General features: G+C 63.6%; 53 protein-coding genes (2 of these 53 running past the window's edge). 29 read left to right on the top strand and 24 right to left on the bottom strand.

Translation table 11 applies throughout. The annotated features are described in order from the left end of the window. The 4 genes from dnaJ to SIL87_RS08855 form a co-directional block, all read right to left on the bottom strand. Nucleotides 1-134: the 5' portion of a molecular chaperone DnaJ gene (dnaJ, locus tag SIL87_RS08870; protein WP_405055260.1), read on the bottom strand. The gene continues 1009 nt to the left of window position 1, outside the view; the window shows 134 of its 1143 coding nt (coding positions 1-134); it begins with the start codon at nucleotides 132-134; its stop codon lies beyond the left edge, outside the window. A 107-nt stretch (nucleotides 135-241) separates the two neighbouring features. Then, complete coding sequence (dnaK, locus tag SIL87_RS08865) at nucleotides 242-2164, bottom strand: molecular chaperone DnaK (RefSeq protein WP_319613814.1); 1923 nt, start codon at nucleotides 2162-2164, stop codon at nucleotides 242-244. Nucleotides 2165-2320: 156 nt separating this feature from the next. Further along, on the bottom strand, nucleotides 2321-2908 hold the full coding sequence (locus SIL87_RS08860; RefSeq protein WP_319613813.1) for a nucleotide exchange factor GrpE: 588 nt from the start codon (nucleotides 2906-2908) through the stop codon (nucleotides 2321-2323). Between the two features lie 42 nt (nucleotides 2909-2950). Continuing rightward, on the bottom strand, nucleotides 2951-5218 hold the full coding sequence (locus SIL87_RS08855; RefSeq protein ID WP_319613812.1) for a glycosyltransferase: 2268 nt from the start codon (nucleotides 5216-5218) through the stop codon (nucleotides 2951-2953). A gap of 30 nt (nucleotides 5219-5248) precedes the next feature. On the opposite strand from SIL87_RS08855, the gene SIL87_RS08850 reads away from it, so the two are divergent. Then, a complete protein-coding gene (locus SIL87_RS08850; protein ID WP_319613811.1) occupies nucleotides 5249-5635 on the top strand; it encodes a hypothetical protein in 387 nt (128 codons plus the stop codon). Here the strand turns inward: SIL87_RS08850 and SIL87_RS08845 are convergent. From SIL87_RS08845 to SIL87_RS08835, 3 genes are read right to left on the bottom strand one after another with little or no spacing between them, the layout of a single operon-like run. Further along, the gene (locus tag SIL87_RS08845) at nucleotides 5622-6425 is read right to left on the bottom strand and encodes an SDR family oxidoreductase (protein WP_319613810.1); all 804 of its coding nucleotides are present in this window, start codon (nucleotides 6423-6425) and stop codon (nucleotides 5622-5624) included. The genes SIL87_RS08850 and SIL87_RS08845 overlap by 14 nt on opposite strands. Continuing rightward, nucleotides 6422-7204 carry a class I SAM-dependent methyltransferase gene (locus SIL87_RS08840; RefSeq protein WP_319613809.1) on the bottom strand — a complete coding sequence of 261 codons (783 nt, stop codon included), beginning with the start codon at nucleotides 7202-7204 and terminating at the stop codon, nucleotides 6422-6424. The genes SIL87_RS08845 and SIL87_RS08840 overlap by 4 nt, the downstream gene beginning before the upstream one ends. Next, nucleotides 7201-7719 (bottom strand): hypothetical protein, encoded by a 519-nt coding sequence (locus SIL87_RS08835; protein ID WP_319613808.1) that lies wholly within the window; start codon nucleotides 7717-7719, stop codon nucleotides 7201-7203. Before SIL87_RS08835 ends, SIL87_RS08840 begins: the two co-directional genes overlap by 4 nt. 68 nt (nucleotides 7720-7787) lie before the next feature. Here SIL87_RS08835 and SIL87_RS08830 point away from each other — a divergent pair, with 68 nt between their 5' ends. The 3 genes from SIL87_RS08830 to SIL87_RS08820 are packed head-to-tail and all read left to right on the top strand — an operon-like array spanning nucleotide 7788 to nucleotide 9735. Beyond that, nucleotides 7788-8747, top strand: coding sequence for a homoserine kinase (locus SIL87_RS08830; RefSeq protein WP_319613806.1), 960 nt, complete (start codon nucleotides 7788-7790; stop codon nucleotides 8745-8747). Continuing rightward, nucleotides 8737-9198 (top strand): ribonuclease HI, encoded by a 462-nt coding sequence (rnhA, locus tag SIL87_RS08825; RefSeq protein WP_319613805.1) that lies wholly within the window; start codon nucleotides 8737-8739, stop codon nucleotides 9196-9198. The genes SIL87_RS08830 and rnhA overlap by 11 nt, the downstream gene beginning before the upstream one ends. 24 nt (nucleotides 9199-9222) lie before the next feature. Continuing rightward, entirely contained in the window at nucleotides 9223-9735 is a 513-nt protein-coding gene (locus tag SIL87_RS08820) for an OsmC family protein (protein ID WP_319613804.1), read from the top strand. A gap of 86 nt (nucleotides 9736-9821) precedes the next feature. On the opposite strand, the gene SIL87_RS08815 is transcribed toward SIL87_RS08820, so the two are convergent. After that, entirely contained in the window at nucleotides 9822-10691 is an 870-nt protein-coding gene (locus SIL87_RS08815) for an N-formylglutamate amidohydrolase (protein WP_319615941.1), read from the bottom strand. Nucleotides 10692-10820: 129 nt separating this feature from the next. Here SIL87_RS08815 and SIL87_RS08810 point away from each other — a divergent pair, with 129 nt between their 5' ends. Continuing rightward, a complete protein-coding gene (locus SIL87_RS08810; protein WP_319613803.1) occupies nucleotides 10821-11165 on the top strand; it encodes a YbjQ family protein in 345 nt (114 codons plus the stop codon). Nucleotides 11166-11199: 34 nt separating this feature from the next. Here SIL87_RS08810 and SIL87_RS08805 read toward each other — a convergent pair whose 3' ends face one another. The 3 genes from SIL87_RS08805 to SIL87_RS08795 form a co-directional block, all read right to left on the bottom strand. Then, nucleotides 11200-11631: a DUF4168 domain-containing protein gene (locus SIL87_RS08805; protein ID WP_319613802.1), complete on the bottom strand. Its 432-nt coding sequence runs from the start codon at nucleotides 11629-11631 to the stop codon at nucleotides 11200-11202. Between the two features lie 117 nt (nucleotides 11632-11748). Continuing rightward, entirely contained in the window at nucleotides 11749-15183 is a 3435-nt protein-coding gene (gene mfd, locus SIL87_RS08800) for a transcription-repair coupling factor (RefSeq protein WP_319613801.1), read from the bottom strand. After that, entirely contained in the window at nucleotides 15180-15476 is a 297-nt protein-coding gene (locus SIL87_RS08795) for an FAD assembly factor SdhE (RefSeq protein WP_319613800.1), read from the bottom strand. The genes mfd and SIL87_RS08795 overlap by 4 nt, the downstream gene beginning before the upstream one ends. Here SIL87_RS08795 and recG point away from each other — a divergent pair. Continuing rightward, on the top strand, nucleotides 15411-17579 hold the full coding sequence (gene recG / locus SIL87_RS08790) for an ATP-dependent DNA helicase RecG (RefSeq protein WP_405055222.1): 2169 nt from the start codon (nucleotides 15411-15413) through the stop codon (nucleotides 17577-17579). The two genes, SIL87_RS08795 and recG, sit on opposite strands and share 66 nt — an antisense overlap. Beyond that, complete coding sequence (locus tag SIL87_RS08785) at nucleotides 17576-18031, top strand: NUDIX hydrolase (protein WP_319613798.1); 456 nt, start codon at nucleotides 17576-17578, stop codon at nucleotides 18029-18031. The genes recG and SIL87_RS08785 overlap by 4 nt, the downstream gene beginning before the upstream one ends. On the opposite strand, the gene SIL87_RS08780 is transcribed toward SIL87_RS08785, so the two are convergent. Both SIL87_RS08780 and SIL87_RS08775 read right to left on the bottom strand, forming a co-directional pair. Continuing rightward, nucleotides 17951-19651, bottom strand: coding sequence for a Na/Pi cotransporter family protein (locus SIL87_RS08780; protein ID WP_319613797.1), 1701 nt, complete (start codon nucleotides 19649-19651; stop codon nucleotides 17951-17953). The genes SIL87_RS08785 and SIL87_RS08780 overlap by 81 nt on opposite strands. A 48-nt stretch (nucleotides 19652-19699) precedes the next feature. Beyond that, nucleotides 19700-22075, bottom strand: a complete 2376-nt coding sequence (locus SIL87_RS08775; RefSeq protein ID WP_319613796.1) for a TonB-dependent receptor — start codon at nucleotides 22073-22075, stop codon at nucleotides 19700-19702. 245 nt (nucleotides 22076-22320) lie between these two features. On the opposite strand from SIL87_RS08775, the gene SIL87_RS08770 reads away from it, so the two are divergent. Genes SIL87_RS08770 through SIL87_RS08755 form a run of 4 tightly spaced genes read left to right on the top strand, consistent with a single transcriptional unit; the run spans nucleotide 22321 to nucleotide 25464 of the window. Beyond that, on the top strand, nucleotides 22321-22686 hold the full coding sequence (locus SIL87_RS08770) for an ArsR/SmtB family transcription factor (protein WP_319613794.1): 366 nt from the start codon (nucleotides 22321-22323) through the stop codon (nucleotides 22684-22686). An 11-nt stretch (nucleotides 22687-22697) separates the two neighbouring features. Further along, nucleotides 22698-23762 (top strand): alkene reductase, encoded by a 1065-nt coding sequence (locus SIL87_RS08765; RefSeq protein WP_319613793.1) that lies wholly within the window; start codon nucleotides 22698-22700, stop codon nucleotides 23760-23762. Between the two features lie 52 nt (nucleotides 23763-23814). Further along, nucleotides 23815-24561 carry an SDR family NAD(P)-dependent oxidoreductase gene (locus SIL87_RS08760; protein ID WP_319613792.1) on the top strand — a complete coding sequence of 249 codons (747 nt, stop codon included), beginning with the start codon at nucleotides 23815-23817 and terminating at the stop codon, nucleotides 24559-24561. Between the two features lie 54 nt (nucleotides 24562-24615). Then, nucleotides 24616-25464, top strand: coding sequence for a patatin-like phospholipase family protein (locus tag SIL87_RS08755; RefSeq protein WP_319613791.1), 849 nt, complete (start codon nucleotides 24616-24618; stop codon nucleotides 25462-25464). Between the two features lie 34 nt (nucleotides 25465-25498). Here SIL87_RS08755 and SIL87_RS08750 read toward each other — a convergent pair whose 3' ends face one another. After that, nucleotides 25499-26365, bottom strand: a complete 867-nt coding sequence (locus SIL87_RS08750) for a translocation/assembly module TamB domain-containing protein (protein WP_319613790.1) — start codon at nucleotides 26363-26365, stop codon at nucleotides 25499-25501. Between the two features lie 137 nt (nucleotides 26366-26502). Between SIL87_RS08750 and SIL87_RS08745 the strand changes: the two genes are divergently transcribed. Then, nucleotides 26503-27684 (top strand): IS256 family transposase, encoded by a 1182-nt coding sequence (locus SIL87_RS08745; protein WP_319612316.1) that lies wholly within the window; start codon nucleotides 26503-26505, stop codon nucleotides 27682-27684. Between the two features lie 12 nt (nucleotides 27685-27696). Here SIL87_RS08745 and SIL87_RS08740 read toward each other — a convergent pair whose 3' ends face one another. The 4 genes from SIL87_RS08740 to SIL87_RS08725 form a co-directional block, all read right to left on the bottom strand. Beyond that, nucleotides 27697-30813, bottom strand: coding sequence for a translocation/assembly module TamB domain-containing protein (locus SIL87_RS08740; RefSeq protein ID WP_319613789.1), 3117 nt, complete (start codon nucleotides 30811-30813; stop codon nucleotides 27697-27699). Further along, a complete protein-coding gene (locus SIL87_RS08735; protein ID WP_319613788.1) occupies nucleotides 30813-32711 on the bottom strand; it encodes an autotransporter assembly complex protein TamA in 1899 nt (632 codons plus the stop codon). The genes SIL87_RS08740 and SIL87_RS08735 overlap by 1 nt, the downstream gene beginning before the upstream one ends. 75 nt (nucleotides 32712-32786) lie before the next feature. Continuing rightward, entirely contained in the window at nucleotides 32787-33773 is a 987-nt protein-coding gene (locus SIL87_RS08730) for an RluA family pseudouridine synthase (RefSeq protein WP_319613787.1), read from the bottom strand. Further along, complete coding sequence (locus SIL87_RS08725) at nucleotides 33770-35098, bottom strand: replication-associated recombination protein A (protein WP_319613786.1); 1329 nt, start codon at nucleotides 35096-35098, stop codon at nucleotides 33770-33772. Before SIL87_RS08725 ends, SIL87_RS08730 begins: the two co-directional genes overlap by 4 nt. Nucleotides 35099-35273: 175 nt before the next feature. On the opposite strand from SIL87_RS08725, the gene SIL87_RS08720 reads away from it, so the two are divergent. From SIL87_RS08720 to SIL87_RS08700, 5 genes are read left to right on the top strand one after another with little or no spacing between them, the layout of a single operon-like run. Then, the gene (locus SIL87_RS08720) at nucleotides 35274-36020 is read left to right on the top strand and encodes a lipid-binding SYLF domain-containing protein (protein ID WP_319613785.1); all 747 of its coding nucleotides are present in this window, start codon (nucleotides 35274-35276) and stop codon (nucleotides 36018-36020) included. A 39-nt stretch (nucleotides 36021-36059) separates the two neighbouring features. Then, nucleotides 36060-36527, top strand: coding sequence for a YcgN family cysteine cluster protein (locus SIL87_RS08715; RefSeq protein ID WP_319613784.1), 468 nt, complete (start codon nucleotides 36060-36062; stop codon nucleotides 36525-36527). After that, a complete protein-coding gene (locus SIL87_RS08710; RefSeq protein WP_319613783.1) occupies nucleotides 36503-37231 on the top strand; it encodes a M48 family metallopeptidase in 729 nt (242 codons plus the stop codon). The genes SIL87_RS08715 and SIL87_RS08710 overlap by 25 nt, the downstream gene beginning before the upstream one ends. Nucleotides 37232-37272: 41 nt before the next feature. Beyond that, nucleotides 37273-38280, top strand: a complete 1008-nt coding sequence (locus SIL87_RS08705) for a zinc-binding alcohol dehydrogenase family protein (protein ID WP_319613782.1) — start codon at nucleotides 37273-37275, stop codon at nucleotides 38278-38280. Nucleotide 38281: 1 nt separating this feature from the next. Then, nucleotides 38282-38875, top strand: a complete 594-nt coding sequence (locus SIL87_RS08700) for a Maf family protein (protein WP_319613781.1) — start codon at nucleotides 38282-38284, stop codon at nucleotides 38873-38875. On the opposite strand, the gene SIL87_RS08695 is transcribed toward SIL87_RS08700, so the two are convergent. Continuing rightward, entirely contained in the window at nucleotides 38851-39162 is a 312-nt protein-coding gene (locus SIL87_RS08695; protein ID WP_319613779.1) for an accessory factor UbiK family protein, read from the bottom strand. The genes SIL87_RS08700 and SIL87_RS08695 overlap by 25 nt on opposite strands. Nucleotides 39163-39222: 60 nt before the next feature. Between SIL87_RS08695 and rfaD the strand changes: the two genes are divergently transcribed. From rfaD to SIL87_RS08670, 5 genes are read left to right on the top strand one after another with little or no spacing between them, the layout of a single operon-like run. After that, nucleotides 39223-40203, top strand: a complete 981-nt coding sequence (gene rfaD, locus SIL87_RS08690; protein WP_319613778.1) for an ADP-glyceromanno-heptose 6-epimerase — start codon at nucleotides 39223-39225, stop codon at nucleotides 40201-40203. Beyond that, on the top strand, nucleotides 40200-41027 hold the full coding sequence (gene lgt / locus SIL87_RS08685) for a prolipoprotein diacylglyceryl transferase (protein ID WP_319613777.1): 828 nt from the start codon (nucleotides 40200-40202) through the stop codon (nucleotides 41025-41027). The genes rfaD and lgt overlap by 4 nt, the downstream gene beginning before the upstream one ends. A 20-nt stretch (nucleotides 41028-41047) precedes the next feature. Then, entirely contained in the window at nucleotides 41048-41998 is a 951-nt protein-coding gene (locus SIL87_RS08680) for a class I SAM-dependent methyltransferase (RefSeq protein WP_319613776.1), read from the top strand. Continuing rightward, nucleotides 41995-42747, top strand: a complete 753-nt coding sequence (pgeF, locus tag SIL87_RS08675) for a peptidoglycan editing factor PgeF (protein WP_319613775.1) — start codon at nucleotides 41995-41997, stop codon at nucleotides 42745-42747. The genes SIL87_RS08680 and pgeF overlap by 4 nt, the downstream gene beginning before the upstream one ends. Beyond that, nucleotides 42744-43685, top strand: a complete 942-nt coding sequence (locus tag SIL87_RS08670; protein WP_319613774.1) for a hypothetical protein — start codon at nucleotides 42744-42746, stop codon at nucleotides 43683-43685. The genes pgeF and SIL87_RS08670 overlap by 4 nt, the downstream gene beginning before the upstream one ends. Here the strand turns inward: SIL87_RS08670 and SIL87_RS08665 are convergent. After that, the gene (locus tag SIL87_RS08665) at nucleotides 43597-45921 is read right to left on the bottom strand and encodes a Hint domain-containing protein (RefSeq protein WP_319613773.1); all 2325 of its coding nucleotides are present in this window, start codon (nucleotides 45919-45921) and stop codon (nucleotides 43597-43599) included. The genes SIL87_RS08670 and SIL87_RS08665 overlap by 89 nt on opposite strands. A 150-nt stretch (nucleotides 45922-46071) precedes the next feature. Beyond that, nucleotides 46072-47916: an excinuclease ABC subunit UvrC gene (gene uvrC / locus SIL87_RS08660; protein ID WP_319613772.1), complete on the bottom strand. Its 1845-nt coding sequence runs from the start codon at nucleotides 47914-47916 to the stop codon at nucleotides 46072-46074. Between the two features lie 230 nt (nucleotides 47917-48146). Here uvrC and SIL87_RS08655 point away from each other — a divergent pair, with 230 nt between their 5' ends. The 7 genes from SIL87_RS08655 to SIL87_RS08625 all read left to right on the top strand — a co-directional run bounded on the left by SIL87_RS08655 (nucleotide 48147) and on the right by SIL87_RS08625 (nucleotide 54770). After that, on the top strand, nucleotides 48147-49328 hold the full coding sequence (locus SIL87_RS08655) for an IS256 family transposase (protein ID WP_319612316.1): 1182 nt from the start codon (nucleotides 48147-48149) through the stop codon (nucleotides 49326-49328). Nucleotides 49329-49743: 415 nt separating this feature from the next. After that, complete coding sequence (locus SIL87_RS08650; RefSeq protein WP_319613771.1) at nucleotides 49744-51138, top strand: leucyl aminopeptidase family protein; 1395 nt, start codon at nucleotides 49744-49746, stop codon at nucleotides 51136-51138. Nucleotides 51139-51375: 237 nt separating this feature from the next. Beyond that, complete coding sequence (locus SIL87_RS08645) at nucleotides 51376-51765, top strand: MarR family transcriptional regulator (RefSeq protein ID WP_319613770.1); 390 nt, start codon at nucleotides 51376-51378, stop codon at nucleotides 51763-51765. A 23-nt stretch (nucleotides 51766-51788) separates the two neighbouring features. After that, nucleotides 51789-52409 (top strand): LolA family protein, encoded by a 621-nt coding sequence (locus SIL87_RS08640; RefSeq protein ID WP_319613769.1) that lies wholly within the window; start codon nucleotides 51789-51791, stop codon nucleotides 52407-52409. 95 nt (nucleotides 52410-52504) lie between these two features. Then, on the top strand, nucleotides 52505-53269 hold the full coding sequence (locus SIL87_RS08635) for a gamma-glutamyl-gamma-aminobutyrate hydrolase family protein (RefSeq protein WP_319613768.1): 765 nt from the start codon (nucleotides 52505-52507) through the stop codon (nucleotides 53267-53269). An 8-nt stretch (nucleotides 53270-53277) separates the two neighbouring features. Then, nucleotides 53278-53961 (top strand): fumarylacetoacetate hydrolase family protein, encoded by a 684-nt coding sequence (locus SIL87_RS08630; protein ID WP_319613767.1) that lies wholly within the window; start codon nucleotides 53278-53280, stop codon nucleotides 53959-53961. Beyond that, nucleotides 53958-54770 carry an exodeoxyribonuclease III gene (locus SIL87_RS08625; RefSeq protein WP_319613766.1) on the top strand — a complete coding sequence of 271 codons (813 nt, stop codon included), beginning with the start codon at nucleotides 53958-53960 and terminating at the stop codon, nucleotides 54768-54770. Before SIL87_RS08630 ends, SIL87_RS08625 begins: the two co-directional genes overlap by 4 nt. Here the strand turns inward: SIL87_RS08625 and SIL87_RS08620 are convergent. The 3 genes from SIL87_RS08620 to truA form a co-directional block, all read right to left on the bottom strand. After that, nucleotides 54748-55383 carry a phosphorylase family protein gene (locus tag SIL87_RS08620; protein ID WP_319613765.1) on the bottom strand — a complete coding sequence of 212 codons (636 nt, stop codon included), beginning with the start codon at nucleotides 55381-55383 and terminating at the stop codon, nucleotides 54748-54750. The two genes, SIL87_RS08625 and SIL87_RS08620, sit on opposite strands and share 23 nt — an antisense overlap. A gap of 5 nt (nucleotides 55384-55388) precedes the next feature. Beyond that, nucleotides 55389-55928: a translation initiation factor IF-3 gene (infC, locus tag SIL87_RS08615; protein WP_319615940.1), complete on the bottom strand. Its 540-nt coding sequence runs from the start codon at nucleotides 55926-55928 to the stop codon at nucleotides 55389-55391. 94 nt (nucleotides 55929-56022) lie between these two features. Further along, nucleotides 56023-56677: the 3' portion of a tRNA pseudouridine(38-40) synthase TruA gene (truA, locus tag SIL87_RS08610; protein ID WP_319613764.1), read on the bottom strand. 116 nt of this gene lie beyond the right edge of the window; only the last 655 of its 771 coding nucleotides appear in the window; its start codon lies off the right edge, out of view; its stop codon occupies nucleotides 56023-56025.

Genomic DNA, 56677 nt, shown 5'->3' with positions numbered 1-56677 from the left:
TCGGCTGCCTTGTCACCGGGGTTGCGGTCGGGATGATACTGCATCGCCATCTTGCGATAGGCTTTTTTGAGTTCGTCGGCCGAGGCACCGCGCCGCGCGCCGAGCAGTTCGTAATAATCCGTCTTGGCCATGATGGCGGCTCAACCTCGAATTTCGATCGAAAACGACCTGTTACAACAAGAAAGCCCCGGACCATCTCTGGTCCGGAGCGTTAGGCTTCGTCAGCGGCGCTGGGGTTCGCTCAAGCCGATTTCTTCTTGTCGTCCACGTCCTCGAACTCGGCGTCGACTACTTTTTCGCCGGGTTTCGACGACTCGGCACCTTGTGCTTCGGCGCCGGGGCCTGCCTGCCCCGCTTCCGCCTGGGCCTTGTACATCGCCTCGCCGACGCGCATCGCGATCTGGGTCAGCCGGTCGGTCGCTGCCTTGATGGCTTCGAGATCGGAGCCTTCGAGCGCGGTGCGTGCCGCAGCCATTGCGGCTTCGGCCTCGCCCTTGTCCTGATCCGAAACCTTGCCCTCGTTTTCCTTGAGGGTTTTTTCGGTCTGGTGCACCAGGCTGTCGGCCTGGTTGCGGGCATCGACCAGTTCGCGCTTGGCCTTGTCGGTCGCGGCATTGGCTTCCGCGTCCTTGACCATTTTCTCGATGTCGGCGTCCGAAAGTCCGCCCGAGGCCTGGATGCGGATCTGCTGCTCCTTGCCGGTGGCCTTGTCCTTGGCCGAGACCGAGACGATGCCGTTCGCGTCGATGTCGAAGGTGACCTCGATCTGCGGCACGCCACGGGGTGCGGCGGGGAGGCCCATCAGGTCGAACTGGCCGAGGATTTTGTTGTCCGCCGCCATTTCACGTTCGCCCTGGAAGACCTTGATGGTCACGGCGGTCTGGTTGTCATCCGCGGTCGAGAAGGTCTGGCTCTTCTTGGTCGGGATCGTGGTGTTGCGGTCGATCAGGCGGGTGAAGACGCCACCGAGGGTTTCGATGCCGAGCGAGAGCGGCGTGACATCGAGCAGCAGAACGTCCTTGACGTCGCCCTTGAGCACGGCACCCTGGATGCCGGCGCCGATCGCGACGACTTCGTCCGGGTTGACGTTACGGGCCGGTTCCTTGCCGAAGAAGGCTTTGACCGCCTCGATCACCTTGGGCATGCGGGTCATGCCGCCGACCAGAATGACTTCGTCGATCTCGCCGGCGGTGACGCCTGCGTCCTTCAAGGCCGCGCGGCACGGGCCCATGGTCCGTTCGATCAGATCGTCGACCAGGGATTCCAGTTTCGCCCGGGTGAGCTTCATCACGAGATGCTTCGGCCCGGAGGCGTCGGCGGTGATGAAGGGCAGGTTGATTTCGGTTTCCTTCGAGGAGGACAGCTCGATCTTGGCTTTTTCGGCCGCCTCCTTGAGGCGCTGGAGGGCCAGCTTGTCCTTGCGCAGATCGATGCCCTGTTCGCGCTGGAACTCGGCCGCGAGATAGTCGATCACGCGCTGGTCGAAATCCTCACCGCCGAGGAAGGTATCGCCGTTGGTGGATTTCACCTCGAACACGCCGTCGCCCAGTTCGAGCACCGAGACGTCGAACGTGCCGCCGCCGAGATCGTACACCGCGACGGTGCCGGCCTGCTTTTTATCCATGCCATAGGCAAGGGCTGCCGCAGTCGGCTCGTTGATGATGCGCAGGACTTCGAGACCGGCGATTTTACCGGCGTCCTTGGTCGCCTGACGCTGGGCGTCGTTGAAGTAGGCCGGGACGGTGATGACCGCCTGGGTGACTGTTTCGCCGAGATAGGCTTCGGCGGTTTCCTTCATTTTGGTCAGGATATAGGATGAAATCTGGCTGGGCGCGTAACGCTGGCCCCGTGCCTCGACCCAGGCATCGCCATTGTCGCCGCGCACGATGCCGTAGGGGACCAAGCCCTTGTCCTTCTCGACGGTGGGATCGTCGAACCGGCGACCGATCAGGCGCTTGACGGCGTAGAGTGTGTTGGTCGGGTTGGTGACCGCCTGGCGCTTGGCCGACTGCCCGATCAGGCGCTCGCCGTTTTCGGCGAAGGCGACCATTGAAGGCGTGGTGCGCGCGCCTTCAGCGTTTTCGATCACGCGGACATCCTTGCCCTCCATGACCGCGACGCATGAATTGGTGGTTCCGAGGTCGATACCGATGACCTTACTCATAGAAACTTCTCCTTTGCAGCGGATGTGCCGGACCCGAAGCATCGGGCGCATCCCTTGTTTCACGCCCAAGATGTATTGAAGCGACCCTTCGGGCACAAGAGCCGATTTTGTGATTGCCGCTAAATTAACGGCAGGCGATCAAGATTTGGCTAAATTTCAGGCTTCGACATCGAGATGACTGCCATGCGGGGGTGCGGGCGCTTTCGCGACCACGACCATGGCGGGTTTCAGCAGACGACCGTTGAGCAGCCATGAGCGGCTCCAGGCCTGGATGATCGTGCCGGGTGGGGCATCGCTGGTTTCCTGCTCGGCCATTGCCTGATGGCGGTTGGCATCGAACATCGCGCCGACCGGTTCCTCGGCCTTGATGCCGTTGCGCTCCAGCATGGCGACGAAACTGCGTTCGACGCCCGCGAAACCGTCCCGCAATTTGGCCAGAAGCTCGGATTCGTCGGGTGCGGCTGGGGGCAGGGATTCGAGGCCGCGACGGAGATTCTCGGCGGTCTCGGCGACATCGCCCGCGAATTTCTGCACCGCGTAGAGCCGTGCATCCTCGACCTCGCGCCGGGTGCGGGCGCGCAGATTTTCCATCTCGGCCTGGGCGCGGATCCATTTGTCGCGGTACTCGGCGGCTTCGGCTTCGAGCGTGGCAATCCGCGCCTCGGCGGTGGGGGCCGCGTCGTTAAGGGAGTCGATGGTCTCGGGGGCCGGTTCGGCCTCGGGATGAATGGTATCGTCGTTCATGGCTGAGGAATTAGGATGGCTGCGGGCAGGACACAAGCGGGCTCATGACATGACCGCATCGAGCAGTGCGCGCGCGTACCGCGCCATGCTGCGGCAGGCGACGAAATCGCGGCGCTGCGCCTCGATCGGGGCGCGGTCCTGATCGAGGAGGAGTGCAAGCGCGGCAGCGATTTCGGCGGGGTCGGCGTTATCGTCGACCGGGTGGATATAGGCGGGCGGCTGGAGCGCTTCGGTCAGCGTGGCCGCTGCCACGCCGGGAAGGCCGGCGGCGGCGATATCCATCAGGGCACCGGAGATACTCCCGGGTGGGGCGCGCCGGAGTTGCAGGGCGGCATCGGCGGCGGCGAGATAGTCGCGATAGGCCTGTTCGTCCACCTGATCGGGACCGAGGGCGATCGATCCGGACGGGATGCCGTGCGCGTGGGCATGGGCGGCGAGCGCCGCGATCAAACCGGGATTGCCGGCGCCGACCAGGGCGAAGCGGCATGGCCTGATCGCGGCGAGGCAGGCGAAAGCGTCGATGGTGCGGTAGGGGTCCTTGCCCGGATGGACATGGCCGAAACTTACGACAAGCAGGTGATCGGGTTCGAGGCCGAGCCGCGCGCGCGCTGCGGCGCGGCCTTCCCGGGTGAGGCTGGCGGGGTCCGGCAGGCGGTACGGTGGCAGCGGCAGGAGAGCCGGTTGAACGCCGTGCCGCGCGGCGACGAAACGGGCGGTGTCTGCGGCGTGAACGATCAGGGGGCTTGCGGCTGCAGCGATTTCACCGATGAACCGGGCGGGCATCGCAAACTGGTCGAGTTCCCAGGAATCGAGGTCGCGATCGGTGACATCGCGGGCAAGTTCCGCGGCGGCGACGCCCCTTGCGCGCGCGGTCCCGCAGGCGCTGAGGTAAAAGCCCATCATGCGCGCATCGTGCAGGATCGCCGCCGCGCCGTAGTCGAGCAGAAGGCGCATTTCGGTGCGGTGGAAGATCGAATTGCCGAGGACCGTGATCAGCGCATCGAAGCGCGACGAGGTCATGATCGTGCCATCCGCCCGGCCACCGAACGCCACGCCTTCCGGGAGAACCGGTGCGGCGGTGTCGCTGAAGGCGGTGACCTCGGCAAGGTGGCGGATTTCGTCGAGCAGGCCGGCGCTGTGGTCGGCACAGCCGGAATAGGTGGGTGGCAGAGGCGACAGCAGAGCGATGCGCGGGCGGGCGGAGCGCAGGATCGCGGGGGCTGCGAGATGATCGAACGGGGCCCAGAGCCGAGCCCAGAACCGGGACGCGACGGCTTCAGTGGTGAAATCGCGCCAGACCGGGGCCTGGCGGTCCCTGATTTCGTGCCAGGCGGCATCGTCGGTGAGGAGCCGTCGCGCGGTCGTGCCGAGGGTTGCGGCATCGTCCGGATCGAAGCGGTCCCGGGCGGATGGGATGAGTTCGGCCTGGGCCGGTTCGTCGGCCGCCAGAACCGGCGTGCCCTGCGCGATCGCCTCGATCACCGGCATCGAGAACCCTTCAGCGCGCGAGGGGGCGATCACGAGCCGGGCGGAGGCATAGGCGCGGGCGAGTTCGGTATCGTCGAGCTGGGGTAGGAAGTGGAGCGAGTCCGGGGCGCCGCCTTTTGCCGTGTGACGTGCGGTGAGGCGCGCACGGGTGCTCGGGTCATGGATGCCGACGAAGCGGATCGGGCCGGGAAGCCTCGCATCGATGACGATTTCGGGGTTCTTGCGCGCGTCATCGCCGCTGACGATCAATGTGCCGGCGCGTGAGGTGAGATCGGGCGGTGAGCCGGTCGGACGCAGCGAGTCGCGGAGGGCGACGCCGGTGACATCGGTCTTGCCCGCACTTCGGGGGAGCACGCTGTGAAGCCGGGCGGCGGTGGCGTGGGAAATCGGCAGATAGCGGGTGTAGCGACGCAGCGCTGCGAGACCGGCCCTATAAGCGCGACGTTGATCGGGACTGGCGAGGTAAATCGCGGGATGGTCGAGCGGGATGAAATCGAGCACGACCGCAATGCTTTGGACGGGTACGCTTCGAGCGGGGGCATGAAGCAGGCGACGGATCGGGTCGGGCGGGAAGCTGAGCGGGGCGGGTTGCAGCAGGATCGCGCCGTTGCGACTTGCGGCATAGGCGGTGGTGGTCGCGTGATCGCCGAGTGCGGCAAGATCGGGCGCGGGCGGGGGCAGATGCGGGTCGAACAGGAGGGTGATGTCGAATCGCCGTGCCGGTTCGGCACCGAGCATGGCGGCGATGTGCAGCCCGATGCCGCGACGCGCGAAGCCGGGATGCTGCAGGCAGCGTGCATCGACGAGGACCGGAGGCTTCATCGGACTGGTGAAATCGCGTAGATGAGAGCGATGACCGATGACGCCGTTCGCGATCTGCCGCTGCCGGCCGGGCTCGATGCGGTGTTGCGCCGCATGATCGCCGCGCGCGAGGCGGCGCTGGGGGACGCGGAGGCGCATATCGCCGCGCGCAACCGGCGGATCGACGAACTCGATGCGCTGGTGACGGCGGTGCAAGCCGCGCTCGATGGCGAAATCGCCCATATCAGGGAGCGGAATCGCCGGATCGGCGAGCTCGATGCGGAGATTGCGGCACGGGACCGGCGGATCGAGCATCTCGAAGACCAGGTTGCGCGGCTGCATCGGCTCGCCGAGGAGCTGGTCTGGCCGGAGGGGCCGCGCGCCCTGCGCGCGGTGTTGCCGATGGCCCGGTTGGTCCGGCGGGTCATTCGACGCTGAACGAGACGTCACGCTGGCGGTGCATCATGTGTTCGCCGGCATCGACCAGGAGATTGATCCCGGTGATCGAAGGCGTGGTGACGAGGAACATGACGGCACGCGCGATATCCCCGGCGCTGGAACCGTGGCGCAGCGGGGTCGCTTGCTGGCCACGGACGAAATTTTCCGCCGACTGCTTCGCGCCGATCAAGGTGAGGCCGGGGGAGACGCCGCAGACGCGGATGTTCGGGGCCAGCGCCATGGCGAGCATTTCGGTGGCTGCGGCGAGGCCGGCCTTGGCGATGGTGTAGGCGAAGAAGTCGGGATTGAGGTTGGCGAGTTTCTGATCGAGGATGTTGACGATCAGGCCGCGCCGCCCGGGCTCGCCGTGAGCCCCCGCTACGCCATGACTTTCGGCGATCCGGGCGGCCATGTCGCGCGCGAGCAGCACCGGGGCGGCGAGGTTGGGGGCGAAATGGGCGGCGAGCGATTCGGCGGTGACGGTGGCGGGCCGGTCGAAGCTGAAATGCGAGGCGTTGTTGATCAGGATGTCGATCGGGCCGGCAAGAGCGGCGGCGCGCGCGATCAGGGTTTCGACCATTGCGGGGTCGGCGAGGTCGGCGGCGAGGGTGAAGGCACGACCCCCCTGCCCTGTTATGGTTGCGGCAAGCTCATCGGCCTCTCCGCCAGCGCTGCGGTAATGGATCACGACGGGATGACCGGCTGCCGCGAGGGCGCGGGTGATCGCGGCACCGATCCGTTTCGCGCCGCCGGTGATCAGGGCGGCGCCGGTGATCGGGGAGGCGGTCACGCGAACAAGGCGGCGCGGAGGGCATCCGGGTCGTCCAGCAGGGCGGTGGGGTGGGGATCGAGCAAGTCGAACAGACGGCGCGTGCCGAAATCGGCGAGTTCGACGTGCATCATGGCATCGACCATCGCGGCGTAGTTTTCGTTCAGGCTGGTATTGGCCGGATCGAGTCCGGTGATCACGATGAGGCCGGTGGGCGGGGCATCGAAGGCGATCATGCGCAGGTCGGGGCGGAACCGGCGAAGCAGCACCGGGACTTTCCAGACATCGCCGGCCCACCAGCCGGGGACGATGGCATCGCGACGGAGATGTTCGGACTGGTCGCGCGGGGTGATCAGCGCATCGATCGGCAGGCAGTCGTGCAGGACGATCGCGCTGCGGGGATGGCAGGCCCGCTCGGTGTTCGCGACATCGCGGAGCAGGTACTCGAAGTAATGCATGCCATCGAGGAAGGCGAGGTCGATCGGGCCGCCGAGGATCGCGAGGGGATCGTGAGTGGCGAAGAATTCGTCGCTGCCGCACTGGAACAAATGGCAGGCGGGCTTGGTTCCGGTGATGTCGCGGTCGATCAGGAAATGCGGGTCCACCGCGATCGAGGCGGCGTTCGCGCGTTGGAGCGACTCGCCGCGCCAGACGCCGATTTCGAGGTAGCGCGACGGCGCCAGAGCGGTGTGGAGGCGGCTGAGGCAGTCGAAATACTCGAGTCCGGCGTGGAACGGCATCACCTCGCTCGTTTTGGTGCCGTGGGTGATGGGGGCCGGTGAGGTGACGTCGGCGGTCATCGGGAGGTGGCGGCGCCGGTTGCGGTGTCGAGTTCGGCCTGGTTCATCTGGAACCCGACCAGCACCTGCTGCTCGGCGCTACGGGCGGCGCGGGGGAACATCAGGCGGATCGGGGTGGTGCTGGCCACGGCCTGCTCGGCCCCGTTGCGGAAGTCGAAGCTGACCGGGAAGACACGCTTGCTGATGATACGGTCACCCTGCGTGATCGCGATGAAATACGGCAGGGTCTGGCCGGTGAGGCGCGAGGCGGGGCCGTTGGTGGCGGCGAAACCGATCCGGAAGGTGACGCGTTCCATGTCCTTGCCGGCTGGGCTGCATTTGCCGGCGACGCCGGTGATCCGGGAATCGAGGGTCTGGTCCGCGATATCGGTCGAGGCACCCTGGTAGAGCATCACGCGGCTGGCCTGCTGGAGGACCGCGACCTGGGGGCAATACAGATCGGGCGTTTTGCTGCCGGTGCAGGCGGCCAGGCCGAGCGGGGCGAGCAGCACGGCGAGCGGGACAAATCGGGTCACGTGGGTCTCCTGGAAGAACATCACCCCTCCCTTGCCATCAAAACCGGGATCGGTCATCTCCGGCGGCCATGGCAGTTTATACCGAAGTCACCGACGATGCGCTGGCGGCGTTTCTGGAACGTTATGAAATTGGGCGCGTGGTGGCGTTTCGCGGCATCGCCGAAGGGGTGGAGAACAGCAATTATTCGCTGCGCACCACCGAAGGCGATTTCATTCTGACCCTGTATGAAAAACGGGTTGATCCGGTGGAATTGCCGTGGTTTCTCGGGTTGATGGAGCATCTGGCGGCACAATCCCTCCCCTGCCCGCTGCCGGTGCGGGCGCAGGACGGGGCGAACCTCAATCCGCTTGCCGGGAGGATCGCGGCGATCACCACGTTTCTGCCCGGGATCTGGCCGCGTCGGCCCACGGCGGCGCATTGCGGGCCGCTCGGCGCGGCGCTCGCGCGGCTGCACGAAGCCGGGACCGGCTATGCCGCCGAGCGAGCCAATGCGCTCGGGCCGCATGGCTGGCGTCCGCTGCTCGATCGGTGCGGGGAGAGCGCGGATCGGGTGCAGCCGGGGTGGGGTGTTGAACTCGCGGCGGCGCTTGACCGAATCCTTGCTGCGTGGCCCGAGGATCTGCCGCGCGGGCAGATCCATGCCGATCTGTTTCCCGACAACGTGTTTTTCCTCGATGGCGCGATCTCGGGCTTGATCGATTTCTATTTCGCGGCGACCGACTATTTTGCCTATGATATCGCGGTCTGCCTGAATGCTTGGTGCTTCGAGGCGGATCTGACGTTCAACATCACCAAATCGCGCGCGTTGCTGCGTGGATATCAGAGCATCCGGCCGCTTGCCGCGACCGAGACCGCTGCGCTGCCGGTGCTGTGTCAGGGGGCGGCGATCCGCTTTCTGCTCACCCGGCTGTACGACTGGATCAATACGCCGGATGGCGCGCTCGTGACCCGAAAGGACCCTATGCCCTATTATCGTCGCCTGCGTTTTCATGCTCAGACCCGATCGGCTTCCGATTATGGCCTTTGAATCCGAAAGCATCGTCGAAATCTGGACCGATGGCGGCTGCAAGCCCAATCCCGGTGCGGGTGGCTGGGCGGCGGTGCTGCGGTTCGGCGATCATGAGCGCGAGATTTCGGGCGGCGAGCGCCAGACCACCAATAACCGGATGGAACTCACGGCGGCGGCGGCGGCGCTCGAATCGCTCAAGCGGCCATGCAAGGTGCGGCTGCATACCGATAGCGAGTATCTTCGCAACGGCATCACCCGCTGGCATGCGGGCTGGGTGCGGCGGAACTGGCGCAACGCGCAGGGCGATCCGGTCGCGAATTACGAATTATGGCAGCGCGTGCTGGCGGCCGCCAAGCCGCATACCGTCGAATGGCTCTGGGTACGCGGACATGCGGGGGATGTGATGAACGAGAGGGTGGATGTGCTGGCGACCCGCGCAAGAGACGCTATTGTCGGCGGAGGCCTTTGACCCGGTTAATGTCAGGAGATTGTGATGAACGCCGCTGAACTTCGCGCCGTCCAGGCGCCGCTGAAGCAATCGTATCGCGATGACCCCGCCAGCGCGCGGATCGCGGCCCGTGCTGTCGGGCGGATCGATCAGGGGCGGATCGCCTGTGTCATCGAGTCGCCGCATGGCAGCGTCACGGCGGGATTGCACCCGGCGGCTGGCGGGGATGGGGCACTCGCCTGTTCGGGCGATATGCTGCTCGAAGCGATGGTCGCCTGCGCCGGGGTGACATTGGCGGCGGTGGCGACCGCGATGGGTGTTCCGATCAAAGGCGGCACGATCACCGCCGAGGGCGTCTGGGACGCGCGGGGTACGCTCGCGATCGACAGGACGGCACCGGTCGGGGTGACGGAAATTGCGCTGCGATTCGATCTCGAAACCGACGCCGATGCCGCCACCGTCGAACGCCTGATTGCGAGCACGGAGCGATATTGCGTCATTCTCCAGACGCTACGGAATCCGCCGGAGATATCGGTGGTTCGGGGTGGTCAGGGGTAGGAAGGCTTCTTTTTTGTAAAAAAGAAGCAAAAAACTTTTTTCATCTGGGTCTTGGGCGTTGGAACGGTCCTTTTTTGCTCGTTAAATTATAGAAGTACGGCACTATGTTGTGCGACATTTGCGAATGCCCGACATAGCTGGGCTTGCAGGGCGTCGAAACCGGCGGCGCGGGTGATCAGGACTTCGTTCATGTAGAGAGGCCGGGCGATCTCGATCTGGGCGACGTGGAGTCTCTCGCGTGGCCGACCGTAGTGGCGGGTGACGTAGCCGCCGGCGTAGGGGTCGTTCCGGCGCACACTCAAGCCTTCGGCGCGGAGCTCGCGTTCGATCAGACCGACGACCGAGCGGCCGCAGGCGGTGCCATGGGCATCGCCGAGCACGATATCCGGACCATGGCCGGGCGCGGCGTGGCCGTAGGGCGAGGGCATCGAGTGGATATCGAGCAGGAGGCACGCGCCGAACCGGGATTTCGTGGTCGCCATCAGATCCGTCAGGGCGTCGTGGTAGGGTTGCCAGCAGGTTGCGATGCGTGATTCGGCCTCGGCGAAGCGCAGTTTATGCCGGTAGATCGGCTCGCCGGAAGCGACGACGCGCGCGATGGTGCCGAGGCCGGCAGCGACCCGGGGGCTCGTGGTGTTGACGTGGGGGGGCAGCGCGTCCTCGAACATCGCCGGGTCGAGTTCCCAGGCTTCGCGGTTGACGTCGCAATAGGCGCGGGGAAATCCGGCGGCGAGCAACGGCATGCCGAGGGATGGCGCGCAGGCGCAGAGTTCATCGACGAAACTGTCTTCGCTCTTGCGCAGCGCACGGGCGTCGAGCCGGGATTCGGCGATGAAGGCGGCGGGATAGAGGTTGCCGGAATGAGGTGAGGCGATCACGACCGGACTCGTCTGGCGCGCGGGACGACGAATGGTGAAAGCGGTGGCGACCGGCGCTGAGGCGGCGGGATCGTGCATCCCGGTTTGCGGCAGATCGGGGGTGGTTACATCCATGGCCATCTCTGGCGATCATAAAGCCGATGCAATCCGGTGCGGTCAATGATATGTCAGCCGAACCTCACATGAACGTCCGGGAAGGACAGGCAGATGCCCGATATACTGGTGGTCACCGTCAATGAAGTGGCAAATGCCCGGATCGATCGCGTGATCGGGCCGGTATTCGGCACATCCATTCGAAGCCGGACGATCGTCGGCAATTTTCTCGGTGGTATCCGCGCGGTGTTCGGCGGGGCGCAGGGCGGTTACATCGCCATGGTCAATCAGACCCGGGACGAGGCGCTCGAAGCGCTGAAGGCGCATGCCGCCGCGCTCGGGGCGAACGCGGTGATCGGCATGCGCTTCGATTCAGGTGAATTCGATGCGGGTCAGGGTCAGGCGATGAACGAGGTTACTGCCTACGGAACGGCGGTGATCCTCCATCCGATCAACTGACGATCGCCCGACCCTGACCATTCAGCGAACGGGATCAATCGTGGGCGGTGGGGGCCGCGCCCGATAGTCCGGCGTCGCTGAGCAGTTGCCGGCGGAGAGCGGGGTTGCTCTGTGCCGAGGCGAGGACCTGATTGTACTGGCCGACCGACAATCCGTGTGACGTGATCGCTGATACGGCCTTTTGCTTCGCGCGCGCGACGATCTGCTGTTTGGTTGCCGGATTGGTTGAGGCCGTCAGTTTGGCAGCATAGCGCTGGTTGATCGCCATCACGTCGTGCATGGCGCGCCCGGCCCTGGCGATGGTCGCGCTCGATGCCGGGCCAGCCGGCATCATGGTACCCGAGGATGTACCGGGCGTGGTTCCCGGCGCCATGGTCTGCGCGAAGGCGGGAGCGGCGATCAGGGTTGCGGCCAGCAGACCCGCGCCGAGCCGGATTGATGAAATGGTTGCGTTACGGTGTGCCATGAACGACCTTTCGTTGATGGAACGCCCCACTGCAGGACGCTTTCATCACGAAGAGATGAGCAACGATCCTGCGGGTTCAAATTGCAATTAGGCCATGCGTTCGCAATGTCGCCCTTGTCATGCCGCCTGTGACTGGCCGATGATCCGCTGGAGATTGGCCACGATGTCCCGCGCCGCCGCGAGCCGGGCGGCCACGTCCATCTCGCGCGCGAGGACCAGCTTGTGGTCGGGTCGGAGCCGCAGGACGCCGGCGCGGGTGGCGAGCCAGGCGATCAGCCCGCCGGGATTGGCAAAGGAATTGCCGCGGAAGCCGATGACCATGCCTTTCGGCCCGGCTTCGAGTTTCTCGATGCCGATTTCGCGGCATGTGCGTTTCAGGGCGACGGTGGCGAGCAGATTTTCGACTTCCGGTGGCATCGGGCCGAAGCGGTCGACCAGTTCGGCGGCGAGCGCCTCGCTCTCGGCATCGGTGCCGAGCGACCCGATCCTGCGATACAGGCCGAGGCGCACCGGCAGATCGGCCACGTAGGTTTCGGGGATCAGCACCGGCAGGCCGAGGCTGATATTCGGCGTCCAGTCCCGGGCGCGTTCGCGCTCGCCCGTGCTGCCGGCGGCGCGCAGATCCGCCACGGCGTCCTCAAGCATCTGCTGGTAGAGTTCGATGCCGATTTCGCGGATATGGCCGGATTGCTCATCGCCCAGGAGGTTGCCGGCACCGCGCAGGTCGAGATCGTGCGAAGCGAGGGTGAAACCGGCTCCGAGGGTATCGAGCGTCTGCATGACTTCGAGCCGCTTTTGCGAGGAGGCGGCGAGTTTGTGGGATGCGGGCCAGGTGAGGTAGGCGTAGCCGCGCTGCTTGCCGCGCCCGACCCGGCCCCGGAGCTGATAAAGCTGGCCGAGGCCGAACAGGTCGGCGCGCCAGATCAGGATAGTGTTGACCGCCGGCATGTCGAGGCCGGATTCGATGATGTTGGTCGCCAGCAGGACATCGTATTTGCCCTCGCTGAACTCGGTCATCACCCGTTCGATCTCGGTGGGCGCGAGGCGGCCATGGGCGGTGGCGCAGCGGAGATCGGGGGCGATTTCGGCCAGACGCTCGCGCATCCGGTCGATATCCTCGATATGGGGAACCACGCAGAACAACTGGCCGCCGCGGAAGCGTTCCCGCGCGATGGCTTCGCGGATCACCAGCGCGTCCCACGGCATGATGAAGGTGCGCACCGCGAGGCGATCGACCGGCGGGGTCGTGATCAGCGACAGGTCGCGCACACCGGTGAGGGCGAGCTGCAGGGTGCGCGGGATGGGCGTTGCGGTCAGGGTGAGAACGTGGACATCGGCCTTGAGCTGCTTCAGGCGCTCCTTGTGAGCGACGCCGAAATGCTGTTCCTCGTCGACGATCAGCAAGGTGAGATCGGCGAAGGCGATCGATTTCGAGAGCAGGGCATGGGTGCCGACGACGATGCCGACCGTGCCGTCCGCCAGTTCCGCACGGGTTTTCGCCGCGTCCTTGGCCGTGACCAGACGCGAGAGTTGCGCCACCTTGATCGGCAGGCCTTCGAAGCGTTCGGCGAACAGGCGGTAGTGCTGGCGGGCGAGCAAGGTGGTCGGCACCACGACGGCGACCTGGGTGCCGGACATGGCGGCGACGAAGGCGGCACGCAGGGCAACCTCGGTCTTGCCGAAGCCGACATCGCCGCAGACCAGCCGGTCCATTGGTTTTCCCGACGCGAGGTCTTCCAGCACATCGGCGATGGCGCGGGCCTGGTCTTCGGTTTCGGTGTAGGGGAAGCGGGCGCAGAACTCGCCGAACGCGCCGTCCTCGGCGGCGAGCAGCGGGGCGTCGTGCAGTTTGCGTTCGGCGGCGATGCGGATGAGTCCGGCGGCCATGTCGCGGATGCGATTTTTGGCGCGTGCCTTGCGGGCCTGCCATGACGCGCCGCCGAGTCGGTCCAGCCCGACGCCGGCGGTTTCGGTGCCGAAGCGCGAGAGCAGGTCGATATTCTCGACCGGGAGGAACAGTTTGTGGTCGCCATCGTAGAGCAGGCGGAGGCAGTCATGCGGCGCACCATCGACGCTGAGGGTGACCAGCCCGTCGTAGCGACCGATGCCGTGTTCCTGATGGACGACCAGATCGCCCTCGGCGATTTCGGTGGCATCCGCGATGAACTGGTCGGCCCGCTGACGGCGGCGGGGCGGACGGGCGATGCGGGCGCCGAGCAGGTCCTGTTCCGCGACGATCGCGAAATCATCGGCGACGTAGCCGCGTTCGAGACCGAGCACGGCGAGCAGGACGGCGTCGCCCTGCGCGATCCGGGCTTCGGCGGCATTGTCGATCGGGATCGAGCGCATGCCGTGGTCGCGCAGCAGGGCGGCGAGCCGGTCGCGCGAGCCGGTGCTCCAGGCGGCGAGAATCACCTTGCGGCCGGCTTCGCGCCAGCGCACCGCCAGCGACTTGAATTCGTCGTAAACCGAGACACCGGACTGGCCCGCCGCCAGGATTGCGCCGGGGCGTCCACCGGCTTCGACGCCTGTGGCACCATCCGGCTTGCCGAAGGGGGAGAATTCGGTGGCCTGGCGCGAGGACAGGAGCCGGGTGAAGGTGGTCTGGTCGAAATAGAGCAATTCCGGCTTGATCGGCCGATAGGGCAGTTCGCCAGGGCGGGCGGGGGCCAGACGGGCCTGATAATGGTCCGCGATCATTTCGAAGCGCGCGGCGGCGGCGTCTCCGGACTGGTGGTCGAGGCTGATCGCCGCGTTGGGGACGTAGTCGAATATGGTTTCCATCGCACCCGCGAAGAGCGGGGCGAAATGCTCCATGCCGGGTTGGCGGCGGCCCTCGGAAATGGCGAGGTAGGTGGGGTCTTTCAGGGCATCGACGCCGAACGCCTCGCGGAACCGGGTACGGAACCGGCTGACGGAGTCTGCATCGAGCGGGAGTTCGGAGGCGGGGCGGAACACCAGCGAGGCGACCGGCTCGCCGCTGCGCTGGGTCCCCGGATCGAAGCGGCGGAGGGTTTCCACCACGTCGCCGAACAGGTCCATCCGGGTCGGAGCGGATTCGCCGGAGGGCCAGACATCGAAAATGCCGCCCCTGATCGCGAAATCGCCCGGCTCCATCACGGTGCCGACCCGGTGATACCCGTGCTGTTCGAGGAAACGCGCCAGTTCGTCGGGCGCGACCGATGCCCCCGGGGCGATGGCGAAACTCGCCCCCTTGAACTGGCTGCGGGGCGGGGTGCGCTGGACCGCCGCGTTGATCGTGGTCAGGACGATGCGCTGCGATGTCGCTGGATCGAGCAGGCGCGCCAGAGCGGAGACGCGCTCGGCCATGATCGCGGGATTGGGCGAGACGCGGTCGTAGGGCAGACAATCCCAGGCGGGGAACCGGATGATTTCGGCATCCGGCGCAAAGAAGCCCAGAGCGTCCGCGATGCGGGCGAGACGGGCATCGTCGCGCGCGATGTGAAGCACGACGCCGGCTTCTGCGGCGCGGCGGGCGATCAGCGCGGCGTCGAACCCTTCGGGCGCGCCATAGACGGTCAGCAGGCTCATCGTCCCTGCTTGCTCTGCGCCACTTCGGCGGCCTGCTCGCGGATGCTGCGGAGCATGGGGGAATCGGCATCGTCCGGAATCGGCAGGCGGCCGGTGAGCCAATCGGCCAGTTCGGCGTCCGGATGTTCCATCACGGCTTCGAACGCATCGAGCGCAACCTCGTCCATCGTTGCGATGTGCTTATGGGCGAAGCCGCCGATGACCAGATCGTTCTCGTAGGTGCCGCGATGGGTGGCGCGATAGAGCAGGCGGCGGCGGCGTTGGAGCAACGCGTCGGTCGGATCAGGTTCCATGATGACTTGCGATATAGAGGAGGGCCGCGCCACTGTCAGCCCGTGACGACAGATCCTGCCGATTCGCTCGCATTTTTCCGCGCGCCGCTGGACAGCCTGCCCGGACTCGGGCCGAGGCTGTCGGCGCTGCTGGCGCGCGCGGTGGGCGGGGCGACGATCGGCGACCTGCTGTTCCACCTGCCGGAGCATTTCATCGACCGGCGGGAGCGGTATCTGCTCAAGGATGCGGTGGCCGGAACGGTCGGCACCTTCACGGTCGAGGTGATGCGTCACGACAAGGGCGACCGGGCGAAATCGCCGCATCGGGTGGTGATCCGCGATGCCAGCGGGTTCGGCGAGATCACGCTGTTCCATGCCGCGCGGCTGGTTCAGTTTCCGGTGGGGGCGAAACTGACGGTTTCGGGCAAGGTCGAGCGGTTCAACGACCGGGCCTCGCTGCCGCACCCGGACTATGTGGTGCCTGCTGCCAATGAGGCGGGGTTGCCGCTGGTGGAACCGGTCTGGGGGCTTACCGCCGGGCTGGTGCCCAAAGTGGTGGCGCGCGCCATGAACGGCGCCCTCGCGCGGTTGCCGGATCTGCCGGAATGGCAGCAGGCCGGGGTGTTGCGAAAAGAGGGATGGCCCGGATTCGGTGTCGCTCTGCGCGCTTTGCAGGCACCCACGGATATCCCCGATGACAAGCCGGCTCGGCGCCTTGCGTATGACGAACTGCTCGCGCGCCAGATTGCCTTCGCCTTGATCCGCCGACGCCGGCGCAGGCGACCGGGCCGGTCGTTTTCGGGCGGAGAAGATTTGCGGCAGACCGCCCTCACCCGGTTCGGCTACCAGCCGACGCCTGCTCAGGCGGCGGTGCTGGCCGAGATCGACGCCGATCTGGCCGCACCGCACCGGATGCTGCGGCTGCTTCAGGGCGATGTCGGCTCGGGCAAGACACTGGTGGCCGTGCTCGCGATGCTGCGGGTGGTCGCAGCGGGGGCGCAGGCGGCGCTGCTGGCCCCGACCGAGCTTCTGGCGCGCCAGCATTTCGCGACGCTTTCGAGACTTTGCCCGGTGCCGGTGGCGTTGCTGACCGGATCGCTCAAGGCGGCCGAGCGGCGGCGGACGCTGGCGGGGATTGCCGATGGAACGATTCCGATCGTGATCGGCACCCATGCGATTTTCCAGAAATCGGTCGCGTTTCATGATCTGGGTCTGGCGGTGGTGGACGAGCAGCATCGGTTCGGGGTCGATCAGCGGTTTGCGCTGGGCGCCAAGGGGACCGCGACCGATATGCTGGTGATGACCGCGACACCGATTCCGCGCACGCTGCTGCTGTCGCATTGGGGCGAAATGACGATCAGCCGGATCACGGACAAGCCCGCCGGGCGCACCCCGATCCGCACCTCGCTGCATCCGGTGGGCAAGATGCCGGAGGTGATCGAGGCGATCGAGCGGATGATCGGTCAGGGCGGGCGGGTTTACTGGGTATGTCCGCTCGTTTCGGAAAGCGAGATGCTCGATATCGCCGCTGCGGAACTGCGTTTTCAGGCGCTGGCTGAGCGGTTCGGCGACCGGGTGGCGCTGGCGCACGGGCGGCAGCCGATCGAGGTACGGAGCGATGCGCTGATGCGGTTCGCGCGCGGGGCGGTGGATATACTGGTATCGACGACGGTGATCGAGGTCGGGGTCGATGTGCCGGATGCGAATGTGATGGTGATCGAGCATGCCGAACGGTTCGGTCTGGCCCAGCTGCATCAGTTGCGCGGGCGGGTCGGGCGCGGGAAGGCGGCGAGTTTCTGCCTGTTGCTGCATGACCGGCTGAGCCGGACCGGGCGACGGCGGCTCGCGATCCTGCGCGAGACCGAGGACGGATTCCGGATTGCCGATGAGGATTTTTCGCTGCGCGGCGGCGGGGATATTCTCGGCGCGAAGCAATCCGGCCTGCCGGGGTATCGGCTGGCGGATGCCGAGCGGGATGCCGATTTGATTCCGATGGCGCATCAGGATGCGGCCATGCTGATCGACGCCGATCCCGGATTGGCGGGCGAGCGGGGGCAGGCCGTGCGGCTCCTGCTGCATTTGTTCGATCAGGCCCGCGCGATCCGCGCGCTGGTGGCGGGATGAGCCGGCGTTATCCCGATGCGCCGCTGGTGGGGATCGGGATCGTCGTGCTGCGGGGCGATGAGGTGCTGCTGGTGCGGCGGGGCCAGCCGCCGGCGATGGGGGCGTGGAGCCTGCCGGGCGGCGGCCAGGAACTCGGGGAGACGGCCGAGGCGGCGGCGCGGCGGGAGTTGTTCGAGGAAACCGGCCTCAAGGTGGGACCGTTATGGCTGGCCGGAACCGTCGATTCGATCCACCGTGATGACGCCGGGCGCATCGAGTATCATTACACCATCATCGATTTTGCCGCGGATTATGCCGGGGGCGAGGCGCGGGCGGGCAGCGATGTCGCGGCGATCGCCTGGGTGCGGACTGCGGCATTCGAGGCTTACGGATTATGGGACGAGGCGGTGCGGATCATCGGCCTCGCCCGCCTCCTCCAGATCGGGCGTGGTGCGAATCCGGCTCTGGAGTAGCTCGCCCTTGCTTTCCAGCACCGGGTAGGCGGCGGCGGCGACAAGGTGGGTGTTCACCCGCTTGAGGTCGCGCAACATGTCGAGATGCAGCGAACTGGTTTCGGCGGAATCGGGGCGGCCTTCGCGAAGGCGCTGGAAATGCGCTTCGGTGGCATTGGCCTCGATGGCGCGGAACTCCTGCTTTTCGGCGGCGAGGCGGCGGGCAAGACGGGCATCGTCCAGGACGAAGAGTGCGGCGGCGGTGCGGATATTGGCGAGCAGCCGGTCGATCGCGCCGAGCAGCTCGGCCTGGCCCTGGGGGGAAAAGTCGAGACCGCGTTTGATTTTTTTCGAGATCAGCCCGAGCAGGTTGCGGTCGATGACATCGCCGGCGGATTCCAGATTTGTGGTGAAGCGGAGAATTTCCATCGCGCGCTTGTGGTCCTGATCGGTCATCGCGGCCTGATCGAGACCGACCACATAGGTTTTGATGGCGCCGTTCAACCGGTCGAGCACATCGTCGAGCAGTTTGGTTTCAGCAAGCTGCCGCCGGTCGCCCTTCTCGACGAGCTGGCGCAGGCCGGACAACATGGACTCGAGAACATCGACGAGCCGCAGGGCCTCACGCGCGGCACTGCCGAGGGCGATGAACGGGGTTTCGGCGGCCGAGGCATCGAGGTAGCGCGGGCGGGAGGGATCGGCCGGGTTGATCCGCGAGGGCAGGAGGCGGCGGAGCAACGCGGCGTATGGGGTGAGCAACGGAAAGAAGACCGCAGCAAGACCGAGGTTGAACAGGGTATGGAAATCGGCGACCGCGCGCGCCGGGTCGGGTTCGATGCGGCGCATCCCGTTCGCGATCCACGGCAGGAGCGGCATGACGACGGCGACGCCGAGCAGCCGGTTGAGCAGATTGCCGAGCGGGAGGCGGCGATGGGCGGGATCGTCGCCGGTAGCCCCTTCGACCAGCGGATTGATCGCGGTGCCGATATTGGCACCGAGGACGAGGGCAAGGGCCGCTTCGACCGGGATGGCGCCGCGCGTGGCGAAGGACATCACCATCAGCACGATCGCGACCGAGGAATGGGCAGCCCAGGTGAGGAGTGCGGCGATGATGACGTCGAGCAGGGGATAGGCGGTGATGAAATGCAGGGCGGAACGTAATCCTGCAGTGGCCTCATAGGGACCGAGCAGGCTGAGGAACTGGTGCAGGGCGAGCAGCACGAGGCCGAGGCCGATCAGCACCCGGCCGAAATCGCGCGGGCCCTGGGTCATTTTGCGGAACATCGCGACGCCGGCGAGGATCAGGATCGGCGCGACCGCCGTGACGTTGAAGGACAGGATCTGGACGATCAGGGTGGTGCCGACATTGGCCCCCAGCATCACCGCCAGGGCGGGCATCAGGCCGACCAGACTGTCGGCGGCGAAGCCCGTGACCATCAGGCCGGTGGCGGTGCTGCTCTGCAGGATCGCGGTGACGCCGATGCCGGCGAGGAAGGCGGAGCCGCGGTTGCGCAAAGCGGTATCGAGGAAGCCGCGGAGACGCGCACCGAAGGCGCGCTGCACCCCGGTCTGCACCATGCGGATGCCCCAGAGCAGGAGAGCCACCGCACCGGCGAGGTCGAGCAGGGTGAGGATGATCATCGGGCGATCATAGGTCAGGCCGATGACGGCACAAGAGGTTTCGCCTGGTCAGAATTTGACCTTCACTCCGACCACGCCGGCGATCGGTGCGGCGATGCTGTAGCTGCGCGGATTGCTGAAGCCGGGGTCCTGGGCGACGTAGACGCCGCCAGCCGGGGCGAACGTACCGTAATTATAGTAGGTGGCGTCGGTGATGTTATCGATCACGCCGAAAACTTCGAGCTTGGGCGTCAGGTGATAGCGGGTCGTGAGATTGAGCACGACATATCCGGGCAGCGGCGAGGTCAGATTGGCTTCGTCGCCATAGAGAAAGGTCGAGGTTTGCGCGACGCCCGACAGGCCGACCGACCATTTCGGCGTGACGTCGTAACTGCCGCCGAGCTTGAACAGGTTGCGCGGGATGCCGGGCAGAAAATCGCCCGGCAGGATGGTGATGTTGCCATCGGCATTCGCGGCGGGGTTGTTGGATTGCTCGGTGTAGCTGTCCTGATATGTCGCACTGACCCGCGAATAGGTGAAATAAGCGTGCCAGCGGGAGGCATCGAGGCGGAGGGCGAGGTCGAATCCGGCGCGTTTGACGTTGCCGATATTGCTGAAATAGCCGCTGCCGGTCGGGTTGTACGGCGACTGGAGGAACTCGATGTCGTCGTTGGTGATGGTGTGATAATAATCGAGATCGTAGCTAAAGGTTGAGCCGATCGGGCCGAGGGCGGCGCCGCGCAGCCCGAATGCGACGGTGCGGGCGACGATCTGGCGCAGATCGGGATCGCCCGAGAGAAAATTCGCGAGGGCGCAACTGTCCTGCGGGCTCGCGCAGGAGAGTTCCGCCGGGGTGGGTGCCGCGTTGGCTTCGGAATAGCCGCCATAGATCGTGCTCAACGGGGTGACATTGTAGGCAAAACCGATGGCGGGGTTGAAATGTTCGTAATAGTGACGCCCGGACAGGCCAGCCCCCGGCGCGTTGGGGTCGGGCGGGTCCTGATCGTGCAGAGCGATGTTGGCGATGTTGAAACGACCGCCGGCGGTGATCGATAATTGTTTCGTCAGGTTGAGCGTGTCGGAGAGATAGGCGCCGTAATAGGCGTTGCGGATGACGACGCCGACCGGGACGGTGCCCGGTTCGTCGACCAGATAGCCGGGATTCGGGATGCCGGGCGGGGTGTAATAGACGCGTGAGATCGTGGTTATGCCGCCATCATAGGCGGCGGCATCGTATGTGGTGAAGCCGCCATCGTAGCTGAGCCCGGCGATGATGTGGTTGTGCAGGCCGAATACCGGCGCGGTGTTCGAAATCTGGAGCGATCCGCCATAGCCGTTGGTGTTGGTCGAATTGAGGTCGAGCTCGCCATATTGATAATAGCCTGCGGCATCGGGCCGGGGCAGAAAATTCGGGATCGGCGCGCCGCCACGCATGGTGCTGACCGGATTGCCCGGACCGCCCTGGCAGAGATAACCCGCATCGGGTCCCGGACCGCAGGGAAGGTCGTTGGGGCCGTTGCCGTTGACCAGATGTTCGAGAAGATAATCGTAATAGAGCACGCCCTGGATCGAGGTGGTTTTGCTGATCCGGTCGTTCAGCGTCGCGGCGAGCTTGGCGTATTTGTCGGCGATCAGGTTGGGGCCGGTGAATTGGGCCGCGGGATCGACCGCGAGAATCTGGACCGGCACCGTGCCGGGACCGTTCAGGACCGAGTTCGCCAGCGTCGCGTTGATGTGCAGTGTGGCATGGGTGCCGCGCCAGCCGAGATCGCCATAGAAATTCTGCAGATCGGAGGATTGCAGATCGCGCCAGCCTGCTTCGTGCCGTTCCTGCAGATCGACATAGGCGGCGACATTGCCGTGCCGGACGCCGTATTGAAGGTTGGCGTCGATCTTGCCGAACGAACCGCCGGATAATTCGAGTTCGCCGCCGTGATACGTGAAGCCATTCTTCATCGCGATATCGACGGCACCGCCGAGCGCGTTCAGCCCGAACAAGGGGTTGCCGTCTTCGACGGTGAGGGAATGGATCGCGGCATCCGGCAGGGCGCTCATGATCGCGAGATCACCGAACGGCACATTGAACCGGGCGCCATCGACATAGACGCTGAGACCGGCCGGGGTGCCCTGGATCGGAGAGAGCTCGAAGCCGTGATAGAGGATATTCGGCTGGTAGGGATTGGCCTGGCTGTTCACGAGATTGACGCCGGCGGCCTGGCGGTTGAGCGCCTGAGCGACATTGGCGGTGCCTCCGGCACTGAGGTCGTGACTGCCGAGCACCTGCACCAGGGCGGGGAATTTCGCGATGTTGATGCCGCTACCGGCCAGCGGCGAGGCATCGACCGTGATTTTCCGGATAGCAACGCTCGATGGGGGCGGCGCAGCAACCACCACGACCGAAGCCGGCGGAACCGCCTGCGCATTGGCGTTGGTGATGCCCGACATCGCAGCCACCGTAATGACTATGAATCGCGCATGGCGGGGTGTGGCCAATTTCATGGTCCTGATAAGCCTCGGTTGCCGATAGATTGTCCCCTGACGCCCTGCTACGTCATTGAACTCGTTCGGACAAGCTCTGCGAGAACATTGGTTCCCGTTACGGTACCGTCTCCGATTTCTGCATTGGTGCAATGCACAAATCGGCGGATAACGATCTTTATATCGGCAATGTCCGATATACATATTGGTGCATGACGATTGAAGGCACTCTGGATCCGGCGTGTGGACTGGACGAGGGAATCAAGGCTCTCGCCCATCCGGTACGGCGGGCGATATTGGCGAAGCTGCGCGAACCCGAGCGGTATTTTGCGGCGCAGGCGCAGCCGCTCAGCCTCGGGGTCTGTGCCGGGCAGATCGAACAATCCTGTCCGCTGTCGCAGTCCAGCATTTCGGCGCATCTGGCCGCTTTGCAGGCGGCCGGGCTGATATCGGGGCGGCGGGTCGGTCCCTACGTGTTCTTCAAGCGTGATGACGAGGCGATCGAGCGGTTGCTGGCACTTCTGCGTGCAGCACTCGATCAGCCGGCGTGCAACTCTGAACCTGTGCAATCATCCTGAAAGGCTGATCGATGTCGATTTTGTTCGAACCTCTGAAGGTCGGGGCGTTCACGCTCCGCAACCGTGTGATCATGGCACCGCTGACCCGCGCGCGGGCGGGCGATGTGCGCATTCCGAATGCGCTGATGGCGGATTATTATGCGCAGCGCGCCGGGGCGGGGATGATCCTGTCTGAAGCGATCTCGGTCACACCGATGGGTGTGGGCTATGCGGCGACGCCGGGGTTATGGGCAGAATCGCAGGTGGCCGGATGGCGTTTGATCACCGAGGCGGTGCATCGCAAAGGGGGGCTGATTCTCGCCCAGCTCTGGCATGTCGGGCGGATTTCCGATCCGTTGTTCCTGAACGGTGAACTTCCGGTCGCGCCGAGTGCAATCGCGGCCGAGGGTCATGTCAGTCTGGTACGGCCGGAAAAACCCTATGTGACGCCACGCGCCCTTGCCACGGATGAGATCCCGCCGGTGATCGAGGCGTATCGCGTCGCGGCGGCCAACGCGAAGCTCGCCGGGTTCGACGGGGTCGAGATCCACGGGGCGAACGGCTACCTTCTCGATCAATTCCTGCAGGACAGCACCAATCAGCGGACCGACCAGTATGGCGGCTCTCTGGAAAATCGTGCCCGGCTGATGCTCGAAGTGACCGACGCCGTGATCGGCGTGTGGGGTGCCGACCGGGTCGGGATGCATCTGGCCCCGCGTGGCGATGCACATTCGATGGGCGACAGCGACCGTCTCGGCACGTTCACCTACGTCGCCCGCGAACTCGGGCGGCGGGGGATCGCCTTCATCGCGGCGCGGGAGCACAAGGCGGCGGACTGGATCGGACCGCAGTTGAAGGCGGCGTTCGGCGGGGTCTATATCGGTAATGAAGGCTTCACCAGGGAAAGCGCGGAAGCGGCGATTTCAGCGGGCGAAGTCGATGCGGTCGCGTTCGGCAAGGCCTATATCGCCAATCCGGATCTGGCGGAGCGGTTTGCAGCCGATCTGCCGCTGAACGCCCCGCTGAGTGTCGCGAGCTTCTATCAGGGGGGTGCTGAGGGCTATACGGATTATCCGGTGGCACAGAAAGCCGCCTGATGCGGGATCGGCCGGGGCCTTGGGGCCCCGGTTTTTTCGGGGAGATGGAGCAATGCGGTTCAAGGATCGACGGGTGGTGGTGATGGGCGGCAGCCGGGGTATCGGCCTCGCCATTGCCAAAGGTTTCGCTGCCGAGGGGGCCAATGTCGCGATCTGCGCGCGCGGGGCGGAGGCGTTGGAGGCGGCACGCAAGGATATCGGCAGCCACGGCCGCGCCGTCTTTGCCGCCCGGTGCGACCTCGCGGACGGCGCTCAGATTTCCGCGTTCATCCCGGAGGCGGTTGGCGCGCTGGGCGGGATGGATGTTCTGGTGAACAATGCGTCCGGCTTCGGCATGACCGATGACGAAACCGGCTGGGATGCGTCGTTCCGGGTCGATATCATGGCGATCGTGCGGGCGAGCCAGGCGGCGCGGGAGTTTCTCCAGGCCGATGAAGGCGGCTCGATCATCAATATCGCATCGATCTCGGGGATGCGGGCATCGACGCGCAGCGGGCCCTATGCGGCGGCGAAGGCGGCGGTGATCAATTACACCATGTCGCAGGCGGCCCAGATGGCGCGGCAGAAAATCCGGGTGAATGCAATCTCGCCCGGCGCGATCGAGTTTCCCGGCGGGGTATGGGACCGGCGCAAGCGCGACAACCCTCATCTCTATGAGGCGACACTCGCCTCGATCCCGTTCGGCCGGTTCGGAACCGCCGAGGATATCGCCGATGTCGCGTTGTTCCTTGCCTCGCCCGCCGCGCGCTGGATTACCGGGCAGAATATCGTGGTGGATGGCGGGCAGTTGCTCGGCTGACCTCCGCGACTTCGTGATTGCCCACCCCCCGCATTGCCGTGTTAGGGACGCGATATGGCAACACGCAGCATCGGAGTCGCATTGTCGGGTTCGGGTCTGCTGCTCGGGGCGCATATCGGGGCCCTTCGTGCGGTGGAGCAGGCGGGGTTTGCCATATCGGAAATCGCGGGAACCAGTGGTGGCGCGATCGTTGCCGCGAGCTATGCGGCAGGGGCGACACCGGATGCGCTGGAGGCGATGTATCTCGCCGCCGATTTTCGTGCCCTGCTGCCGTTTCGGAATTACGCCGTCGCGGCGGTGCGGCTGCTGCTGACCAGGGGACTGATCAGCCCGGCACCGTTCGAGGCATGGCTGAGAACGACGCTCGGCGAAATGACGCTGGGACAGACCCGGATTCCCTGCACCATCGTGGCATCGAACCTTACCACCGAGGCGAGCGAGATCTGGCGCAGCGGCACGACCCCGGCCATGAAAATATGGCAGGCGGTGCTGGCCTCCGCCGCGTTTCCGCTGGTGTTTCCCCCGGTGCAGATGAATGGCGCATGGCTGCAGGACGGTGGATTGTTCGATGACATTCCGGTCGATCTGCTCGGCACCACGCCGCGCCTCGGCGTGGTTGTCGGCGGGCGGCCGACGCCGCTGGTGGGCACGCCGAGCCTGATCGGGCTGCTGATGCGGGACATCGAAACGCTGTTTCTCGCCAATTCCGCCCATGTCGTCGATAGTGTTCCCAAGGATTGTACGGCGATCGCTTATGTGGAGGGTGTGGACGTGCCGATCTTCGATACCGCAATCTCGGTCGCCACAAGGCAGAAACTGATCGCCGCCGGTTCCGAGGCCGCGTTGGCGGCGCTGCGGACGCTGGTCGTGTCAAACGCAGCGGCGGCGGCAGACAGAGCCTGAGAGTATTCCGGAAAACCTGAGTTGGACCGCGGGTTCAGTAGTTGAACTGGTATTTCAGCCCGATGCTCTCGCCGTTATTGCTGCCGGCACCGCCGCCGGTTCCCACTTTGGTATCGAGTTTCAGGCCCTTGTAAAGGTTGATCTCGACCTTGGCGGTGGACCCCTGCCCTGTCGCCGACTGGCTGGCCCCGACATAGACGCCGGGGGCAACGTAGCGGCCCGCATTGACTGTGGGCGACGAACTGGTGCTGGAACCCCCGCCGAGTGAAAGTTCATCGAGGCCGAGCGCCTTGCGCACCCCGCCGAGCGGTCCGCCGCCGCTGCCGCCGATCCCCGCGAGCTGGGCGAGCGAGGCGGCCAGCGAAACCGCCTGGAATGCGGACAGGCTCTGCGTGCCCGTGCCATAAAGCAGATGGGACAGCACCTCATCGGAGGGCAGCGTGGGGCTGCTGGAGAGTGAGATTTTCGGAGCGGTCGGCGTGCCGGTGACGGCAAGCGTCGAGGTGATGCCATCCGCGGACGAGTTGGTCGCTTCGAGGTCGAGGGTCGGCATGAAGCCGCCGCCGTTGAAGTCGAAGGTGCCTTTGGTGAATTTGAGGTTCTTGCCCCCGAGCGAGAAATAGCCGCGGATCAGGTGAAAGCCGCCCGAGGGGACCGGGTGCGCCGCGGTACCGGCCAGATGCAGCGCGCCGCCGAGATTGGCGAAAATACCGTCTCCGCGGATAAAGACCTGATTTTTCGCAACGACATTGAGGTCAAGGCCGATCGGCGGTGCCGGAGTCGGCGGGGGCGGCGGTTTGGCACCGGGGCGGATGATGTTGAGCGTGGTGACCGAGGGCGGCAGGCCTTTGGGGATTTCGATGTTGGCGCTGTTGATATCGATGGTGCCGCCGAGGCGCATGGCGGTCGGTGGTGTAACCTGACGTCTGGAAATTCATTTTGGGTTGGGAGTTGGTGCCCTTGCCGGGGCATGCCCCGGCAAGGGCTGTTCATTCTGGTATTCCATGCAGTTGTTCACACCAACATGGAGACCGATGAATGGACGCCAAAAAGGATACGATTATCGAGGCACTTTTGGAACATCTGATCGAAAACGGCGCAGGCGATATCGCCACGGTATTTGCCAGGACCTTCGAACTCGCCATGCAGATCGAGCGCGAACGCTTCCTCCACGCCAGTCACTACGAGCGCAACCCCGATCGTCAGGGTTACGCCAATGGCTACAAGCCCAAGCGGATCGATACCCCGGCCGGGTCGATCACCGTCGATGTCCCCAAAACCGCCGGTCACGTGGGCGAACCCTTCTACCCACAGTCCCTCGAACGCGGCCGACGCTCGGTCCGCGCCGTCATGGTCGCCGTCGCCGAAATGTACATCAAAGGCGTCTCCACCCGCGACGTCGAGGCCGTCATGCGCGAATTCGGCATCGAAAGCCTCTCCTCCGCTCAGGTCAGCCGCGCCAGCAAGCTGCTCGATGACGAACTCGCCGCCTGGCGCACCCGACCCCTCGCCGAGATCCGCTACCTCATCCTCGACGCCAGATATGAAAAAATGCGCGATAATGGCGTCGTCCGCGATGCCGCCGTGCTCTCGGCCATCGGCATCGGACCCGATGAACGCCGCCGTGTCCTCGGCGTCTCGGTCGCCCTTTCCGAGGCCGAAGTCCATTGGCGTGCCTTCCTCGAAAGCCTCCATCAGCGTGGCCTGCGAGGCGTCGAATTCATCGTCTCCGATGACCATGCCGGATTGCACGCCGCACGCCGCGCCGTCTTCGGCGCCGCACACTGGCAACGATGCCAGTTCCACCTCGCCCAAAACGCCATCCACCACGCCCCCAACCACGCCATCCGCAAACGCATCGGCGCAGAACTCCGGACCGTCTGGAACGCAAATTCCCTCGCCGCTGCCCAGATCGCTCTCACAACCCTCGTCAATGCCTATCGCGACACCGCACCAAAGCTCGCCGATTGGCTCGAACGAAATATCCCCGAAGGCCTCACCGTCTTCACACTGCCAGAACCCCACCAGCGCCGGCTTCGCACTTCCAACCCCATGGAACGCGGCATCCAGCAGGAACTCAAACGCCGCACCACCAAAATCAGGGTCTTCCCCAACGAAGCCTCCCTCGAACGCCTCGTCAGCGCCGTCCTCGTCGAAATCGATGAAAAATGGGCCGCCGACACCAAGGGCTACATCAAGTGGGACTACCAGGATGCCTGACCCCCGCTCGCCCTATTTTCCAGACATCAGGTTGCTCAATCTGGCGGTCTTGACCGCCCCTGTGATCGAGAGTGCGCCGCCGAGCGATTCGGTGATGACATCGCTCGAAATCGGACCGGCATTGTCGAAGGCGATCCGGATATCGACCGGCATCGGGGCCTGAAGACCGATGGTTCCGTGCCCGGTGATCGTGCCGTGACTGGCGGTGGCGTCGAGATGATCGAGCGTAACGGTCTGTCCGGCGGCGGTGATCAGGGCGCTGATTTTGGTGAGGTTGAGGCCGGATGTGACGTTTTCCACACTGCCCCCGGCGAGGGTGATGCTGCCGGAGGCGCGTGGGGCGGCGGCGGTACCGCGGACGCGCAGGTTCGGCGTGATGACGCCGGTGACGCGGGTGCCCTGGGCTTCGGTGATCGGATCGACCAGACGCAGATCGGTCCGGCCGGTGACCGCGAGATCGATCGCACCGGTTTTGGTCAGCGGGACCGTGCCATCGACATTCAAATCAGCCCGCGTCCCGAGGGTGAGATGGGCGGAACCATGGGCGGATGTGGCGTTGAGGGTTTCATGGGCGGTCAGGTCGGCGGCCGGAAGTGAGGCCGTCGTGCCATTGAGCAGACGCATCCCGGTCGCGGTCAGGTCGATGGTGCCGCGCGGTGTGCGCGGGGTGCCCGAGAGATTGGCGTTGGCGTTGATGATGCCGCGCGCGTCGAGTTTCGGGTCGACCGCGTGAACCAGCGTGGCGGAGACATTCGAAAGGCGGGCGGTGAATGCCATCGGTCCGGTCATGGCAAGCGGTGCGGTGCCGTTGAGGTTGAGGCGGGCGGTACCGAGCGTCGCGGCGATGGTGCCGCGCATGGCGTGACCAAGCAGGGTTTCATTGGCGGTGAGGCTGGCAGGCGGCAGACCCGCGCCGGGGCCGGAGACCACCCCCAGATCGCGCCCGATCAGTCTGACCGTGCCGGTGGGTGCGGTGAGGCTGCCGGTGATATGCGCGTTCGCATCGATCATGCCGTGGGCGGCGAGTTTGGGGTCGGCGGCACGGGCGACCGATGCCGGGAGATTCTGGATTGCGGCAGTCAGGTCAAGGTTGGGGCGAAGGCTGCCATTTGCGGTGATGCGGGCATTGCCGCCAAGACCACCGAGGCCGAGGGCAAGGTGATGCACCTCGAACCCCGGTTTGGCGATAATCGTGGCCGGGCCGAGCAGAGTGGCGGTTACGCCGCGCGCGGCGGCGGTGAGGCTTGCCAGGTGAACGATGCGGTCCTTGCCATCGAGCGTGCCGGCGAGCGCGAGATTGGCGGGTTTGCCCGCGAGGTTGGCGAACCGGCCTTTGGCGGTCACGCCGAGGGCGGCCTCGGTGCCCTTCGCGGTGAGTGCAAGATTGCCGGTCACTTGCGGGGCGCGGAGGCCCGTTATGGTGGCGCTGGCATCGATCGCGGGGTCGGAGTCGATGTGATCGAGACTTGCATTAATGATCGCGTTGGTCAGGCCGATGGAACGCCCTTCGGCGATGTTGGCCGCAGTGAGTTTGATCGTGGCTGGACTGCCGGAGGCATGGGCGAACTCGGCATCGATCGAGCCGGCGAGTGCGATGTTCAGCAATTTGCCGAAATCGGCGAGTTTGGTGATGGCGATGTGCAGGTGACCATCAGGCAGTTTGGCTCCGGGGGCGCGGGTGATGACGCCGTGGCCGGTGAGCGATTTCCAGGTGAGATCGTGGAGCGCGACATCGACGGCACCGGCGGCGCTGCGCGCGAAATCGGCGTCGATCGCGAGCGGCGCATTGTCGAGCGAGCCGCTTCCGGTGATGCTGCCGCGTGGGGCCCTGGGCAGATGGGTCATCGCGATCGCGACCTTGAACGGGCCGGAGGGGATCGACTTCGTCGTGATGGCGCCGGTGATGAGGGTGTGGAGCGTAAGGTCGGTGCGGGGCCCCTGAAGGTCGAGATGCTCGGTCACGTGGCCGGTGAGTTGAGGGTCGATCAGCGTGATATCGGGCTGGGTGAGGTTGCCGTGCAGCGCGATGGTATCGGCATCCACCATCCCGGCGAGCCGCGCGGTGATCGCCGCGGCATCGATCGTGAGGCTATGGATGGTGGTGGTGCCGTCATCGAGCGTGATATCGCCAGCGATGGTCGCCCGCTTGCCGACCAGCGTGGGAATGGGTTTGGCGCCGTTGGTGATTTCGATGGCGTCGTCCACATGGATGTTCGTCGCACTCCCGTTCTTGTTCGCGACCAGATGCAGGACGTTCCTGCCATCGAGCTGGCGGTGTCCGATCGCGGCATACGGGGCGATCTCGGGAATGGTGAGGGTGACATTTGCCGCCGGGGCGACGCGTGACAGATCAACGGTGCCATCGGCATGGGCGTGGAGGGCACCGAGGGCAGCGACGAGGGTCAGTGCCGCGTGGTGACGGGGACCATCGAGGCCGATGGTGACATCGAGCGGACCGGCAAGGGCTTTGTTTGCGGCGATGCCCGAAAGCGTCTCGATCATGCCGCCCTGCGGTTCGTGCAACGCGATTTTGGCGGCGACCGTGCGGGGATCGACCGTCGCGTCGATCGTGTAATGGCCCGGCTGATCGAGCGAGGTCGCACGGAGGGCGACGGCGACATGGGTGAGCGAGGTTGCGACGGCGTGACCTGCGAGGCTCAGCGCGACCGGATGGCCGATCACCGGCTTGCCGAGATCGATGCGGGCGATGTCCAGATGGTCGATGATCGCCGAGCGGACCGGCAGGCTGAACGAGGACTTGGTTTTCGGCTTTTTGGCCGAAGGCACAGGAAGACGGGCGAAGTCGATCCGCTTGGCCGTAAGATCGCGCACATCGACCGCCCGGTGCAACAGAGCGAACGGCGACCAGCGGAGGACGACATCGTCAATCGTGAGATACGTGCCCCTGGCGTCGGAAATGCGGATGCTGCGTGCGGCGATATATTCGGGGAAATGCCCGGCAAGACCGGCGATTTTGACCTCGCCGCCGGTCAGACTGTCGATTTCCCGTGCGGCGAACGACCGCCCTGCCCCGGTGTTCAGAGCGATGTCGAGCGCGAGCACGGCGAGGATCGGCAGGGCGATCAGGATCGCGATGATGATGCCGACGATTTTCAGGGCGCGGCGCATCAGAACGCCTGCCCCAGACCGATATACACCGCTACCGAAGCCCCACCGGGGGGCCGGTTTACCGGGACGCCGACATCGACGCGGATCGGGCCGATGCCGGTGTAATAGAGGAAGCCAAGCCCCACGCCGACGCGCAGGGTGCCGGTGAAAGGCGTGCCGGTGGCGGATACCTGCCCCGCATCGATGAACGGTGCGATGCCGAAATGCTTGCCGATCCGCTGGCGGAATTCGGTTTCGACGGCATCGATGGCCGTGCCGCCTTCGGGGATGCCATCGTAGAATAAGGGCCCGACGGTCTGATAGGTGAAGCCGCGCACGGTGCCGGTGCCACCCGCGTAGAAACGCTGATCGGGCGGGATCTGGAACTGACTGGCCCCGAAAATCCGCCCCACCAGGCCCCGGAGCGCCAACACGCCGCGCCCGGGCGCCTCAAGGTTGATGTAGGTGTTGCCGATCAGTTCGGTGATGGTGAAGGCGGTCGATCCGGCACCCAGAGCCACGGTGGGTGTGACGTGCAACGACACTTTCACGCCCCTGGTCGGGTTCAGCAACGAGTTCGCGGTATCGTAGCGCAGGGTCAGCGGGATCTGACCGAGGCGGTAGCTCCGGCTCACCCCTTCCTGATCGACCTTTTCGAAGATGAACCCGGCCCCGTAATCGACCGACAGATGTTTGGTCAGGATACGGGTGACCTCCGCGCCACCGAGTTCGGCCGTGCGGGAGTAGGCAGGGAGGTATTCCTTCAACGCCTCGATCGTTGCGGTGATCGACTGTTTGCGCGTGAGGAAATCAGGCACCTTGTAGATCGCCTTGGCGTCGTAGCCCGGTTTGATGACATAATTATGCTTGCCGTAGGTGGCGTCTTGGGTCGATCCGGTCCCGCCGATCCCTGTCGCCCCCAACGAGAAGGTCAGGTTCTGTGCCTCGCCGAACAGATCGCGATCCATCCACGAAACATCGGCATCGATCCCGAGATCGGTCGAATAGGACGCGCCGATGGTAACCGCGTGCAGCTTCTGCTCCTTGACCAGAAACGTGACCGGAACCTGTCCGGGGGGATTGGGCGCATCCGCGGTATGGGTCGAGACGGAGGAAAACACGCCGAGGCCGAGCAGGCTGTTACGTGCATCGTTCAGGGCGGTTTCACTGTAGGGCTGACCGGGCCGGAGTTTGATGTGGCGCGCCATGAAGCGGCCATTCATTTTCTGCATCCCGGTGAAGGTGATGCTGCCCACCGCGACATGAGCGCCCATGGTGACAGGGTATTTGATGGCGAGGGTATGGCGCACGGTATCGGCGATCGCGATCGGATCGGACACTTTGGCGAAGGCGTAACCGTCGTTGCGCAACTGCGTTTCAAGCTTGGCGGCGGCACCGATGACCGGGGCTGCCTTGGCCGGGGCACCCACCTTGATGTCGAGCGCCTTGAGCGCGGCGGGGTCGGTCAGGCCCGGCGTTTCAATGCTGCTGATACGATAGAGCGGCCCCTTGTCGAGCGTGACGACGATGCTAGCCGGCGGCGACGCAGGCGCCCGACGCAACAGACGAGGCAAAGCGGGGTCGTTCAACGCATGCCCGTCGATCGTGACATGGGCCGCACCGGAATCGTAACCTTCGCTCTCCATCACCGTGACGAATTTCTTCTGGTCGGCCCCGGCGCGGCCAATCAGCGCGAACGGCCCGATTTTCAGCTTCTTGCGGAGGGTTTCGAGGCTGGAGGTCGCCTTGATCAATTTATCGAGCGATTTGTCTCCGCTCGGCTTGAACGTCACCTTGTAGGGCTGCGGATCGGCCGCGTGCGCGACCGGGATGCCCATGCCGATGAGCAACGCGGTGCCCACGAATGTTCCGATATGCTTGCCCGGAGTGGCAAACCTGCGCTGCGACCGACCATTCATCAGTCCTGAAATGGCGCATAAATTGGAATCGGACCACGCCGAAGCCGTAACGAGACCCTCACGATCCCGTGATAGTCATGATTTCCCGTGTTTGTTCGCCCCTTTCGCGGGGTCCGCGGTGAAACCGAGGCTGGAGAACGCGGCTTTCATGTGGGGGGGTAATTCCGCTTCAACGCTCAGCGTTCCACCCCGCGGATGGGGCAGAACCAACCTGCGGGCGTGGAGATGCAACTGCCGCGCGAATCCCTCGGCAAAGGCGCGATCCTCGCCATAGGGCGCGTCGCCCAGGATCGGCGTTTTGATCGCGGCACAATGGGCGCGCAATTGATGGGTGCGTCCGGTCAGCGGCTGAAGTTCGAGCCAGGAGAACTTGCGCCCGGCATTGTCAATCGTGCGGTATTCGGTGACGGCCTTGACCGCGCCTTCGGCATCACGGCCGACCGGCTTGGTGCGGGCGCCCTGCGAACCGCCGATACGGGCAAGTGGCAGGTCGATCTGGCCTTCGAGCGGTACCGGCAGACCCACCACGATGGCCCAGTAGGTTTTTTCCATGTCCCGCCCCCGGAAGGCGGCGGCGAGCTTGCCGGCGGCGAAGGCATTGCGGGCGAGGATGAGCACGCCGGAGGTATCCCGATCGAGCCGGTGGACCAGGCGGGGGCGCTCTTCCGCGCCGAACGTCAACGCGTCGAGCATGCCATCGAGATGCCGCGCGATGCCCTTGCCGCCCTGGGTCGCGAGACCAGCCGGCTTGTCGATCACCAGCACATCCTCGTCGCGATACAGCACCCGGGCCAGCAACTCCTTGGTGTCGTACGCATCCATCGCGACGATCTGGCGCTGGCGGGGCGCGGTGGCCGGGTCGGGGAGCGGCGGGATACGCACGGATTGCCCTTCGGCGACATGGACCGAGGCTTCGATGCGCTTGCCATCGAGGCGGATCTGCCCGGTACGGCACAATTTCTGGATGGCGCCCTGGGTCAGATGCGGATGATGACGGCGAAGAAACCGGTCGAGCCGCATATCGGCCTGGTCGGGTCCGACGGTGATGGTTTGAACACTCATGCCCGCTCTTCGCGCAACTTGCTCCAATGGTCCAGCCGGCGCTTGATTTCGTGCTCGTGACCACGGCCCTGCGGACGATAGAATTGCGTGCGCTCGATACCATCGGGGAAGTAGTTCTGGCCCGAGAAAGCATCCTGGGTATCGTGATCGTAGGCATAGCCGGTCCCGTAGCCGAGATCTTTCATCAATTTGGTCGGCGCGTTCAGGATATGCGCGGGGGGCGGCAGGCTGCCGGTGCCCTGCGCCGCGCGTTTCGCCGCGCCGAACGCCCGGTAGCCGGCGTTGGATTTGGGCGCGGTGGCGAGATACAGCACGAGTTGCGCGATTGCGAGATCGCCCTCCGGGCTGCCGAGCCGCTCATAGGCTTCCCACGCCGCGATCGACTGGGTGAGCGCCGCGGGATCGGCGAGGCCGATATCCTCGACGGCGAAGCGGGTCAGCCGGCGGGCGATGTAGCGGGCATCCTCACCGCCGACCAGCATCCGTGCCAGCCAATAAAGGGCGGCATCGGGGTCGGAGCCGCGCATCGATTTATGCAGCGCCGAGATCAGGTTGTAATGTTCCTCGCGATCACGATCGTACAAGGCCGCGCGACGGGCCACGAGATCGGTCAGCGCCGCTTCATCGAGCGGGACCGTGGCCCGGGCGGCGAAGACCTGTTCCGCCATGTTCAGGATTGCCCGCCCATCGCCATCGGCCATCGCGCGCAGACTGGCGCGGGCGGCCGGGCTGAGCGGCAGGCTGGTGCCGGCCCCAGCCTCGGCTCGCGCCAGAAGGAGTTCGAGTGCCGCATCATCGAGGCGCTTCAGCACCAGGACCTGGCAGCGCGAGAGCAAGGCCCCATTGAGTTCGAACGAGGGGTTCTCGGTGGTCGCGCCGACCAGCGTGATCGTGCCATCCTCGACCACGGGCAGAAACCCGTCCTGCTGTGCCCGGTTGAATCGATGGATTTCATCGACGAACAACAGCGTGCGATCTCCGGTGCGGCGCCGGCGCGTCGCCTCCTCGAACACGCGTTTGAGATCGGCGACGCCGGAAAACACCGCCGAGATCTGCACGAAGATCAGACCAGCGCGATCCGCCAGCAACCGCGCGATGGTGGTTTTGCCGACCCCGGGCGGTCCCCACAGAATGAGCGAGGCGAGCGATCCGCGCTCGAGCATCCGCGTCAGGCTACCCGCCGGGCCGACCAGATGGTCCTGCCCGACAACCGCGCTCAACGCGTGTGGCCGCAGCGCCTCCGCCATGGGTGCGGCACCGCCCCGCCCCGCAGGAGGCAGCGTTTCGCCGAACAGATCGTCGGTGGAGGGAGACTGGCGGGGCATCCCGCCACTATAGGGCAGATGCTGCCGATTGGCACGGGTGGACGGTTGCCAATCGGAAAGGACCGGATGGACATGATGGGTTCAGCAGCCCGCATATGAATGAAAAATATGCATTTGATCCGCGTCATCCTATAACCACTATATGAGCCATCAACAAAGCCCAGGGAGTTCCGCTATGGCGATAATCGACCCTATCCCGGTTGCAGGCCGGCCCCGATCGAACCGCGCACGGTCATGGCCATGGATCGGCATCGTCGGGTTGAGTCTGGTGGCACCGCTTTCCGCCTGTGCCGGCAATACCGATACGTCCAACGCGGCTCAGGAGTTGGTCGATCGGTCGACGCTCACCGTTGAAACGATGCTCGGCAATGGCTCGTCGCAAGCCAATCAGGCCACCCAGTTCCTGCGGCGCGCCAAGGCCGTCGTGGTTTGCCCCCGCATTTTCAAGGCCGGCTTCTTTATCGGGGGCGAGGGTGGCCAGTGCGTTCTCGTGTCGCGGGCGGCAACCGGCTCGTGGTCGGACCCCGCATTCTACACGATGGGCAGCGGAAGCTTCGGCCTGCAGATCGGTGTGCAGGACGCCGAAGTGATCATGATGCTCATGAACGACACGGCATTGACCGCCTTTCTGAACAGCCAGTTCAAGATTGGCGCCGATGCCGGGATTTCGGTCGCAACGATCGGCGCGGGCGTTGGCGGGTCCACCGGGACCGCGCTGGGTGCCGACATCATCACCTTCGCCAAGGCAAGGGGATTGTACGGCGGGATTTCACTTTCGGGATCGGTCTTTTCGAACGACTCGGCCCTCGATCAGCAATATTACGGTCAGATCATCGATCCGCGCCAGATCGTGGTCACGATGAATGCCAACAACGCCGGGGCCAATCCGCTTCGTGCCATGTTGGCGAAATTCGGCGGCTAAATCGTATCCCCGGGTTTGTGAAAGGCACTGTTCCTTATCATGCCACAGCCGGCATCCCCTTTCTGGCGCACGAAACGCCTGCAGGACATGACGACCGCCGAATGGGAATCGCTTTGCGACGGCTGTGGGCGATGCTGCCTTCACAAACTGAGGGACGAGGAGACCGACGCTCTCGAATACACCAACGTGTCGTGCCGTATGCTCGACATCACGACCTGTGCCTGCAAGGACTACCCCAATCGAGCCCGGGAGGTGCCGGATTGCATCAGTCTCACGCCGGACGCTCTCGCCGAGATTGATTGGCTGCCGCCTTCATGCGCCTATCGCCTCGTGGCCGAGCATCGCGATCTGCCCGCGTGGCATCCGCTGGTGACCGGAAATCCCGACACGACGCGGCTTGCCGGTGCCTCGGCGGCGGGACGTATCATCAGCGAGGTCGATGCTGGTCCCTTGGAGCATCACATCGTGACATGGCCGTCACAATGGCCGGGCAGATCCGCGCGGTGAGATCCGCGTGCAGTATCGACGAGACCGTGATCGTGGCGGGAGTCACGGCCTCGGTCTGCTGGCGTCGCAGTTCGCGCGCGCGGCGGGTGGCGCTGAGGGTCGATCCGCAGGCGGGAACCATCGTGATCACTTTGCCCGTTCGTGGTTCGCGTCGCGCCGGGCTGGCTTTGCTTCGTACCCACGAGGAATGGGTGGCAGAGCGTTTGTCCAACCTGCCGACCCCCATCGTGATGGCGGCGGGCAACAGCATTCCGGTGTGCGGTGAACCGCATTTGATCGAGTACGATCCGGCTCATCGCGGCAGGGCGACGATCCGCGACCGTCGCATCCGGGTCTCGGGGCAGCCCGAGTTTCATGCACGGCGGGTGCGGGATGCCTTGCACATTCTGGCGACAGAACGGTTCACACACCTCGCATCGATGAAAGCCGAACAGATTTCCCAACGCCCGCGGCAGGTCAAGGTCAAGGACACGCGTTCGCGATGGGGAAGTTGCACCGCCAACGGCGTATTGATGTTCTCCTGGCGGCTGATCATGGCACCCGAGTTTGTTCAGGATTACGTGATCGCTCATGAGGTCGCTCACCTGCGATACATGAATCATGCGCTCCCCTTCTGGAAACTGACCGAGGAGCTGACAATATATCGCGAAGAGGCAACGAACTGGCTGACATCCAACGGGGCCAGCCTGTTGCGCACCGCCTGATCGCAGCGCAAACAGCGCGCCATCACTATCGAGGTATTTTCATGAAAGCCGTTGCTTTTACACATTCCCTTCCGATCGAGGTCGACGACGCACTGATCGATATCGACCTGCCCGAACCCACCCCGCGTGGACACGATGTGCTGGTTGAAGTGCGGGCGGTTTCGGTAAATCCGGTCGACAGCAAGTTGCGTCGTCGGAATGAACCGCTTGGCGATGCACGCGTGCTCGGCTTCGATGCCGCCGGTATTGTCCGCGGTGTGGGTTCGAACGTGACGCATTTCGGCATCGGGGATGAAGTTTATTATGCCGGAGCGGTCGATCGCCCCGGAAGCAACGCGGAATTCCACATTGTCGACGAACGTATTGCCGCGCGCAAACCCAAATCCCTCTCCTTTGCCGAGGCGGCCGCCCTGCCGCTGACATCCCTCACCGCCTGGGAGATGTTGTTCGATCGCTTCGGAATCCCTCAGGACCGCTCGACGAACGATACGCTTGTCGTCGTCGGAGGCGCAGGTGGGGTGGGTTCGATGGCGATCCAGCTGGCCCGCCGACTGACCGGCCTGACCGTGATCGCAACCGCCTCCCGGCCCGAAACCATCGAATGGTGCAGCGCGCTTGGTGCCCACCACGTCATCAATCACCATCAGGATTTCGCCGCTCAATTGGCCGCGTGCGAGGTCAGCCCGCCATCGTATATCTTCTGCACCAATCATGCCGAACTTCATTGGCGCAATCTTTGTCACTCGATTGCTCCGGAAGGCAAAATTGGAATTATCGAGTCGACATCGCCGTTGGATCTCAACGAGATCTTCAATAAATCGGCATCGGTTCATACCGAATACATGTTTGCCCGATCCCTCCATCATACGAAGCGGATGAGCGAACAACATCATATCCTGCAATCGATCAGCCGCCTGGTCGATCAGGGCGTCATTCGCACGACCATGACGTCCAATTTCGGCACGATCAACGCCTCCAATCTACGCCGCGCCCATGCCGCGATCGAAAGCGGGACGACGCGGGGCAAAATCGTGCTGGAGGGATTTTGATGTGGCGCTTGTCACCCTCGCAAGCGGATCTGCCGCGCGAAGGGTGATGCTGCTGAACGCTGGCGTTCCCATCGAGGTCGCTGTTTCCGACCTCGATGAAACCCAATACAAAACCGCTGCCCGGACGAACCATGACTCAGCCGAGATGCTGGCACTCTCGCTCGCGACGGCAAAGGCGCTCAGGGTTTCAGCGACGCGCAGCACGATCGTGATCGGCGCGGATCAGGTTCTGGAATGCGATGGCATCTGGTATGAAAAACCCCGCAATCTTGAAGAGGCCCGGGCTCACCTTCAAACCCTGCGCCGGCGCACCCACCGTCTCGCAACGGCAGTGGCGTGTGCATGCGAGGGAAAACTCGTGTGGCACCATGTCGAGTCACCCAGCCTGACCATGCGCGACCTCAGTGACGCGTTCATCGACGATTATATCGAAGCCGAAGGAGCGCCGCTGCTAACGACCGTCGGGGCGTATTTTTTCGAAGGAAAAGGCGCGCAGCTGTTCGAAACCGTCACGGGGAGCCATTTTACCATTCTAGGACTGCCGCTGTTGCCCTTGCTCGGGTTTCTTCGTCAGTCGGGTGTCCTGGCATCGTGATCGTCCGATTTCGTCTCAGCTTCGATTTCCTGCTGCTCCCGCGCCGCATTGGCTGATTCGAGCGCCGCGATACGCGCGGAAAGGCTTTCGACTTCCAGAATGGCCTTGGTCGCGATCTCGTTCGCAACCTCGAACTCTTCGCGCCGGACCAGATCGAGCTTCCGGATCGCTTCATCGACCCGCGCCTTGATCAGGGCGGCGGTTTCGTCGCGCAGTCCGCTGAATGCGGATAATGCGCCGCCGGCGACGCCCGCGAGATCATCGAAAAACTTCGGTCGTTCGGTCATGGGTCACTCTCCTGTTAGCTGGTGATGACTGATCATCGGTCACTGCGTATAAGCCCTCCCATGATATTGGTCACGGGCGGCGCAGGTTTCATCGGGTCTAATTTGCATGCCGCGCTTTACGGGCGAGGCGCGGAGGCGGTCGTCGTCGATCATCTCGGGGTCGATGGCAAATGGCGTAATCTTCAGAAGCACCCTCCCTCCCTTGTGGTCGCCCCTGAACATCTCCCGGCGTTTCTGGCGAGCGCGCCTCCGCTGGACGCGATCGTCCACCTGGGTGCGATCAGCGAGACCACGGCGTCCGACGGCGATAGCGTCTGGCATACCAACGTGACGCTCAGCCAGGAACTCTGGCGCTGGTGCGCCGAGCATGATGTCCGTTTCATCTATGCCTCATCGGCCTCGACCTATGGCACCGGCGCGGCCGGGTTCGATGATGCGTTCGATCTCGAACATTTACGCCGGCTGCGTCCGCTCAACCTTTATGGATGGTCGAAACACGCCTTCGACCTCTGGGTCGCCGGGCAATGCGCTGCGGGACGCAAGCGACCGCCGCAATGGGTTGGCCTCAAATTCTTCAACGTCTATGGGCCGAACGAGTACCATAAGGGCGCGATGATCTCGGTCGTTAAGGTCAAACATGACGAGATCGCCGCCGGACGCCCGGCAACCCTGTTCCGGTCGGATCAGCCGCAGATCCCCGATGGTGCCCAGGCGCGGGATTTCATCTGGATCGATGATGTCATCGCCGCGCTGATGTTCCTGCTCGACCGACCGGGCGTATCAGGCCTGTTCAACCTGGGCACCGGCACCGCCCGCACTTATGCGGATCTGGCGAGCGCTGTCTTTGCAGCGCGCGGGGAAACCCCGAACATAGAGTTCATTCCCATGCCAACCCGTCTGCATGGGCAGTATCAATCATTCACGGAAGCACGGATCGATCGCCTGCGGGCGGCGGGGTTCGAAACACCTTTCACCAGCCTGGAACAAGGCATCGCGGCATACGTCTCCGAGTTCCTGACACAAGCGGATCCATATCGATGAACCATGTCTATGTCTGGCCCCATTTCGACCCGATTCTGGTCAAGATAGGCCCGTTTGCGATTCACTACTACGCGCTGGCCTATATATCGGCGCTGGTGCTGGGCTGGCAGCTGATGCGCCGGCTGGTCCGGCAACGCCCGGCGGTTGCGACGCATGAACAAGTCGACGATTTTCTTTCATGGGCAACGCTCGGTGTCGTGCTGGGCGGGCGCATCGGCTATATTCTGTTCTATCAACCGGTCTATTTTCTGGATCATCTCAACCGGACCTATGCGGTATGGGACGGCGGCATGAGTTTCCATGGCGGGATGATCGGCGTGGCCGTCGCGATCCTGATCTATTGCCATCGCCGCGGCCTCGACCCCTGGTTCTTCGGCGATCGCGTGGCAGTACCCGTCCCGATCGGTCTGTTTCTCGGTCGCATCGCGAATTTCATCAATGGTGAACTCTGGGGGCGGCCGGCACCCGCGTGGTTTCCGTTCCGGATGATCTATCCTCAATCCGGCTCCGATGTGCCGCGCTACCCCTCGGAACTGATCGAGGCGACCCTGGAAGGACTGGTGCTGTTCGTGGTCCTGTTCACGCTGTCGCGTAGCGAACGCATTCGGAGCCAGCCGGGATATCTCGCCGGTGTCTTCGTGCTGGGTTACGGCGTGGCGCGCACGACAGCGGAGTGTTTTCGCCAGCCCGACTGGTTTCTCGGTTATCTGATGTTCGGGCTCACGATGGGGCAGTTGCTGTCGCTGCCGATGATCGCGATCGGGATTGCCATGATCTGGCGGGCGAAACGAGTATCGCGCAACGCCGCCGCCCTGCCCGCGTGATCGAACGCCTCGATCACTTCATGGCGCGCGCCAACGCTCTCTATTACGCAAACCATGATCCGTTCGATGATTTCGTAACCTCCCCTGAAATTTCCCAGGTTTTCGGGGAAATTCTGGGGTTGTGGGCGGGTCAGGTCTGGACGATGCTCGGCGCGCCGTCCCACGCCATTCTGGTGGAAGCCGGTCCGGGCCGGGGAACCTTGCTGATCGATGCTCTTGCCATTCTCGATCGCGCGTTGCCGGCGTTTTCGAGCGCGATCAGCCTCCATCTGATCGAAACCTCACCGCGCCTTGCCGCTGCATTGCAAACGAAACTGCCGGGGGCGCAGATCCATCGATCGTTCGATGACATCCCCGGCGGACCGCTGATCCTCCTTGCGAACGAGTTTCTCGACGCTCTGCCGATCCGCCAGTTCGTCCGCCGCGAAACCGGGTGGGTGGAGCGGTACGTCGCGAACGGCGCTTTCGTCGAATATATGGCCGAAATCGATCTGCCGCCGCATCCGGTCGGAACCGTTCTCGAACGTAATGAAGCCGCCGCCGTCTTCGTGAACGGCGTTGCAGGTCACATCATGCGCCATGGGGGCGCGGCTCTGTTCATCGACTATGGACCCTCCCGAAGTGCACCCGGAGACACATTACAGGCGATACGACACGGACAATCGGCCCCTCCCCTGATCGATCCCGGTACCGCCGACCTGACGGCGCATGTCGATTTCGAAGCCCTGGGAATTGGGGCCGCCGGAACGGGCTGCGTGGTCGCCGGGCCCATCGCACAAGGCGCGTTTCTCGCCTCGCTCGGCATCCATGAACGGACCGCCCAGCTCGGACGCTACGGCAGCCCGGACGATGCATTTCGATTACTCGCGGCGACGCAGCGTCTCACCGCACCGGAAGCCATGGGAAGCCTGTTCAAAGCCTTCTCCTTCCGTCACCCCAGCCTTCCCGCCTTACCTGGATTTTCCCAATGACCGAATTCCTCACCGAACCATCGATCGTTGCCCCGCACGGATTTTTCACCCGCAACGGCGGAACGTCCTCGGGCAACTTCCATAGCCTGAACTGCGGCATGAGCAACGGCGATGATCCTGCATGCGTCGCTGAAAACCGCAGGCGTGCCGCCCAGTCCCTCCACATCGATCCGGCCGGATTGCTCGGTGTCAAACAGGTTCATGGCAACGAGGTCGTCACGGTGACCGCAGCGTGGCCATACGGGCACGGACCGCAGGCAGACGCTCTCGTGACCGATCGCCCCGGTCTGGCGCTCGGCATCATCACCGCCGATTGCGCGCCGGTGCTGTTCGCAAACCCGACCGGCACCATCGTCGGCGCTGCGCACGCGGGCTGGCGTGGTGCGCTGGCCGGCGTGATCGAGGCGACGGCTGCCGCCATGCGGGCGCTCGGCGCGCAGGGCATCACCGCAGCCATCGGCCCCTGCATTCATCAGGAAAGCTACGAGGTGCAGGATGACCTGCGCGGCGCATTGATCGCAGCGGATGCCCGCAACATCCGCTTCTTCAAGGATGCTGATGAACGCCACTGGATGTTCGATCTGCCCGGCTTCATCGCGGAGCGATTGGCGGGGTGCGGCATCGCATCGAAAATTCTGCCGCATGATACGCTGAGCGATGAAACTCACTTCTTCTCCCACCGCCGACGCACCACACGCGGTGAAGGGCCCGGCGGGCATCAGATCTCGATCATCAGGACTGCCGCATGAAGCGGCTCGCCATCCTTGTCATCCCTGCACTGCTGGCCGGATGCGGCACTCTTCCGCAACCGTTCCTCGGTCGTCCTGGCCCGGAAGCCTCGCGACTTTCGGTCCCGCCGCCGCCGGTATTGATCATTCCCCCGGCGCAGGATGCCCTGTTGGGCAACGCCGCCGCCGCGCATTATGCGCAGGATCTGGCCACAGCATTGGTCGCGCAGGACGTGCCCAGCATCGCGCGGCCTTCCGAAAAATACGATTGGCAACTGATCGCCCGGGCGCGGATCAAAAGCGATCAGGTGATCCCCTCATTCGCCATCATCGGCCCGACCGGACGGGTTTACGGCCACGCGACCATGGCCCCGGTGCCGGCTGAATCCTGGGCGAATGCCACACCTCAAACGCTTGAGGCCGTTGCCACCGCCGCCGCGCCGATTCTCGCCCGCCAACTCGGAACGATCAATGCGAGTGTGCAGCAAAGCAACCCGAAATCGCTTGAGAACCGGCCGACCCGCATGATGATCGCCGGGGTGAAAGGCGCGCCGGGTGACGGAAATCACGCTCTGGCACTGGATGTCCGGCGTGATCTGGCCCAACAGGGAATTGTGATCGTAACGAACAGGCACGATGCCGACTTCATTCTTTCAGGGCTCGTCAAGGTCTCACCCGCCCCGGTCAAGTCCGGGCAATCCCCCTCGGACATCGTCGAGCTCGATTGGTTGGTCCGTAGCCAATCGGGCGCGTTTATCGGCAAGGTCAGTCAGCTTCACGACTTGAAGCCGGATCAGATGGCACCGTATTGGGGCGACGTCGCCGTTGCCGCCGCCCAGCAAGCCGCCCTCGGCATCAAGCAGGTCGTTGTCAATGCAATTCCAAAACGCGTCGCAGCGCCTCACGAGGCAACGGGAGCGGCGGCATCCGCCAAACCTGGGACAGGGCCTGGATCGTAAAGGCAATCTCGCGGCATCCCGTGACATCGAAGGCAGCAGATCCATCGGTCCATCGGAACCACCGGCGTCCGCGTTGCTCCGCCTCGTAAAAGCCCGGGCCAAAACGCGTGTCCGACGCTCCCACCATTCTGCCGTCCAGCATCACCTCGGTAATCGCAATCCCCAACCTCCGACGATCGACCGAGGCCGGATCGATATCGGCCGCACATGTGGAGGAAGACTCGATCATGACCACCGACGCACCGGGCGGCAGTCGAAACGACAACTGCCCGTTCTCCGCGTCGATCGAATGAAGCCGGCATCCATCGGCAGAGACCGAATACGTCCCTTCAACGCGACGTCCGCCGAAATCGCAGACCCGATCGTGCAGTCGCTGCCTCACTGACAGGAGAATCGGCCCGTCCATCACGAGAGGAGCGCAGGCGCGTTCGCGGTCCCAGCGCAGAGGTTGAAAATCAGGATGCAACGACACCGTCCCTTTCTGCCGGGCGAAATGATGGCGGTTGCCACAATCGAGATAGGTTTCAGCCGGCAGGGTTTCCGCCCAAATGACATCGTGCCGGTCCAACTCGATGTGATGATAGACGACCTCAGGCCGGTCGACCTGCCGCACCGATACACCGTTGATCAGATATTTGGCTGGGATGAGAACGTTCTCGCAGTAGAGCGCGTGGTCGGGCGAGACGTAGAGGTCGCGCGACGGAATGCCCGGCGCGAACGCCCCTTCCGTAATCAGCACGGGCAACACCGCTTCCGGTGCCGCGTGCCGATCGCAATCCACCCGCCGGTGCCCACACCACACGATGGGCCGCGCTTCACCATTATGGGTCACGACCAGATCGCCCTTGCGCAAATCCTCAACGCGCTTCGGTCCGGCCGGAGTCAGGATCAGCGTGCCGGCCACGAAGCAGGGCACGATGATTTCGTAGGTTTTCAAGCCCCCGGCGATGCCGTCGGGGATGATCGCCAAGGTCGAGGGCGGGGCCACGAAATCGAGAACCAATTCCGATGCGCCGCCGGTGATGGTAAAATCAGACCCATCGAGCGTGCCGGAAATTGTCTGGCCCGACCCATAGCCGGTGATGTCGATCGTGTCGCCTTGGGCAAACCCCGCAATCGTCGCCGCAAAGGATCGGCTTTGATTGAAGCTCAGGACCGAGCCCGTTGCCGAAAAATCGATGGTCTCGCCGGCCTTCACCACATTGCCGAGCGTCAGGCTTCCCCCGGCGAGATCGACCGTCCCGGTTCCCGCGAGGGTCGAACCGATCGTCAGGGAGTCGCCGGGCATTTCGATCAACGAGCCGTTGTTGACGACAAGGCTTTGCCCCGACAATGTGGACTGACCGCTGAATTCCCATTGGGCGCCCGGGCTCAATGAAATGGTCGAGAACGAGGTAATTTCGTGCCCGACCGCATTCATCATCCCCGGCGTCGTGCCGCCGAAGACGACATTCGCGACAGACCCGCCATTGGCGATCCCGTCGAGCACGGCGCCCGGCAGCAGTTCCAGAAGGCTGGGATGGGTGGCGTTCTGTCCGGGCAAAAACGAAATGGCAAGCGAGCCGCTTGCGGATATCGTCCCGCTGTCAATCACGGTCACGCTGACTGGATTGGCCGCGACCAGGACACCGACCTGACCGGTAATCGTCCCTTGATTGTAGAAGTCTGCGTAGGTGCCGATGGAGACGCCTGCTTGTCCGCCATCGATCTGTCCTTGCGAACTGTTCGTCGCCGAGGCAAGGTTCAGAAAGAGGCCGACACCTCCGCTGCCCCCGGTATTCTGATCATTGATGAGACCGGCATTGCTCAACGTCGAACTTGCAGGCCCCTGCCCCGAAAATTTCACCGCTTCGGATGATGTCGTCCCGCCGCTGATCGTCCCTCCGGCCTCGTTATCGAGCGTCACTATCGATTGCGACAGCAAGACACCACCTGAGGCACCGAATATCTGCCCGCTATTGGTGATATCCACCGTTCCAGCCGTGGACGCGACGCCGTATCCTCCCTGGGATTCGATGGTTCCGGAATTATCCAGTTCACCCCCGGATTTGAGCGACACGCCCGTTCCCACATCCGCGAGGATCGTGCCGATATTGTCGATGACCCAGGCTGTGCCCGCGAATACGCCATCGCCGGTTGCCGCGGCGATGTCACCGGCGATCGTTACGGGATTTGCATAGACCGCAGAGGTCAGTGTAATGCCGTGCGCAAGGGTTGTAGTTATTGTAGTAGACACGACACCTCCCAGGTTTTGCTGCGATCAAAACATGCAATCTGAGGGTGTATTTAACGTTAAACCTTAAGTTGTGTAAAGCGAAAACGCTAAGGCTTTGTTAATCTCTTTATATAGATAGCGCTTGTCCTGGCATGAAACTTCGAGCGGTTGTCAGCGCGGCTTCGTATTTGAGTTGAAATGATCGTAAACGATTTGGGCGATCGTCCGATTGATTCCCGAAACCGCCTCGAGGTCGCGCAACCCCGCTTGCCTGACCCCCCGCGCCGACCCGAAATGGTTGAGAAGGGCTCGCTTGCGCGCCGCACCGATGCCTTCGATCTCGTCGAGTTCGCTGCTGGATATTTTGCGGCTGCGTGCCGCCCGATGCGTCGTGATCGCGTACCGATGAGCCTCATCCCGCAAACGCTGAAGAAAATATAAAACCGGATCGCGCGCGGGAAGCTGAAACGGCGCCTGCCCTGCCAGGTGAAACCATTCGCGCCCGGCATCCCGATCCGGGCCCTTCGCAACCGCCACGAGTGTCAGATCGCTGATCCCGAGGTCGTCGAGAACGGATTGCGCCGCAGACAATTGGCCCGCCCCGCCATCGATGATCACCAGATCCGGCCATGTCCCTCCGGCGCGGTCAGGGTCCTCCGCCATGGCGCGCGAAAACCGCCGCGTGAGAACCTCGCGCATCATCGCGAAATCATCACCCGGTGCCATCGCACTCTTGATCGAAAATTTCCGGTAGGCCGCCTTCATCAATCCTTCAGGTCCCGCAACGATCATCACACCGTACGGGCTGCTGCCCATGATGTGCGAGTTGTCGTAAACCTCGATCCTTTCCGGCGATCGGTCGAGACCGAACAGTGCGGCGGTCGCGGCGAGCAACTTCTCCTGTCCAGCCGACTCCGCCAGTTTGCGCTCCATCGCCTCTCGTGCATTGGTCTCCGCGTGCTTGATCACGGCCAGTTTCTCACCGCGCTGGGGCACCGCAATCTCGACTTTGCGATCGGCTTTCAACGTCAGGGCTTCTGCCAGCAACCCGGCTTCCGCGAGGGGATGGTTAAGCAGAATCAAAGCGGGTGGCGTCTTGTCGTCGTAGAATTGCGTGATGAAGGCAGCCAGAACATCGGCGGCATCCTCGCCCCGCGCCTGTGACGGAAAGAAACTCCGGTTCCCGTTGTTGCGCCCGCCGCGAATGAAAAAAACCTGCACGCAGGACTGCCCCGCAGCCTGATGGATCGCGATCAGATCGGCGTCGGCGATCGACTCGGGATTGATCACGTCGCTACCCTGGATATGGGTGAGACCTCTGATCCGGTCCCGGATCGCCGCCGCGCGCTCGAATTCGAGCGCCTCCGAGGCCGCTTCCATATCCCGCGCAAGATCCTGCTGAACGGTGCCCGCGCGGCCCGACAGAAACCCGCGCGCCTGCCCCACCAGTTCAGCATAATCAGCTTCCGAGATCCGGCCGACGCATGGCGCGGAACAACGTTTGATCTGGTAGAGCAGGCACGGTCTCGATCGGTTGGCAAACACGGTATCGGCACAGGTTCGGATCAGAAACACTTTCTGAAGGGCCTGGATCGTCTGATTGACCGACCATGCCGACGCGAACGGCCCCCAGTAACTTGCGTCGCGCGTCTGCGTGCCGCGGTGCTTGGTCAGCCGGGCAAATCGCGGATGATGGGTGATCATCAGCCAGGGGTAGGATTTATCGTCACGCAGCAATATGTTGTATTTGGGCTTCAGCCGCTTGATCAGATTTGCTTCGAGCAGCAGGGCTTCCGCTTCGGTATGCGTGGTGACGATTTCCACACTCGACGTTTCAGAGACCATGCGGCGAAGTCGCTCAGGCAACCGATGCGGTTGCGTATAGGCAACTACCCGTTTTTTGAGGCTGCGCGCTTTGCCGACATAGAGAGCCTCACCCCCACTTCCCAGCATCCGATACACGCCCGGGCTGGATGGCAGGGTGGCCAACGCGTGCAAAATCACATCACTTCCCATCGCGACCCGCTTCCCTTTCGCTTGATTTGCCGTGCGTCGTTCGCTGCGATCGCTCTGTGGATAACTCTGTGAATAAACCTCCGGAACCGACGCACCGCCAGGTGGTGTAACCTGACGTCTGGAAATTCATTTTGGGTTGGGAGTTGGTGCCCTTGCCGGGGCATGCCCCGGCAAGGGCTGTTCATTCTGGTATTCCATGCAGTTGTTCACACCAACATGGAGACCGATGAATGGACGCCAAAAAGGATACGATTATCGAGGCACTTTTGGAACATCTGATCGAAAACGGCGCAGGCGATATCGCCACGGTATTTGCCAGGACCTTCGAACTCGCCATGCAGATCGAGCGCGAACGCTTCCTCCACGCCAGTCACTACGAGCGCAACCCCGATCGTCAGGGTTACGCCAATGGCTACAAGCCCAAGCGGATCGATACCCCGGCCGGGTCGATCACCGTCGATGTCCCCAAAACCGCCGGTCACGTGGGCGAACCCTTCTACCCACAGTCCCTCGAACGCGGCCGACGCTCGGTCCGCGCCGTCATGGTCGCCGTCGCCGAAATGTACATCAAAGGCGTCTCCACCCGCGACGTCGAGGCCGTCATGCGCGAATTCGGCATCGAAAGCCTCTCCTCCGCTCAGGTCAGCCGCGCCAGCAAGCTGCTCGATGACGAACTCGCCGCCTGGCGCACCCGACCCCTCGCCGAGATCCGCTACCTCATCCTCGACGCCAGATATGAAAAAATGCGCGATAATGGCGTCGTCCGCGATGCCGCCGTGCTCTCGGCCATCGGCATCGGACCCGATGAACGCCGCCGTGTCCTCGGCGTCTCGGTCGCCCTTTCCGAGGCCGAAGTCCATTGGCGTGCCTTCCTCGAAAGCCTCCATCAGCGTGGCCTGCGAGGCGTCGAATTCATCGTCTCCGATGACCATGCCGGATTGCACGCCGCACGCCGCGCCGTCTTCGGCGCCGCACACTGGCAACGATGCCAGTTCCACCTCGCCCAAAACGCCATCCACCACGCCCCCAACCACGCCATCCGCAAACGCATCGGCGCAGAACTCCGGACCGTCTGGAACGCAAATTCCCTCGCCGCTGCCCAGATCGCTCTCACAACCCTCGTCAATGCCTATCGCGACACCGCACCAAAGCTCGCCGATTGGCTCGAACGAAATATCCCCGAAGGCCTCACCGTCTTCACACTGCCAGAACCCCACCAGCGCCGGCTTCGCACTTCCAACCCCATGGAACGCGGCATCCAGCAGGAACTCAAACGCCGCACCACCAAAATCAGGGTCTTCCCCAACGAAGCCTCCCTCGAACGCCTCGTCAGCGCCGTCCTCGTCGAAATCGATGAAAAATGGGCCGCCGACACCAAGGGCTACATCAAGTGGGACTACCAGGATGCCTGACCCCCGCTCGCCCTATTTTCCAGACATCAGGTTGCTCAATCCACCGCCAAGGATTTTCACAGCCCTCCAACCGAGGCCGAAACGTCTGGCACGAGTTCATAACATGTTGATTTTGTTTATTTATCGAGTCAGGATTATGGCACGAAGATTACAAACCATAGAGCTACTGACCTGTTTTTGCCTGATATTTACGATAGTGGACAAGTTCAAAACCCTGCATTCCAGACACGGTGTTCAAATATGCCTGTATCCTGTTCGGAACAACAGTGCACGCGCAGCCATGCTGCCTCGTCCGGTCCCGTGAGGTCACCGCCATTGTCCGCCCGCATCACCTGGAGCAAAAGAACACGGCACCTCAATCTGACATCCTCGATCCGCCGCGGGCACGCGCCGGACATCGGACCGGAGTAGTTCAATGGCACTCGACCCGACGTCATCTCAAATGTCCGGTTCATCGGACCCGAACGGCTCACTGGCCATCCACCCTCTGCGACCCTCTGAACGCGACGGTTTTCTCGAATCGCTCGGATCGGCGGCGGCGGCCTTCGTTCGGGCCCAGGGCTTCACGGCAAAACCTCACACGCTCGCGCTGATCCCCGGCCCCGATGGGCTGGCTGGCGCGTTGCTGGGTTTAGGAGACGATCGATCCCCGTATGCCTTCGGCTCGGTGGCCGCGATGCTCCCCGCTGGACAGACGTGGCATCTCGCCGAGGGCAGTTACGAACGAGACGATGCAGCTCTCGGAATCCAGCTCGGCCGTTATCGATTTGGACGATTTCGCTCCACAAACGAGCCCGCCGCCATCATCCACCTGCCCGGCCCCACGCCCCGTGCGGATGCATTGGCTGCTGCCGTTTGCTTCGCCCGCGATCTGATCAATACCCCCGCAAACGTTCTCGGCCCGGCAGAACTGGCCGACGCCGGGGCGGATCTCGCCGCGCGATTCGCTCAGAAATCGATCCGGATCGTCGACGATGCGCTAACCACTGGCTACCCGGCGCTCGCCGCTGTCGGGGCGGGTTCCGCGCGTCCCCCGGCGGTTCTGCGATTCACCTACGGAGATGACCCCTCCCACCCTCTGATATCGCTCTGCGGCAAAGGCGTGTGTTTCGATTCGGGAGGCTACGACATCAAGCCGAGCGCCGGAATGCTGCGGATGAAGAAGGATATGGGAGGGGCCGCGATCGTGCTGGGTGTCGCCCAGGCGATCATGGCTCTGGGTATCCCCGTGCGTCTGGATGTTCGGATCGGATGCGTGGAAAACAGCATTTCCGGTCATGCCATGCGCCCGCTCGACGTGATCCGAACGAGATCCGGCCAGACGATCGAAATCGGCAATACCGATGCCGAAGGACGCATGGTGCTGGCCGACCTCTTGACCGACGCTGCAGACTCCGGGCCGGACTGGCTGATCGATTTCGCAACCCTCACGGGAGCCGCACGGGTCGCCCTCGGTCCCGACCTTCCTGCCCTCTTCAGCAATGACGACACACTCGCTCAAACTCTCCTCGATTCCGGCAGTCGTTCCCACGATCCTCTCTGGCGGCTCCCCTTGTGGGCCGGTTACGATCAATGGCTGTCCAGCCCGGTTGCGGATTCGAATACGGTCGGATCGAAGCCGATGGCGGGTGCGATCGTGGCGGCTCTGTTTCTTCAGCGCTTCATCCCCCCGGCCCGCAAATGGGCTCATGTCGACACGTATGCCTGGAATGATCAAACCCGTCCCGGACGCCCCGACGGTGGCGAAGCCCAGGCGCTCCGCGCTGCGGTGACGGCGATTGAAAGTTTCGCCAACGATGCAACCAGATGAATTGCGCCAAAATCGCGGCAGCCGCGCTTGCAACGGAGTTGCAATGTTTTCATGTTTCGATGGCTTGTAGCACTCCCTCACGTCCCATAACTGTTGCGTAGTCGATCGTTGTTGATGTGCGATGACATCGCGACTTTCGATACACGGCCAAGAAGCTGAAACTTCTTGAAAAATCCCTCGTCAGGTTACCGCCGAGCGATGCTGCCGTTGTCCGTTGAACGATAAGGAGTGCAACCCATGGCAACACAAATGACGTCCGACGATCTGGTCGGCATCTTTCGCGACACGATCGTCGCCCTCGTGCGTCGCGACGGCGTCGATCTTTCAGCGCGGCAGCTTGGGGTGTTTCTCACCTGCTATCTGAACGAGGGTGCCCATACGGTTCGTGGTCTGGCGGGACAGTTGAATGTCTCCAAACCTGCCATCACCCGCGCTCTGGACCGTCTCTCCGACCTCGATCTGGCGCGACGCAAGGTTGATCCAACCGACCGGCGCAGCGTTCTGGTGCAGCGCACGACCAAGGGGTCCGCGTTTCTTCGCGAGATCAGAAACGTGATGGGCGAAATGATTGCGTCGGGGCGGAACTCGACGGAAAATGCCCCGCGCCGTCCTGCCGCGGCGGGCTGACGCCGGTAGCGAAGGAGAGCACGTTGATCACCCGCCGTCTCACGATTTCCACCTTGGCGACAGCCACGGCGCTCGCACTCGCCGGGGCGCAGGGGCGAGCGGCGGTTACCTCCCAACCTGATCAACCGGTTCTCGACCGAGTTCAGTCGTATCTGAACGGGTTGAAAACGATCACGGCGCGCTTCATGCAAGTCGGCCCCGATGGGGGCGTGCGTACCGGCCACGCCATTGTCCAGCGGCCGGGAAAAATGCGCTTTCAATACGACAAGCCAAATCCACAGCTTCTGGTCGCAGGATTCGGGTTGCTGGTGTACCACGACCCCGCGCTCGACCAGACGACCAATATCCCGCTTGGTTCCACACCCCTGGGCATTCTGCTGGATAAGCACATCACCCTGAGCGGCTCCGTCACCGTGACCAAGGTCTCTCAGCCGCCCGGCGAAATTCAGGTGACGCTCATACGAACCGGCAAATCTCAGCAAGGCCACATCACATTGGTATTTTCGACGGACCCGATGGAATTGCGCCAATGGCGGGTAACCGACGCGCAGGGCCAACTGACCCAGGTGAGCTTGTATGATCTTAAAAACGCCCATCCGTTTCCGGACAAGGATTTTGAATACGTAAAAGGGTTTTCGAACTGACGATACCCAGCCTTCAGATCAGTCCCGGGGATACGCATTCCAGCCGCGCATGATCAAAGTGCTGACAAAGGGCACAAAATTTGGGACTAAAGCGCATGGGCGTCAGAACCGCGAAACTGATCGGCATTTCATGTTGCCAGAAATCGTTCGGCGTGTTCGCGATGAAAAACCACGCCGCGTCGGATACCTATGTGCGAGCGGTCGATCAGGTCGTGGGCGCGGTTCCCGTTCTCATCCCGGCGAATGGGCTGCATGCCGATGTTGAAACCCTGCTCGATCGCCTCGACGGCATCATTCTGACCGGAAGCCGAAGCAACGTCGCGGCAGCCTTCTACGGCGGCCCGCCTCAACCGCCCGACGACGCCCCGGAAGATCCCGAGCGTGACCAGGTCACGCTGCCACTGGTGCGAGGGGCAATCGGCCGTGGCTTGCCCGTCCTTGCCATCTGCCGCGGCTTGCAGGAACTCAATGTCGCCCTGGGTGGAACGCTCCACCAGAGGCTTCAGGACATTCCGACCCGTATCGATCATTCGACCCCGATGCAGCCCTTCGGTGCCGTGCGAACCGGCAAGGCCCATCATATCACCGTCAGATCCGGCGGCAGACTCGAACAGATCATCGGTCGCCGCTCTCTGGCGGTCAATTCACTGCATAATCAGGGGATCAACCGGCTGGCCCCCGGATTGCTCGTCGAAGCGCGGGCGATCGATGGCACCATCGAAGCCATCACCGGGACCGGCGGTGGCTACCTGTTGGGTGTGCAGTGGCACCCGGAATATGATTTCGACCACGATGAAGCGTCGCTCCGCATTTTCCAAAGCTTCGCCCACGCTCTCAATTCCGCAAATCAATGGCAATGAGACCCGAAATGTCCGATCTGGTAATCGACCGCCCTGAACCGGCGATGGTCCCCGTTCTGGGGGGCGGGGTTTTTCCCATACGCCGCGTGTTCTGCGTCGGTCGGAATTACGCTGCCCATGCGCGGGAAATGGGCTCGGATCCCGACCGGGAGCCACCGTTTTTTTTCACCAAACCAGCCGACGCCGTCCGGGCATCGCAACAAATCCCGTTTCCTCCCGCGACAAGCTCGCTCCATTTCGAGATGGAACAGGTCATCGCCCTCAAGAGCGGGGGGAGCATGATTTCATCGGCGGCAGCGCTCGATCATGTTTATGGCTACGCGCCGGGAGTCGATCTCACCCGCCGGGATCTACAGGATGAAGCCAAGTCGATGCGCCGCCCCTGGGATATGAGCAAAGGTTTCGATGACTCAGGACCGATCGGCGCGATCGTTCCGGTCAGCCAGTGCGGTCACCCGAAATCGGGGCGGATATCGCTCGATGTCAACGGACGCATCCGCCAGAATGGCAATCTGGCCGATATGATCTGGCCGGTACCGGACATCATCGCGTTCCTGTCCAACCTCGTGGCCCTGAAACCGGGCGATCTCATTTTCACCGGAACGCCGGAGGGGGTCGGTCAGGTGGATCGCGGCGATACGATTACCGGATCGATCGAAGGCGTGGGCAGTCTGACATTTCAACTGGTATGACATCGCGCCTCACCATCGCGACCTGGAACATAAATTCCGTCCGTCTCCGCCAGGATCTGTTGAAAAATCTGGTGCAGGAAGCGGCCCCCGATATCATCTGCCTGCAGGAAACCAAGGCTCCCGATCCTCTGTTTCCAGTCGATCTCGGTGCCCGCCTTGGGCTCCCGCACGTGCTCACCCGGGGCATGAAAGGGTATAACGGCGTTGCCATCCTTTCGAGAATGCCGCTCCGGCTGATCGAGGCAAGCCCTGACTGGTGCGGCAAGTCCGATTGTCGTCATATCGCCGCAGAGGTCGAAACATATGGCGCGCCGCTGACGATACAGAATTTCTATGTCCCTGCCGGTGGCGACATCCCCGATCGCGAACTCAACATAAAATACGGGCACAAACTCGATTTCATCGCCGAGGCTGAAGCGCATTTCAAATCGTTCCCGCCCCACCGGACGATCCTGGTCGGCGATCTGAACATCGCACCTCTGGAGCACGACGTCTGGAGTCACAAACAACTGCTCGGTGTCGTCAGCCACACACCGCCGGAAGTCGCCGGGCTGAACGCGTGGCAGGCAGCCGGATTTATCGACGCCATGCGATTTTTCGTGCCGGACGACCAGAAGCTTTACACATGGTGGTCATACCGCAACCGGGACTGGCGGACATCGAACCGGGGACGAAGACTTGACCATATCTGGGTCTCGAAAGATCTGCAGACGTCTCTCGCTGGACTCCGCGTCCTGACCGACGCTCGTGATTGGCCACGCGGGTCGGACCATGTTCCGGTCCTGCTCACGTTCGAAATCGACGAGTAACCTCCCGCTTCAGGGTCCGCTTCGCCCTCGCCATATCGCGCCCAAGGGCAATCAATCCAGAAATCTGAAGTGGATTGCGCGCCAGACTTCGAATGATCCGGCCCATCGCAATCCGACCGTCCTCATCGAGCGCCACGAGGCTCGCATCCGGCAACTCACGGTGCGCAGGATCGACGACAGCCCTTAACACCGCGAAGCCGATTGCATGCCGCACGGCGACCCGCGCAACCCCGACCGATTCGAGATCGACCGCCGCAGCTCCGCTTCCGGCATAAAGATCGGCCTTCGCCATACGGCTCGCAACGACCGCCGGGGCTCCGGTCAAACGTTGGACCGTGGCTCCGCCCAACATCGCAACAAGGCCAGGATCGCACCGAAAAACCTCGGAACCATCCACCACATCCTGCGGCACGATCAAATCGCCCGCCCGGCACGATGGCGCCAGACCGCCGGCAAGCCCGAAACTGATCAGGACATCGGCCCCACGATCCACCAGATGTTCCGCAGCCGCAGTAACCCCCGCCACCGTCCCCCCGGACGTCGCGACCAAGGCATCAACGCCCGACAACAGGCGCGCTTCGGCGACCAGTCCGGTCACAAAGCCGATCTTCACGTCGCTCAGCGCGGGCTGAGCACCATGACCATCTGCCGGTTCTCCATCTTGGGCATCTGCTCGACCTTGGTTTCGGTTTCCATATCGATCTTGATGCGTTCCAGAACTTTGACGCCAAGCTCCTGATGCGCCATTTCCCGACCGCGGAATCGCAACGTCACCTTGACCTTGTCGCCTTCCTCGATGAACGACTTCATCGCCCGAAGTTTCACCTGATAATCGTTTTCATCGATATTTGGGCGGACCTTGATCTCCTTGATCTCGATCACTTTCTGCTTCTTGCGGGCTTCGTTCTTTTTCTTCTGCTGCTCATATTTGAACTTGCCATAATCGAGCAGCTTGCAAACCGGCGGATCGGCATTCGGGCTGATCTCGACCAGATCGAGTCCAACCTCCGTCGCACGACGCTGTGCTTCTCTCGTGGTCAGCACACCCATCATCTCGCCGTCCTGGTCGATCAAACGAACCTGGGGCACCCTGATATCTTCGTTGACACGCGGACCTTCACGGCTGGGCGGGGTCGGCGGTGCGGGTAGTCTGGCTATATCGCTCTCCTGTCGTCGTTTCGAAGCAAGTTTAGTCTTACGTGGCTCTATACGATATCGGCCCCGGCACGCAACCGAACAAGTCGGGCTTTGCTCATTGCTGGCCAGCAAAAGGATCGAGGGGATAGGCCACGCTCATCAAGGTCAGTCCATCCGGCGGCGCGGTGGGACCGGCAGCCGCCCGGTCGCGGGCCGCCAGAACGGCGGCAATCCGCTCCACCGGCCATTTTTCCTCGCCGACCAGCTTGAGCGATCCCACGATATTCCTGACCTGATGGTGAAGAAAGCTGCGCGCCCCAACCCTGATCTCGATCCGATCACCCCGCCGCCCGATGTCGAGACGATCCAGCGTCCGAACCGGCGACCGCGCCTGGCACGCGGTTGCGCGAAAGCTCGTGAAGTCGTGGCGACCCAGCAAAGCGATCGCAGCGAGTTGCATCCGCTCGGCATCCAGCGGCCGCCTGACATGCCAGACAAACCCGGCATCGAGCGCCGGTCGCGCCGCCCGGTTGAGAATGACGTAACGATACTCCCGTGCGACCGCCGAAAATCGCGCACTCCACGACTCGTCCGAAATCACACCAGCCGCGACCACCGTGACGGCATGAGGCCGCATATGAAAATTCAGCGCATCCCTGACCGTTCGCGTCGTGAGCCCGTCTGGAAACTCGGCTTGCACCACCTGCCCCTCGGCATGAACGCCAGCGTCGGTCCGGCCCGCCGCAACCGTCACCGGCGGCGCACCTCCG

Source organism: Acidiphilium acidophilum, from assembly GCF_033842475.1.
Taxonomy (GTDB): domain Bacteria; phylum Pseudomonadota; class Alphaproteobacteria; order Acetobacterales; family Acetobacteraceae; genus Acidiphilium; species Acidiphilium acidophilum.
The sequence above is the reverse complement of the archived record's forward strand: the minus strand, read 5'-3'. Positions and strand labels throughout refer to the sequence as shown.

Excerpts from the sequence above, each read along its gene's own strand:
- mfd (WP_319613801.1), bottom strand. The coding sequence starts at position 15,183 with ATGAGCCTGCTGACCGTCTATGGCGCGCCCGAAGGGTTCGACGCCGCG.
- SIL87_RS08780 (WP_319613797.1), bottom strand. The coding sequence starts at position 19,651 with ATGATCATCCTCACCCTGCTCGACCTCGCCGGTGCGGTGGCTCTCCTG.
- SIL87_RS08855 (WP_319613812.1), bottom strand. The coding sequence starts at position 5,218 with ATGAAGCCTCCGGTCCTCGTCGATGCACGCTGCCTGCAGCATCCCGGC.
- SIL87_RS08840 (WP_319613809.1), bottom strand. The coding sequence starts at position 7,204 with ATGACCGCCGACGTCACCTCACCGGCCCCCATCACCCACGGCACCAAA.
- SIL87_RS08725 (WP_319613786.1), bottom strand. The coding sequence starts at position 35,098 with ATGCCCCGCCAGTCTCCCTCCACCGACGATCTGTTCGGCGAAACGCTG.
- lgt (WP_319613777.1), top strand. The coding sequence starts at position 40,200 with ATGAACCATGTCTATGTCTGGCCCCATTTCGACCCGATTCTGGTCAAG.
- SIL87_RS08755 (WP_319613791.1), top strand. The coding sequence starts at position 24,616 with ATGGCAACACGCAGCATCGGAGTCGCATTGTCGGGTTCGGGTCTGCTG.
- SIL87_RS08695 (WP_319613779.1), bottom strand. The coding sequence starts at position 39,162 with ATGACCGAACGACCGAAGTTTTTCGATGATCTCGCGGGCGTCGCCGGC.
- SIL87_RS08635 (WP_319613768.1), top strand. The coding sequence starts at position 52,505 with ATGGGCGTCAGAACCGCGAAACTGATCGGCATTTCATGTTGCCAGAAA.
- SIL87_RS08810 (WP_319613803.1), top strand. The coding sequence starts at position 10,821 with ATGCCCGATATACTGGTGGTCACCGTCAATGAAGTGGCAAATGCCCGG.
- SIL87_RS08680 (WP_319613776.1), top strand. The coding sequence starts at position 41,048 with ATGGCGCGCGCCAACGCTCTCTATTACGCAAACCATGATCCGTTCGAT.
- SIL87_RS08715 (WP_319613784.1), top strand. The coding sequence starts at position 36,060 with ATGCCACAGCCGGCATCCCCTTTCTGGCGCACGAAACGCCTGCAGGAC.
- SIL87_RS08775 (WP_319613796.1), bottom strand. The coding sequence starts at position 22,075 with ATGTCGGGCATCACCAACGCCAATGCGCAGGCGGTTCCGCCGGCTTCG.
- SIL87_RS08750 (WP_319613790.1), bottom strand. The coding sequence starts at position 26,365 with ATGCGCCTCGGCGGCACCATCGATATCAACAGCGCCAACATCGAAATC.
- SIL87_RS08720 (WP_319613785.1), top strand. The coding sequence starts at position 35,274 with ATGGCGATAATCGACCCTATCCCGGTTGCAGGCCGGCCCCGATCGAAC.
- SIL87_RS08820 (WP_319613804.1), top strand. The coding sequence starts at position 9,223 with ATGAACGCCGCTGAACTTCGCGCCGTCCAGGCGCCGCTGAAGCAATCG.
- SIL87_RS08785 (WP_319613798.1), top strand. The coding sequence starts at position 17,576 with ATGAGCCGGCGTTATCCCGATGCGCCGCTGGTGGGGATCGGGATCGTC.
- rnhA (WP_319613805.1), top strand. The coding sequence starts at position 8,737 with ATGGCCTTTGAATCCGAAAGCATCGTCGAAATCTGGACCGATGGCGGC.
- SIL87_RS08705 (WP_319613782.1), top strand. The coding sequence starts at position 37,273 with ATGAAAGCCGTTGCTTTTACACATTCCCTTCCGATCGAGGTCGACGAC.
- dnaK (WP_319613814.1), bottom strand. The coding sequence starts at position 2,164 with ATGAGTAAGGTCATCGGTATCGACCTCGGAACCACCAATTCATGCGTC.
- SIL87_RS08630 (WP_319613767.1), top strand. The coding sequence starts at position 53,278 with ATGTCCGATCTGGTAATCGACCGCCCTGAACCGGCGATGGTCCCCGTT.
- SIL87_RS08735 (WP_319613788.1), bottom strand. The coding sequence starts at position 32,711 with ATGAATGGTCGGTCGCAGCGCAGGTTTGCCACTCCGGGCAAGCATATC.
- SIL87_RS08745 (WP_319612316.1), top strand. The coding sequence starts at position 26,503 with ATGGACGCCAAAAAGGATACGATTATCGAGGCACTTTTGGAACATCTG.
- SIL87_RS08830 (WP_319613806.1), top strand. The coding sequence starts at position 7,788 with ATGGCAGTTTATACCGAAGTCACCGACGATGCGCTGGCGGCGTTTCTG.
- SIL87_RS08650 (WP_319613771.1), top strand. The coding sequence starts at position 49,744 with ATGGCACTCGACCCGACGTCATCTCAAATGTCCGGTTCATCGGACCCG.
- SIL87_RS08625 (WP_319613766.1), top strand. The coding sequence starts at position 53,958 with ATGACATCGCGCCTCACCATCGCGACCTGGAACATAAATTCCGTCCGT.
- SIL87_RS08740 (WP_319613789.1), bottom strand. The coding sequence starts at position 30,813 with ATGCGCCGCGCCCTGAAAATCGTCGGCATCATCATCGCGATCCTGATC.
- SIL87_RS08765 (WP_319613793.1), top strand. The coding sequence starts at position 22,698 with ATGTCGATTTTGTTCGAACCTCTGAAGGTCGGGGCGTTCACGCTCCGC.
- SIL87_RS08645 (WP_319613770.1), top strand. The coding sequence starts at position 51,376 with ATGGCAACACAAATGACGTCCGACGATCTGGTCGGCATCTTTCGCGAC.
- SIL87_RS08760 (WP_319613792.1), top strand. The coding sequence starts at position 23,815 with ATGCGGTTCAAGGATCGACGGGTGGTGGTGATGGGCGGCAGCCGGGGT.
- recG (WP_405055222.1), top strand. The coding sequence starts at position 15,411 with ATGGGTGGCGCGATAGAGCAGGCGGCGGCGGCGTTGGAGCAACGCGTC.
- SIL87_RS08815 (WP_319615941.1), bottom strand. The coding sequence starts at position 10,691 with ATGCACGATCCCGCCGCCTCAGCGCCGGTCGCCACCGCTTTCACCATT.
- SIL87_RS08730 (WP_319613787.1), bottom strand. The coding sequence starts at position 33,773 with ATGAGTGTTCAAACCATCACCGTCGGACCCGACCAGGCCGATATGCGG.
- SIL87_RS08770 (WP_319613794.1), top strand. The coding sequence starts at position 22,321 with ATGACGATTGAAGGCACTCTGGATCCGGCGTGTGGACTGGACGAGGGA.
- SIL87_RS08860 (WP_319613813.1), bottom strand. The coding sequence starts at position 2,908 with ATGAACGACGATACCATTCATCCCGAGGCCGAACCGGCCCCCGAGACC.
- SIL87_RS08850 (WP_319613811.1), top strand. The coding sequence starts at position 5,249 with ATGACCGATGACGCCGTTCGCGATCTGCCGCTGCCGGCCGGGCTCGAT.
- SIL87_RS08805 (WP_319613802.1), bottom strand. The coding sequence starts at position 11,631 with ATGGCACACCGTAACGCAACCATTTCATCAATCCGGCTCGGCGCGGGT.
- SIL87_RS08795 (WP_319613800.1), bottom strand. The coding sequence starts at position 15,476 with ATGGAACCTGATCCGACCGACGCGTTGCTCCAACGCCGCCGCCGCCTG.
- SIL87_RS08710 (WP_319613783.1), top strand. The coding sequence starts at position 36,503 with ATGGCCGGGCAGATCCGCGCGGTGAGATCCGCGTGCAGTATCGACGAG.
- SIL87_RS08670 (WP_319613774.1), top strand. The coding sequence starts at position 42,744 with ATGAAGCGGCTCGCCATCCTTGTCATCCCTGCACTGCTGGCCGGATGC.
- pgeF (WP_319613775.1), top strand. The coding sequence starts at position 41,995 with ATGACCGAATTCCTCACCGAACCATCGATCGTTGCCCCGCACGGATTT.
- rfaD (WP_319613778.1), top strand. The coding sequence starts at position 39,223 with ATGATATTGGTCACGGGCGGCGCAGGTTTCATCGGGTCTAATTTGCAT.
- uvrC (WP_319613772.1), bottom strand. The coding sequence starts at position 47,916 with ATGGGAAGTGATGTGATTTTGCACGCGTTGGCCACCCTGCCATCCAGC.
- SIL87_RS08655 (WP_319612316.1), top strand. The coding sequence starts at position 48,147 with ATGGACGCCAAAAAGGATACGATTATCGAGGCACTTTTGGAACATCTG.